Here is a 41645-nt window from a genome sequence, read left to right as displayed (position 1 = left end):
TTCAATTTAAAGTTTGATGCTCAATAACTGTCTCTGACATTATTCAAATGAATCTTCAGTGTCACTTATCAAGACTTAATTTTTTAGTCCGTAGACTTTTAATTTTTCGTCTCGCAAGTGCCCACACAGATTGTCTGTTTCTTATTTTTAAAGAGCTGACAGCTTTAAATTTAACTAAACATTTTGTTGTTTTAGTTTGCTGTCTCAAGGGTTGCGTATGTTACTCACTTCACATGTTTACGTCAACCCCTATTTTGCAAAATTTGCTTTTTTTGAATTAAGTGATTGCTTTTTACACAAAGTAATGCCCTATAGGGTTATTTTTAACTGTTTTACAATAGCATCGGCTTTATTTATTGCTTCTTCCACTGTTACAGCGCTTGCAAGTGCAACCCCCATTCTTCGGCAACCTTCAACTTGTGGCTTGCCAAATAAACGTAAATCAGTATTTGGTTGACTTAATGCGTTATCTAAATTTGTGAACGATACCTGTTTTGATTCACCTTCAACCATTATCACCACAGATGCACTAGCATGATATTGTTCAATAAGTGGGATAGGTAAGCCTAATATAGCTCTGGCATGTAAGGCAAATTCAGATAAATTTTGCGAAATTAAGGTTACCATTCCGGTATCATGAGGACGAGGCGATACTTCACTAAACCAAACTTTATCACCTTTAACAAACAGTTCGACACCAAATAAACCGTGCCCGCCTAATGCTTGTGTTATTTTAGTTGCAATATCTTTTGCTTGCTCTAAAGCGTTACAAGACATTTGTTGAGGCTGCCAAGATTCACGATAATCGCCTTTTTCCTGACGATGCCCAATCGGTTCACAATAAGAGACACCATTGATATGCCTAACGGTTAATAAGGTAATTTCGTAATCAAAGTCGATAAAACCTTCTATGATGACTTTACCGCCACCAGCTCTACCACCTTCTTGTGCATATTTCCAAGCTAATTGAAGATCAGCTTCACTACGTAATAATGTTTGCCCTTTACCGGAAGAGCTCATCACTGGTTTAACTAAGCAGGGGTAACCAATCTCTTTTACCGCATCTTTAAATTCTTTTTCGGTTGAAGCAAACCGATAAGGTGAAGTTGGTAGATTTAGTTGCTCAGCAGCAAGGCGACGAATTCCTTCTCTATTCATGGTTAACGCGACTGCTTTTGCAGTGGGAATAACGGTAAATCCTTCTTGTTCTAATTCAACTAAAGTTTGCGTTGCAATGGCTTCGATTTCTGGAACAATAAAATCGGGTTTTTCCTGTTCAATAATTTTTCTCAATTCATTACCATCTAGCATATTAATAATATGATAACGATGAGCAACTTGCATTGCTGGCGCATTCGCATAGCGATCAACAGCAATAACTTCACAACCAAACCTTTGTAGTTCTATCACGACTTCTTTAGCCAATTCACCTGCGCCACACAGCATAACTTTGGTTGAAGTGGGTGATAACGGCGTCCCTAATTTAGCCATAATGTCCTCATACTCAGTTAACTATTTTTAGTTTTAATATCCTAAAAATAAAAAATCGGGAAAATGCTCCCGATTTTTTATTTACAATTACGCTTGATAAGGATCACGTAGAATCATGGTTTCACTACGATCCGGACCTGTTGAAATAATATCAATAGGGGTATCAGTTAATTCTTCTATCCGTTTGATATAGTTTTTTGCGGCGGACGGTAATGCATCAAAATTTTTCACACCAAAAGTTGATTCGCTCCAACCCTGCATAGTTTCATAAACAGGTTTTACCAGGCTCCAGTCTTCCGCTGCTGCTGGTGCATTTTTAATTACATCACCATTTGGTAATTGATAACCAACACAGATTTTAACTTCTTTAAGGCCGTCTAACACATCAAGTTTAGTTAAGCAAAATCCGGAAACCGAATTGAGTTGCACAGCTTTACGAACTGCAACCGCATCAAGCCAACCGGTACGACGACGGCGGCCTGTTGTTGCCCCAAACTCATTACCTTGTTTGCAAAGATACTCACCCACATCATCAAATAACTCTGTCGGGAAAGGACCAGCGCCAACACGAGTAGAATAAGCTTTAACAATACCTAATACATAGCCAACGTAACGAGGACCAAACCCTGATCCGGTCGCTACACCACCCGCTGTTGTGTTTGAAGAGGTAACAAAAGGATAAGTACCATGATCAATATCAAGTAAAGTGCCTTGCGCACCTTCAAACATGATTCTTTCGCCTTTTTTGCGTGCCTCTTCTAATAGCGTTGGTATATCAGCTATCATCTCAATTAAAATGTCAGCGATAGCGAGTGTATCATCCAGCACTTTTTGATAGTCTACTGCTTCGGCTTTGTAGTAGTTAACTAATTGGAAGTTATGATACTCCATTACCTCTTTTAATTTTTCAGCAAAAGCTTGGCGATCACGTAAATCCCCAACTCGAAGTCCACGACGAGCAACTTTATCTTCATATGCAGGACCAATACCACGACCGGTTGTACCGATTGCTTTACTGCCGCGCGCTTTTTCACGGGCTTGATCGAGTGCAATATGGTAAGGCAAAATTAATGGACATGATTCAGATATCAATAATCTTTCTTTAACAGGTATGCCGCTATTTTCCAGTTCCTTCATCTCTTTCATTAATGCATCCGGGCAAAGCACAACCCCGTTAGCAATAATGCTGATGACATTATTATGTAAAATGCCCGAAGGAATTAGATGTAATACCGTTTTTTCACCGTTAATCACTAAGGTATGGCCTGCATTATGCCCACCTTGATAACGAACTACATATTTTGCTTTTTCTGTGAGTAAATCAACAACTTTACCTTTGCCTTCATCACCCCATTGTGTACCTAGCACAACAACATTATTACTCATAGACTATTTACTCATTCAGTTATTTATCAGATTTTAATTTCATATATTGGAAAAATTCACTATCCGGGCTAATGACCATAACATCATTGCCAACAAAGCTTTGTTCATAAGCTTTTAAGCTACGAATAAAGCTAAAAAATTCTTTATCTTTACTAAATGCATCGGCATAAAGTTTAGCTGCATTGGCATCGCCCTCACCGCGGGTAGCACGTGATTGGCGTTCTGCTTCAGATAATATTTTAGTGGCTTGTAAAGTCGCACTTGCTCGTGTTTCTTCAGCTTTTTTGACACCTTCAAAACGTTTATCACGTGCAATAACTTCACGTTCAGCTCGCATTCTTGCATAGATAGAACCAGAAACCGCATCCGGGAAATTGATCTTTTTAATTCGCACATCAATCACTTCAACACCAAATGCTCGTAAGCTGGTTTTAGAACCTTCCGGATCTTTCTTAGCATCATTTACAAGTTTATCGATCGGTGTATTATCAACTGTTTCATGATGAGTACCATTTAAAGCATCTTTCACACGAATCATTAATGAGTTACGTGATTTAGTATCTGCATTAGAATCGTTGATAATGTCTTCATTACTGAGTTTACCGATCTCGGCTCTTAACCGCCCGTTTAAACGAGCTAATAATAAATCTTCGACATTATTACCGCCGGCAATTGTTTCATAATAACGGTTAAAATCCACAATTTTCCATTGCACAAAATAGTCTACAATCAACTCTTTTTTCTGAACATTAAAAAATCGTTGTTCTCGATTATTATTTGAACTATTGGTTGTTTGAATTTTTGCATCAATAACTTTAACGCTATCCATACCCGGAATTTTAAAATGTAGTCCTGGTGTTGATAACTCAATAATTTTATTGAATCGTAAAACCACACCACGAGTTCCTTCTTCAATCACGTAGACACTTGAGACAAGTACACCAATTAAAATCAAAACAAGAGGAATCAATAATTTACGCATTTATATTTCTCCTTAACGTCCAATAAACCGCGGTTCCCGCATTGTTCTATCAGTTGGCTGATTGTTCGGGCTAACGCTTTGTTGTGATTCACTCTTAGCTTCTGGTACAGTGATTATTGGTTCAGAAGAACTTGGTGTATTAAAATTGTATTCGCTATTTGAATCAATTGAATTAGTCGCTGGTTGACCTTTATTTTTCATTAATTGTTCTAAAGGTAATACCATTAAATTACCACTTTTATCATTAACAATGACTTTATTGGTTTTACTCAATATTTTTTCCATTGTCTCGATATATAAACGCTCTTTGGTTATTTCCGGCGCCGCTTTATATTGTGGTAGTAATTTTTCGAAGCGTGCTACATCACCCGCTGCTTCGAGTTCAACTTTGACTTTATAGGCATCTGCATCAGCTATAATTCTTGCTGAGTGACCTTCTGCTTGCTGGATTAATTGAACTTTATCGGCTTCAGCTTTTTTGATTTCACGCTCACTATCGCCTTGAGCACGAATCGCATCATCATAAGCATCTTGAACTTGATCAGGAGGACCGGCAACCTGGAAATTTAAATCAACGATATTAATCCCCATATCATACTGCGTAATAACATTAACTAGCTCATCTTTAGTGCTGCTTTCAAGAGCCGCACGGCCATCTGAAATAATTGCATCGATATTAGAGCTTCCTACTGCCGTTCTAAGTGCACTATCTGCCGCTTGGTGAAGACTATCTTTAACATTTGTTACATTAAATAAATATTTTATCGGATCGTTGATACGATACTGAACATTCATCTCAACATAAACCAGATTTTCACCGGTGGTCACAATATAGCCTTTAACATTGAAATTTTGTGTACCTTGCGTATCAACAACATACAAATTATCAACTAAAGGTATTCGCCAATTTAATCCGGGTTGAATAATTTCTGGCTGAACTTGACCAAAGCGAGTTATCACACCACGCTGGCTTTGATTAATAGTATAAAACCCACTTCCTGCCAAAATGACGATAAGGGTGACAACAATAATACCAATAATTTTTGAGGCATTTATTGGCAACTTAGTGCCTTGTGACCCACCATTATTGTTTCCTGAGTTACCCTTTTTTAGAAGGTTATTAATGATATCCAATAAACCGCCTGATGATTTGGACGGTTTTTTGTTGTTATTTCCCCATGGGTCGTTATCTTGTCCGTTATTACCGGGCTGATTCCACGCCATATTTTAGATGCTCCATTTAACAATTAGTTTAGTTGTTATTTTGCGTATTGGTTAAGTATAGCAGATCTGGTTCTTGTTTACAGAGGCGATTCCATTCAATTAAAGGCATCCTCACATCAAGATGAAAACTACCATCTTTATTAATGAATTCATGTTCCACTGCATTTAACTGATAAAAACGACTTCTAAGTCTGGCTAAATGAGTTGGTAAGCTTAATTGACAAACTTGAATCTGTCTAGCAAGCCTTTCTTTTAATGCAATAAATAAGAGATCTAATCCTAAACCATTTTGCGCAGAAATCCAAACACGAATTGGCATTCCATTTTCATCACGATCAATACAGGGCTGTTTGTCGTCCATGAGATCGATTTTATTCATCACTAATAACGTTGGGATTTCATGTGCTTGAATTTCTAACAGTACTTCATCAACAGCATGAATATTATCCAGTAAATTAGGATCGGCTGCATCAACAACATGTAGCAAAAGTGCCGCTTCTTGCGTTTCAAGTAAAGTAGCTTTAAAAGCTGCGATAAGATCATGCGGCAAGTGACGAATAAATCCCACGGTATCGGCTAACACAACTTCGCCAACATCATCGACCATAATACGCCTTAATGTTGGATCGAGTGTTGCAAATAATTGGTCTGCGGCATAGACATCAGCATTTGTTAACTGATTAAAGAGTGTTGATTTACCGGCATTGGTATAACCGACTAATGAAACGGTAGGCAGATCGGCTTTGTTTCTTGATTGGCGATTTTGATTACGCTGTTTTTCAACTTTGGCAAGTCGGGATAAAATTAATTGAATTCGATGCCGGATTAAGCGTCTATCCGTTTCTAACTGAGTTTCACCGGGACCACGCAATCCTATCCCACCTTTTTGACGTTCTAAATGTGTCCATCCTCGAACTAAACGAGTGGAAAGGTATTGTAATTGGGCTAACTCTACTTGCAGTTTACCTTCATGCGTTCTGGCTCGCTGAGCAAAAATATCGAGAATCAATCCTGTTCGATCAACTACACGGCATTCGCACAGTTTTTCAAGGTTACGTTCTTGAGTGGGTGTTAGTGTATGATTGACTAAAATAACCGATGCTTCAAGTTGCTTAACTTTTTCAGCGATTTCTAGGGCTTTACCCTCGCCGATAAAATATTTGGCTTGTGGTGATTTTCTTGAAGTTGTCACGATATCGAGAATGTCTATTTGAGCTGAAGAAACTAATACTTCAAACTCTTTTAGATCCTCGATATCGCTTTCTTGGGGGAAGAATACATGGACTAATAAGGCAGATTCACCGCCTTTATATCGCTCAAACAATCAAATTCTCCACTGAAAATAATCAGCTTTCGCTTTCCTCTTCAGACTGGGTTACCAATCCTGAAATAGGTCTTGAAGGAACGACTGTTGAGATAGCATGTTTATAAACCATTTGGCTCACTGTATTTTTTAATAAAATTACAAATTGATCAAATGATTCTATTTGTCCTTGTAATTTAATACCATTAACTAAATAGATTGATACAGGAATGTGTTCGCGACGAAGCAAATTTAAGTAAGGATCTTGTAATGACTGCCCTTTTGACATGAGTTTATCCTTTAAAATGATAATAAAATAAAATATGTATGTGTGATAGTTATACTTTAGTTAAAATATTTTTTTATTAGTAAGTAACAAAAAAACACTTATTTAGTATTATCAAAATAACATAAAAAAGGCTACTCTTAAACCGCTCATCTGCAATTTATGCACAAATAACTAAAATTTTAACAAATTAACACAAAACAAACGAAAAATTATGCTTAAACGTCGTAATATCCTAAAACTTCTTTACAGACTGAAAAAAATTTGTCATTAAATGTAACGTTATGCAAAATAATTTATCAATTAATGAAGCGGGCCAGTTTTTAATGATTAAAAAATCTGATTAAGCATTGTTTCGCTATTATCACTGTTTAACCAAGTAATTGGCTGTTGCCACCCGCGAAGCCAAGTGATCTGTCTTTTAGCTAATTGGCGAGTTGCACAAATACCTTTAAATACCATCTCATCATAGCTAACATCGCCGGTTAAATATTCCCACATCTGCCGATAACCAACACAACGAATAGAGGGAAGATTCAAGTGCAGATCCGATCGCTGCATCAATGTTTTCACTTCGTCTTCAAACCCCTGATCTAGCATCTGTAAAAAGCGCTGTTCAATACGTTGATGTAGTTCTGCTCTATCTTGTGGCATGATAGCCAATTGCTTGATGTCATATGGCAACGCTTCGCCGCTTTGCTCAGTTAGCTCAGTTAAGCTTTTACCGGTAATCAAATAGACTTCTAGAGCACGATTTAGTCGCTGAGGGTCATTTGGGTGGATCCGCTTTGCTGAAACTGGATCCACCTTTTTTAAATCCTCATGAATGGCTTGCCAACCTAATCGATTGGCTTTCTCTTCTATTTGCTGACGAATTTCACTATCTGCCGCCGGAAGCGGTGATAAACCTTCGATTAATGCTTTGAAATAGAGCATGGTGCCACCAACTAATAATGGAATTCGGCCATTTTTTAGTGAAGTTTCAATTTCAACTATCGCATCATGGCGAAAATTGGCAGCCGAATAGCTCTGCGCCGGATCACAAATATCAATCAGCTTATGTGGATACTGTTTTTGTTCATCTTGAGTGGGTTTAGCGGTACCGATATCCATTCCTCGATAAATCAGTGCTGAATCAACACTGATGATATCAATTGGGTATTTATCAGCAAGAGCCATTGCAAAGGCGGTTTTGCCCGAAGCGGTTGGCCCCATTAACGAAATAATTTTTGGTTTGTTCATGATAACATTGATTGAGTAAATGATTGGAGATCAACGGGATGTAAAAATGTCGTTTGTTGTAATAACTGAGCATCAATCTGCTCTAATTGCGCTAATAGTTGTATCACTTTGGCAACGCTCCAACTCGCCGTACGATTATCATCGCATTGGCTTGCTAACCATGCTGCTATTTGTGTTGGATCAATACCCTTCTCGTTGTCTTTATCTGACGATGTCAGATAAGCGATTAAACTAGGTAAGAGCTGTTGCCAATTCATTGTTCGCAACATTTTAGGCACGCTTTGTAAATGGAGTTTAGCTTTATCAACATAAAAATCAAAGCCTAAAAACTGCAATTGTGGTTGATAAGTGGCTAACACTTGCTGTTCTTTATGATTAACTAAAATAGTCAGTGGAATAAGTAATTTTTCCGATTCTTGAGTTAATAATTTGATTGCAGTTACTTTTTGTTGCGCAATTGGTAGATTCATTAACATAAACTTTTGCTGATTATCTTCATACTTTTCCAATAAGGCGATATCAGGTTGAATGACCGTCAACACCCGACCAAATTGGACTAATGAGGCACTATCAAGCTGTTGATGTAACGTTTGTAATGGCGTATTTCGTTTCGGAAATAACGCATCTATCACCGCTTTTTGTGGTTCAGTAATAGTATCTTGTGACGATTCAATCGCTTCAGATGCTGCAACCAATTCCAGTTGCGGCTCAACCTTTACTAACTGCCCATAAGCTGTATTTTCTTTAATATGATTAGCCTGTTTTTTCGGTAGCGGATTGGCGGTTTGATAAGATTGCGGCGATTTAGGGTGATTAAAGATGTTTTCACCGGCAGCAGATCGATTTGGCATAATAGCGGGTTGGTCTGTGGCTATAGAAGGCAAATCAGACTCTAACGCCATAACGATAGCTTGATAAACAAAATCATGCACAAGTCTCGCTTCGTGAAAACGCACTTCATGCTTAGCGGGATGAACATTAACATCGACTTGTTTAGGGTCAATTTGTAAAAATACGACATAACTTTGTTGTTCATTAGTACGACTGACATAAGCTTGTCGTAAAGCATGATTTAAGAGTTTATCTTTAATGACTCGACCATTAACATAAAAATATTGCAGATCACTCACTTCGCTACTGGTTACCCAGCCTTGAATAATTAAATCATCATGTTGCCAATCCAATTTGACCGCTTTTTGCATAAACGCTCGACCACAAACCATTTCAACCCTTTTTGCTAACTCTTGAGTACGATACTGTTTAACGAGCTTACCATTGTGCTGTAAATTAAAAGTCACATCTGGCCGAGCTAGCGCAATTCGTCGGACAAACTCCTCAATATGCATAAATTCGGTTTTCTCAGTTTTAAGAAAACGGCGCCTTGCCGGCGTATTGTAAAATAGGTCAAGCACTTCAACTGTTGACCCCACAGGATGAGCGGCAGGCTTGATTGTTGGCTGCATATCCCGGCCTTCAGCATAAACTTGCCATGCTTCTGATTGTTCAGCCGTACGAGAAGTTAGCGTTAATCTGGCAACAGAGCTAATACTGGCTAGCGCTTCGCCACGAAAGCCAAGACTCATTATCGAATCTAAATCATCAAGCGTGGTAATTTTACTGGTTGCATGACGTGCCAGGGCTAAAGCCAGTTCATCTTTGGCTATCCCACAACCATTATCACGAATACGAATTAGCTTACAGCCACCTTGTTCTAAATCAATATCGATTTGTGTACTGCCGGCATCAAGGCTATTTTCAACTAACTCTTTAATAACCGATGCCGGTCGTTCTACCACTTCACCTGCTGCGATTTGATTAGCTAATTGAGGTGATAGAATATGAATTGCCATTAATGTTGCTCTCCAAATTTCGGATTTTGTTTTACATAGTTTTTAACACCTCTATAAATTGCTTTGGCAATTTTCTCTTGATGTGCATTATTTGCAAGTAAGCTCTCTTCGCCTTGATTAGAAATAAAGCCCACTTCAACTAAGATTGACGGAATATCAGGCGAACGTAATACCCCTAAACTTGCATGTTCGGGCTTATGTTTATGTAATTTAATAACCCGATTCAACTCTTTTATCACTTGCGTTGCCAGCTCATATCCTACACGTTGAGAGTAGGAAAATTGTAAATCAATCACAGCTTGACTCAAATGGGGATTGTGATCTTCGCTCAAGGCATCACCGGCGCCACCTAATAACTGAGACTGTTTTTCATCTTGCTCTAACCAGCGACCAAGCTCCGTATCAGCCCGTTTGGTCGATAATACCCAAACTGAAGCACCGGTCGCTTTTCGGTTTGGTGCCGCATCAGCATGAATCGAAATCAATAAATTGGCCTTATTATTGCGGGCAATTTCTGAACGCTCTGCAACAGAAATAAAATTATCATCAGTTCGAGTGAGCACCCCACTAAATTGAGGATCTTTATTTAATAAATTAGTCAGTTTTTTAGCAATAGACAGGGTGACTGTCTTTTCATACAATTTGTTTTTACCTACTGCACCCGAATCTTTACCACCATGTCCTGCATCAACAGCAATAATTACTTTGGCGGCATAAGCTGAACTGCAAAGAAGTAAAAGCATTAAAAAAGTGAGTAGTTTTTTCATTGTTTTTTCACTAGTTCATCGTTTAATTGATTGATAATAGCTTGGCCGGTATCTGTTTTTGCTTCTAAACAAACACTACGTTCAAGCGCCAAATAATCCAAATGAATTTCGATATCGGCGTTAGGTAAAATACCTTGAGCTTGATTGGGCCACTCAATTAAGCAAATAGATTTTGCAGCAAAATATTCACGAATCCCCATAAACTCCAACTCTTCAGGATCACTAAGCCGATATAGATCGAAATGATAAACACTAAACCCGTCAAACTCATAAGGTTCAACTAAAGTATAGGTTGGACTTTTAACATTACCGATATGACCTAATTGTTGTAAAAAACCACGACTAAATGTCGTTTTTCCTGCGCCAAGGTCTCCAATAAGATAGATAACTATTGCACTATCATGATTCAATAAATAGTGTAGCGATTGTTTTGCCAGTTGCTGACCAAACAAAATGGTTTCGTGCTCGTTAGCTAAAATGATCGATTTCATGACGAATTCTTTGCTCAATAAATAGTCCTTATTATATACTAATAACTATTAAAGATGTACCATGCAAGATTAACGTGATATCTTGTCAAGAAGTTTCAGAAAATATATACGTTTAAGTATAAAAAGTGAAAAATAATGTTACATACAATTTCAACAGCTAACCAATCGATTATTGATACCCAACTAATATCTGATCAAGATGCGGTGCTATTTTGGCAAAATGGCGTGATGTTAGCCAGACAACATATCCCATTACTCGATGAAATAGTCAAAAAAACGCCGTATTGCTTTGCACTTGATAGTGACATCGCCGCACGTGGATTAATCGCATTGATCGACGCAAGAATTAGTATCATTAATATGCAACAAGCTGTAGAGTTAACCGCAAAATATCACCCACAATTAAACTGGGAATAATCGATTTATGGCCTTTAGCCAATGCTTATGGTTAAAGGTTATACCTTTAATCTCATTTGATTAACCTAACCAGCCCAGGCTTCAAGCAAATATTGGCACATTTGCAAATCTGATTTGCTAGGTTTAATATGATTTTCAATTCTTTTCGTTAATTTTCAAATTTTAATGGCCAATTTATTATCTTTATCTCAATCAACAATCCGATTGAAAAATGGGGAAGTGATTGCTTACCCGACAGAAGCGGTGTTCGGGCTAGGTTGCGATCCTGATTGCCAGTCAGCTGTACTCAAACTGCTACAATTAAAACAACGATCAATTGATAAAGGGCTGATATTAATTGCCAGCAATTTTCAACAACTGACTCCTTATATCAATCTTAATGCTATCACCGCTGAGCAAAAACAATTAGCCTTGAATAGCTGGCCTGGTCCAATCACTTGGATTTTTCCTAAAAATCTTAGCACGCCTTACTTCTTAACCGGTCAATTTGATTCAATTGCCGTACGTGTAACTGCGCATCCTTTAGTGCGCGAGCTTTGTGAGCAATTTGGTAAACCACTGGTATCAACCAGTGCTAATTTATCAGGCTATCAGGCTTGTAAAACTGCGGCGGAAGTTGCTAAACAATTTGGTGAGGATTTTCCAATTTTACAAGGTGAGACAGGTAATCGATCGCAACCTTCGGAAATTAGAGATATCTTAACCGGTCACATTATTCGACAAGGATAACCCATGCAAAACTTATATATCGGTGTCATGTCTGGAACAAGTATGGATGGGGTTGATATGGCGTTAGTGGATATTACCGCCAATAAGATTGTGACATTAGCCAGTGACTGTGAGCCAATGCCGGAATCAATTAAACAACGGTTACTTAACCTCTGTGAAACAAAGCACACAACACTGCAAAATTTAGGCGAGCTTGATCACCAACTGGGTTTGTTATATGCCGATAGCATCAATAAGTTTTTACTTAAAAATGATATTGATAGAAAGCAAATTAAAGCGATCGGCTGTCACGGTCAAACTGTCTATCATGCACCAAACACACAATATCCTTTTACGATGCAAATTGGCGATGCCAATATTATCGCTGCCAAAACAGGAATCACAACAATTGCCGATTTTCGGCGTAAAGATATGGCTTACGGCGGGCAAGGTGCGCCACTCGTGCCCGCTTTTCATAAAGCGGTGCTGCAAAACCAACAGATTAATCGAGTGGTTTTAAATATTGGTGGTATCAGTAATATTTCAGTATTAATCCCCAATCAAGCCGTTATTGGGTATGACACTGGACCGGGTAATGTATTACTCGATAGTTGGATATATCAAAATCTGAGTAAAAGGTATGACAAAGACGGGCAATGGGCGAAAACAGGCAAGGTTAATCAAGCGTTATTGTCCCAATTATTTGATGAAGACTATTTTAAAATGCCTGCCCCTAAAAGTACCGGACGTGAGTTATTTAATCTACCTTGGTTACATAAAAAACTGACTCAATTTGCGTTATTACCTCAAGATATACAAGCCACATTAGTTGAATTTACGGCGTTATCTATCGCGCAAGAGATTAGAAAATTACCGATTAATAAACAGTTACCTTGCCAACTATTGGTTTGTGGCGGGGGAGCAAGAAATCCGCTTATTATGCAAAGATTATCGATGTTATTACCCCAATGGCAGGTAATGAAAACCGATCAAGTGGGTATAAACAGTGATGACATGGAGGCGATTGCTTTTGCTTGGCTGGCTTATTGTCGCATTAATCATATTCCTTCGAATATTCCGGAAGTGACTGGCGCAAGCCAAGCGGTATGTTTAGGCGTGATATATCAATAATAACAGCAATTAATCAATATTTTTTGATTGTTTGTTATAACCAATCAACTCTGAAATTTTGGCCGCAGATTGACTGATTTCATTAATTAATTTCGCTTCTTCATCAGCAGTGTTGCATCGAAAAATTGAGGTTGATAGGCTTAATGCCGCAATAATATTGCCTAAACGATTATAAATCGGCACCGCAAAGCATCGTAAGCCTAGCTCAGATTCTTCATTATCTTTACCATATCCACAACGTTTTACTTCATCGAGTTCAGCTAAAAAAGCCTCTTTGCTGGTAATGGTTTTGGGTGTATACCTGACAAAATCAATACCATTAACTAAGCTTTTTTTGCTTTCGTCATCGAGCCAAGCTAATAAGACTTTACCGAGTCCACTTGCGTGAATTGTGGCTTGATTACCAATTTTCGAAGTTAAACAGAGGCTATATTGTTCAGAAGCAACTTTATTAACATAGATAATTTGATCACCTTCTCGAACCGCTAAATGGATAGTTTCTTTAGTTTTATCCCGTAACTTTCTCATTTCTAAATCAGCAATGGTCAAAAAGTTTTGGTGATAAAGCACTCGGTTACCTAAATCAAGTAGTTTTAAATTCAACGAATACTTGTCAGAATCCTCTTCTTGATTAACGTAACCTAATGATTTCATAGTTTGTAAAAAACGATAAGCTGTGCTTTTAGGCATCATTACTTTTTGCGATAATTCTGATATTGCAATGTCTTTTGACTCAGATAAAGCCTCTAAAATTCCAAAAACTTTTAATACTGAAGCAACGGATTCTGGTGAACTATCGTTCATGATAAGCACATCTCCTTACTAAAATTAGCTATTAATGAGTTATAAAATGATATATTTGTTCAAATTTAGTCTGTCGAAATTATATCATATTTAATTATGACTCGTTACTAGCTATTTTATAAAAAATCCAATCTTTGTGGCGTAAACATATCAAGCAGTACGCCAGCTTGTTTACAAACGCAACCATGTTCAATATTAGGCTTTTTGTATAAAGTATCGCCAGCACGAACAATTTTAGTTTCATCGCCAATGGTAAATTCAAATTCACCGGATAACACATAAGTTAATTGTTCATGAGGATGATGATGCATCGCCCCTATAGCGCCGGTTTGAAAATGGACTTCAACGGCCATCATATTACCGTCATGCGCCAATATCTTACGTTTAACACCATTGCCTAAATCGATTAATTGACAATCTGAATTAAAACAAAACATGAGTTCACTCCTAAATATTTAAAACAGATAAGAGATAAAAAGCTTTGTTTTTTATCTCTTATCTCTGTCAATTTTTTGCAATATTATACAATTAAGGTTGTTTACCGATATAGGCTAAAATTCCGCCGTCAACATAAAGAATATGGCCATTGACAAAATTTGATGCGTCCGACGCTAAAAAGACCGCTGCCCCGGCTAAATCATCAGGAGTGCCCCAGCGACCAGCTGGTGTTTTAGCGATAATGAACTGATCAAATGGATGACGAGATCCGTCCGCTTGTTTTTCACGTAATGGCGCCGTTTGTGGTGTAGCAATATAGCCCGGTCCAATACCGTTACATTGAATATTGGCACTACCAAATTCAGAACAGATATTTTTAGTGAGCATTTTCAAACCACCTTTAGCCGATGCATAACCGACAACTGTTTCACGGCCAAGCTCACTCATCATTGAACAGATATTGATGATTTTGCCACTTCCTTTTTTAATCATTGACGGAAGAACGGCTTTAGCCATAATAAATTGACCGGTTAAATCGATATCAATAATTTTTCTGTATTCGGCTGCGCTGGTTTCTAACATTGATTTTCGTTGAATGATCCCAGCATTATTGACTAAAATATCAATTACGCCATGCTCTTGTTCAATTTGAGCGATCGCTTTTTCAACAGCTGTTTCATCTGTTATATCAAATAAATAACCGTGGGCATCAATACCTTGAGCTTTATACGATTCAATTCCTTTCTGTAAGTTTTCAGGTACAACATCATTAAATACAATTTTCGCTCCAGCTGACGCAAGCGATTTTGCAATTTCAAAACCAATACCGTAAGAGGCACCGGTAACAAGCGCAACTTTATTGTTAAGTGAAAATTTATTTAAAATCGACATAGTTATATTCTCCGTTATATTTATGACAGACAAATCACGGTCTATCACATTTCATTTAAAATGTTAGTTGGCACTTTGGTTAAATAAAGTGCTGGTTCATCTTGCGCATCACACGAGTATAAAACATATTGATTATCAGGCGAAAACGAAGGGTGCGGATGCGTTACTTGACGATCACCGTCTAATACTCGCCAAGAGCTATTGTGTTTAACGAGTTTATGGGCTGTTTGGGTTTTAGGCGCTAAAATATAGAGCCAAGGATCATTTTCTATTTTGTAGCCACTTGTATCAATGACATCAACAGGGCTTCCGGTGCCATCACCAATATAAAGTGTTCCGTCAAAGTTACTCATTAAATGTGAGCAGGCGGGCATTTCCATAATTTGTTTATCTTCATTGGTAACTGGGTTATAAAGTCGAATATAACGTTCTTGCTGCCCTTTCATATATGAAACGTAAGCAAGCCCGGAACCATCCGGTACCCAAAACTCGTGGGTACAGCTCTCTCCCGGTAAATTGTCATGAGCTTTACGCTCATTGTTACCGTCACGATCCACTAACCATATTCTGGCATCAACTAAATCATGCGGTCCTTCATGACAAAAAGCGACGGTATTGTCATCGAAAGGTCTGAAAATTGGGTGACCTAACCAAACATTCTGATCAATTACCGTTGTTGCAACGCCTGTTGCAATATCAATTTTGATCAACCGACAATGTGGGTTTTTATCATAAAACGCTTTGAAAATCGTCCAATCAGTCAAAGGTGTCCAATCTTTTTTATCGATTTCAATGCCAACAATTTCGGTACAATCACTATTAGCGACCCAAGTACCATAACCAACCCACTGCTCTGGCACGGTATAAACATTTTTTTCTTCAAGGGTTTCAAGGTTTACTTGTTGTAAGTTACGCTCATTTTTAACGTAGTATAAAAATTTATCATCAGGCGATAAAAAGCCGCCAAAAGTATTATCGCCAGCGCCTTCAGTAAGCTGCTTAGCGGTCTGATTTTCAAGATCGAGCAAATAGTAGTTACGATTGGAGTCAAATTCACCGGCAAAGAGGATTTTTCGACCATCATTGGTAAAACATTTTTGGTAAAAATAATTACGATGACATGTCACACCTTCCGGTGTGAGTCGGATAATTTCATTTTTTGAATCATCATCTACAAAGGATGAAAATGATAATTGTACAATATTCCCCTTAGCCATATAAACTCCCTGAATCTAAAAAAATTAAATGTATAAAAGACTTAAATTATTATTTTGGGCTATAGTAATATAAAAAAGGGGATGGTTTTGTGACTTTCATCACATTGCAATAAATTTATTAAAACATCGTTTTATTTTAGTTAAAAAAATTGCTATATTTTTTTGCACGTTTATAATCGATATAAAGCACATTAATAACAAACGCAGGATCTGTTTTTTATGTAATTTGTTATTATTTTAACAAAATTAGAGGTAAATCATGAAAATAGCACTAATGAATGAGTTTAGCCAAGCGGCTAAAAATCCAATTATTCTAAATGAATTAAAAAATGCGACGGAAAAGCACGGCCATACCGTTTTTAATGTCGGCATGGATGGCGACAATGACAATAAATTAACTTATGTTCATTTGGGTATTATTGGCGCTATTTTATTAAACAGTAAAGCGGTTGATTTCGTTATTACCGGTTGTGGTACCGGGCAAGGAGCACTAATGGCATTAAATGCTTTTCCTGGCGTTAATTGTGGCTATTGTATTGAGCCTACTGACGCTTATTTATTTGCTCAAGTTAATAATGGCAATGCATTATCTCTCGCTTTTGCCAAAGGATTTGGTTGGGGTGCTGAACTGAACGCGCGCTATATTTTTGAAAAAGCATTTGAAGGCGAAAAAGGCTTAGGTTACCCACCGGAACGCCGTGAATCGCAAAATGCGAATGCTATTATTTTAAATGAAATGAAAAACGCCGCAGGTAAAAGCTTAATTGAATCATTAAAATCAATTGATCAATCACTGTTAAAAGATGCAATCAAAGGCGAACGTTTCCAAAAATGCCTATTTGACAATAGCCAAGATCCTCAAATTACTGCCTATATTAAAAGCCTACTAGCTTAATTATCATGGCTTATTTGCCATTTCAAACGTAACGGTCGTTGCATGAAATGGCAAATCTATATCGTCTTAATCCAATTATCATCTAATCACTTATCTCACTTACGTATCCCAAAGATAAACCGTCAGCACAATTAAAATTAGCTGCAACAATATAAACGCAATAAGGGTTGATGTTGGTAAAAATAAAATCAGTATACCGTGATATTGTGCGCTAAACCCAATTGTTGGTTTAGCGCTAACATTGATTATTAACTAGTTAACCAAGTGCTGGTCAATTAATGTTTTTAATTCGGGAGGTAAAACAATATTTCCGTTTTGATCACGTGTTATTGTGAATTTAATATCATCTTTCCACAATGCATCACGCGTAACAGATTGAAAATCTTTAACAACAACTTGTGGTCCTAATGAATCTTTAATCACCGATTGCCAGCTATCACGAATAGAGTAGTTATGCTCAAATGTTACCACCGGGTTTAAAAAGGTATAAGGATTAGCCCGTAAGATATAATTATATCTGGCACTATTGATAGCGATATTGTTACTTATTGTATAAGAACCGGTATTAAAATTATCAGTAAATCCATCCATATTATTATTTAACGCAATGGAATTGATAATTCTGTGGTTTACTGGCTGCCCTTCGGCGCCTAATTTAAAGCCATTACCAATACTACCTTTAGCTATATTGGGTTTAGAGAATGGAAAACCGTTAGAATAAGTTATCGAGCTATCAATTAAAACCGGTTCGTTAGGGCCATCTTCAATCTTATTATACAGATCGAATCCATCGTCGGTATTGTTATGCGCAATACACCCTCTAAACACATTACCTTTACCAACCCCTAACTTAGCGGCAAAACCGTCGGCATTTTTACCGGATTTATCCATATTATTATAGGAATCAGAATTAAGTACTAAGTTATAAGACGGCCAAAACAGTCGATTTTTGCTTTTAGCAGAAATGGCTAATCCGGTATCGCTATTATTACGGGTGATAACTTGATCGATAATATTATGGCTACCGGCAATTCTTAAATAGGCGGGTTGATTATCTTTATCATCAATATTACCGTCAAAAATTACCTGTTTTATTGACCAGTAATAACCATCTAAATTAAATGTTTCGTTGATAAATATCGCTTTATGTTTATTTATCGCTTCAATGGTTTTTAATTTGCCCGGTAAACCACTCAATGTTGGGGTAATAGTTACGCCATTATAATAACCATCCATTAAATAAATCACACCATTTGGCTCAACACTATTGATAGCTGTTTGTAAATCAACCGGCGAGCGTTTTGTCCCTTGATTGTGACTTTTACCTGTAGGGGAAACAACAATATGCGATAAGTTTTCAATTGTTGATTTATCCAGATTTACCGTAAAGGTTTGGCTATTAGTTTTATTCTGATCTTTAAATTCGACCGTGAAGGTATTAGCCCCTTGTGATAATTCGGTTGTAATTTGTAATAATTCACCCACTTTAGCAGTAAATGTTTTATTGATCTCTTTTACAAAAACTGTCCCTGACGTGTTAGGGAAAAATTGTAATGTGTAGTTTTTATGATAAACCTTGAGTGGTGAAGCGAGGGTTAATGTTGGCTTAATATCCACAATAACCGGTGGTTTTTCCGGTAATTGGCTGTAGTTGACCAGCTCATCACCAAGGGTCAATGCCGAATTTTTGAACTCAACTTTAGCATTTCTCGAAGCAAAAAAACCGACATAAATATTGGTGTTATCTTGTTGATTCATAAAGCCTTGATAGTCATTCATTTGCCATTTATTCACCACTCCTGAAGCGTTGTCTTTCATCGCTAAAATAAATTTGTCAGCTGTTCGTGTTAGGGTTAAATGCATATTTTTAACCTCAACATAATTGACGTTTTGAACATAATCATCTTTATTAATTGATATACCTTCATTACCCCAAGCTTTTTTTACGCCATCACGCACCAATGCGGTGACTTTGACTAAATTATCATTCTTTTTATTTTGGGTAATTAAGGCATTCATAATAACATTTGAAGCATTGGGAAACTCCTCATAACCTGCCGGCTGAGGATCACTTCTGGCAACGCCAATAGTATCACGCACAAATAAACCCACAGCTTCTTGTGCTGCCGGAGTTTTACCGTCGACTTCCGGGCCAATCTGTTCTAAGGTAACATCACTTTCTAAAGTAAAGGTTTGATTAACCGGTAATTGAGTGTAAAAAACCACCATTCCATCATGCGAGTTAGCTATTTTTCCGCCTCGACTTTCAAGATAAAAATCAGCCGGCAATTGATAGGGCTGATTAGGGATTAAAAATGAGCTTTGACCTGCAATCCACGCATTATTGGTTCCGACTTTTTCGGGCTTAATAAGTGAAGCAAAGTTTAAATCTGTTGATTGACCAAAGGCTATTGTTTTCCATTGTTGTGCATCTGCAGTGCCAAAATAGAGCGCTGATAGACAAAGTGCCGAAGTAAATATTTTTTTCATTATGTATCCTAACAGTTTTTTGTACTGATTATTAAAGCTTTCCATTACCTACTAAGCGTGAGTATTGCTTAGCAAAAAACTTAGCATCATCTAGCGTGTATTGATAAGGAACAGACCAAGTTACCTTATTATCAAAGCCGCACGACGACCAATTAACCGTTGATTGATTGAATAAAGAGTGGTTATCTTGAAGATTATTGCCTTTAAACTGTTTGACTATTTTGCAACTGTCTTTCAGACCAGTAATCATAAATTGATTCTTTTCTGAAAGAACGCTGCCTTTATAACCTAAACCGATTGAATAAAGATAAGGATAGGCAGTTTTAGATGTATCAACAGTGCCTTTAAAGAGATTGTTATACATATGGACCTTGCCAAATCTAATCCTTGGAGCACGTTGACCAATATCAGAAAAAACATTATGATGAAGCGTGATATTTAATTTGTTTTCATCTTGCTCGGCGTTTTTATCACTGTGACCAATTAACATGGTTTTATCATGGTTTTCAAACAAGCAATAAGAAACTGTAATAAAATCACTACCACGCTTAATGTCTAATAAACCATCGTGTTGTACATATTTGTAGCCTGCTTTTTCTTGATATTTATCGTCGGTAAATTGGCCGTCGGTAAAAGTGACATGATCGATCCAGATATAGCTTGAAGTGATAATATTAATGCCATCCCATTCGGCGTTCCAGCCGTCACCCTCTTCAAATTTCGGCTCAACATCAACGGGGGCTTCAATCTTCAAATTACGGATGATGACATTACTAACGTTTGATAGCACTATCGAACCATGAATAAATCCAGCATTATTGCCAATACCGATTAATGTTGTATTGCTTGGTAGTTTGATTAAGGATCGTGATTTTTGATCGTCAAAATTTTGGTACGGCTTATTTTCACTAAGATCAATGATCCCGGAAACTTGAATAATACGAGGCTGATTTTTATTGATCGCAATCGCATCTAAAAGATCTTGTTTGTTACTCACCATAAAGATCATTTTTTCATTTGCTTTAGCACCACCGATCGTTCCGGTATTTGTCGCTAAATCATAACCACCAAAACCGTCTCTAGGTGCAACATCACGAGCTTCGCTAATTTTGATAGGTGAAGGAGATAATGCATGGCATGCTGCAATAGATGAATTAATTGCCAAAGGAATGAATAGCGCAATGATTAATTTTTTCATTTAACAAATACCTTTTTATTAGTTTATCTGACTTTGATCAAAAGTGATTCCTTGTTGTAACCAAGGATCGTTATTTATGGCATTAGCAATAATTTTGGCGATAGCTAATGCGCCTTTTTCTTGAAAATGTGTCGTATCTGGATGATCTATCACCCCTGTTGACTGTGTTTTGTAGTATGGGTAGTTTGGATTATTCGGATCGATAACTAACCAGTAAGATTGCCAATCATGTTTATGTAAGTTAGCAAATTCGATACTCAATGTCTCTAAATCAATGAGTGCAACTTGATTAACGTTAGCGGTATATTTAATGGTATTGGCATAATCACCAAAATAAGCAAAACCCGGTTTATTACTGGTGTAATGCATATGACTTACTGGCAAAGTGCTTTGATTTTGATAAGCAATTTTATTATTGGCATCACGAAATCGAGTAACCGGCGTCATTAATACAGGGGTCATTTGCTTTTGTTTAGCAAAATTTATATAACGCTCAAGGGAGGTTTGAAAAGACATACTTACCTTATCTGCCGGATACTGCTTATGATTATTAGCATCGTTAGGGTAAGTACATAAATGACTGACATCAGCTTGCCCTCGTTTGACATTGCTTACATCACATTTTTCATCGTTATGACCAAAAGCGATAAACAAATAATCGCCTTTTTGCATGAGCGGTTTGATCAGATCAAACCAACCTTCTGCCTCAAAACTACGGCTGGAACGCCCCGATTGTGCACTATTTATCACAACAATATTGGCTTGTTTATCAAGAAGCTGGTCAAATACTTGTCCCCATCCCATTCTTGGATAAACGTTGAGATCATAGTTAGATGCAGTTGAATCACCAACAATAAAAATACGTTTTTTAGCTTTAATATTTTCCTCTTTTTGTTTAACAGCACGATCATAATCAAAAACCGATTGTTGACTTATCGGTTTAAAACGCATATCCAACAAAACAGTTGCGCCCACCTCACCACTGGCCGAGTGATAGCCTCGATTGAAAATAATAAGATCGAGTAAACGGTTTAGGGCAGGATCATTTGTGCTCACAGGATCAAATAATCGATCGGCGATCCCGGCTTGACGTAAACCCTGATCAAAAAGCGTATGTAATTGTTCTTCTGCTTTAGTTAAAATATCATCACTTATTGGCGATATAACGCTTTGTTCAATCAGTTGCTCAGGACCAACAAGCGAAATTTGCTTCGCTACTTCGCTAACAAAATAGTCGGTTAATGGATTAATATTGGCAGTGTTAACCTGATCTTGTTGTAATGAACTCACCATTGCAACAATACAGTTGCCGGCACAAATGCCCTTTTGCACAGCTCGATTCAATAAATTGTTATCAGCAAATAGCACCAATGGGACTGATAATTGTGAAACATCTTGTTGATAAAATCCTTGATGATCGGTTGTCACTTTCAAGGTTTTATTATTGGCATCACGAATGGTCACTACAGTATTAGCGACCGGTTTATTCACATAAACATGACCTTGTAATAAGGTGCTGGCATTGGTCTCAGCGGCCAGCAAAGCCAGCATTGAAAAGCCTAAAATTGATTTTTTTATCATATTTTCACCCCAAAATAAGTTTTACTATGATTTGGATCGCTCAAAGCAAAATTAAAATAGGTAACTTAATCCCAATCCTAATTTGGTTTCCCTTGCATCAGAGTGAACTTTTTTCGCAACATCTTCTGCTGCAAAATTAATTTGCCAATCTTTTGTGGCTTGCCAATTGATATCTATTTCTTGTTGGTAGTCATGCTTTTTATCATTTTGTAATACATAGTTAGCTCTAAAATAAGCAAATCGGTATCCAATATTCCAATCAGTTGATAAGGCATAATTGGCGCCAATATCAAAACGATTACGCGAACGGTTATTAACATAGCCTTGAACACTATCTTCACGCTTACTACGCGAAACCTTGCGATATTCAAATCGATACTGACCATACAATGAAAGATCGTCAGTTGCTAACCAAGTTAGTTTCAATGCTGGTGCATATCGCATTCCCGGACGTTGAGAGTCACTCACATCACCTAATTGATAATGTGGAATATTTTCTTTATTTTTCGCTTTATAGCCGCCGCCTGAATAGAATCTTACTTCCATATTCGGGGTCAACACCCAATTATCAGCAAGATAGAAATGGTAACCGCCATACATTTGATAATGACTGGAGACTAAATTTTCGAAAAACATTTTGTTTTTCATTTGATTATAAGTACTAATTCCGATGCCTAAATAACCTTTGTTAGCAAAGTCGAGATGCAAGCCAAAATTATCGCTATGATAGTGGGAATTTAGCCCATAATTATGCATATATTTGAAAAAGGTTTTATAAGCAAAATTAGGCGCAGCGCTATTTGATTGCCCAAAATTGTAGTTGAAGCCAACTTTGAATTTAGCCTGTCTGGTATCTGTTGTTTTATTTTTAGAAACATCGGAAATCGAAAAATAGGGGCGAAATAGTTTTGAGTAGTTATACGTTATTTTAAATTCTTGCTCATAATCAGTTTTTTTGTTGTTATAAGCTTTATATTTATTTTTAACCAGCTTGTTATTTACCACTTTATAAGAGTCATTGGTAAAATCACCGATATAATAATTAAAGGTATAGGCAAGATTAAGTCGTTTTAATCCAGAATAGTTTAACGCCCAATCTAAACGGTGCCTTCCGGTATTACTGCTTGCAAGATATTTGACCCGATTACCGGCAATTTTGGCCGTTTTATAGCGCTCTGATTGGGATATTTTTTTCCATTCATAGCGATAACGTAAGCTACTTGACCAGTCACTATTAAATTTATAACTGTACTTTAAACCTGGTTGATAAAGCGTTAAATCTTTACCAAAGCCTAATTCTAATGCCGGAATTAACGATCCAAAGCCATTAGGAAGATTAAATGCTTTTTGAATAACGACCCCACCAGATCCACCATACATATCATCATATAAAGTATCACGTTTATTTCCGCCACCTTCGGTTACACCAAACTTAAATTCAAATTGCCAATTATCATCTGTTTTATGAATTAACTTCAAAGTATCAGCATGAATTCGATCCATCGATTTCCAATTATGCTCATATTGAAAAGTCGTTTGGCCTGAGCCGGCAAATGCATATGCCGAAAATGTCGAAATAAACACCATTAAAGAAATTTTTTTTAATTTTATATGACGCATCACTGTCACCTTATCCCTAATTCTTATTTTTGAAATACTGTTTTATATTTTTTATGTTTTTGATCTATTTTTCTGTTAATAAGATCACAGTTTAGATAAACAGTGATAAATTTTTTTCAACTATATGATAGTTATCATTTTACTTTTACTTGTCACGATAAATTAATCTTTAAAAAACAAATAAATTGTTACCCATATCACATTTCTTAAAAAAATTTAAAGTAAATTTCAATAAATTTAGTATTCTTTAGATAATATTTTTAAAACAGCATTTCATTATTAAAGGAAAGAGATTTATGGCTGACAATCAAAAAAAGATAACCACACTAACTCGATTTTCGTATGGGAGTGGTAACTTGATAGGAAGTGGAGCGCTGGCGATTAGTGCGGCTTGGCTACTTTACTTTTATACAACCTTCTGTGGCCTTTCGGCTTTTCAAGCAACGTTAATATTTTCAATAGCGACCTATTTAGATGTTATCTTAAATCCTTTAATGGGATTTATCACGGATAATTTTAATCATACTAAATTAGGACGTCGCTTTGGTCGCCGTCGATTTTTTATTTTGTTAGCCATTCCTTGCATGATTATTTATCCATTATTATGGATTGATGGCATGAATTTTTGGTACTACTTAACCACCTATATTCTATTTGAATTCATCTATACCATGATTATGATTCCATATAATACCTTACCGGTAGAGATGACTAAAAACTTCGATCAAAGAACTTATCTGGCAGGTTCTAAAGCGATGTTTGGTAAAGTTGCTAACTTCTTAGCTGCGGCAATCCCGGGGGTCTTTTTCTATCTATTTAAAGGCAAAGATTCACCATTACCATTCTTACTTACCGGTATCACTTATGCAACTATCATGGCTATTGCGCTTATTATGCTTTATGCCAATAGTTGGGAAAAACCAGCCGATGAAATTGAAGATGAAACCACATCCGGTCTTTGGGAAAGTATTGTAAAATTATTTTCTGATGTGTTTTCAACATTCCGTTTAAAAACTTTCCGAAATCATTTAGGTATGTATTTATTTGGTTTTGGCGCTGAATGGCTATTTGCTGCAACATTTACCTACTTTGTGGTTTTTAACTTAGGACAACCGAAAACATTTGTATCAGAAATGAATAGTCTAAGTAGTATCTGTCAATTAATTTCAACCGCATTTTTTATGGCATGGTGCGTAAAACGTGGATTTAAAAGACCGTTTGTTATCGCCATATTGATCGTTATCTCATCGGTAATTGGCTATATTGGTATCTATTATCTAAATATGCCACATGTAACATGGATCGTCATTGGCATTACAATTTGGTTTGGATTAGGTACCGGCGGTGTTTACTATATTCCTTGGAGTGTGTATACGTTTTTAGCTGATATCGACGAAGTCCTTACCGGAAGACGTCGTGAAGGTATTTATGCAGGGGCGATGACAATGGCCGGTAAATTAATGCGTGCAACCATTGTCTTTATTCTGGGGCTTGTCTTGAAGTTTTCCGGATTTGTCTCAGGCGTCAACACTGTACAACCAGAAAGCGCCGTTACTGCTATTAATATGGTGATGATATTTGGGGTATGCGGCATGGCAATTTTAGGTATTATCTTCACTTATCGAATGAAATTGGATAAAGGCACCCACGCCCAGATTATTCAAGAACTTGATAGACTTAAAAATGGTGGAAAAAAACAAGATGCTACACCGGAAATAAGACAATTAGTCAAAGAGTTAACCGGATATGATTACGACAACTGTTTTGGTAATAATAATGTTGGTTTCAAACATCATTAAACACAAATAAAAACGCAACTAAAAAATCATCTAATTGTTTATATTAGATGATTTTTTTATAGCTATTGATTAGATTAACCCAAATTTTTGCAACGCTTTAGCAATGCCATCATTATCATTGGTATCGGTAATATATTCAGCTTGCGCTTTCAAATCATCGACCGCATTACCCATTGCAATAGGATGATCAACAGTTAAAAACATTTCAAAGTCATTCATACCATCACCAAAAGCGTAAGTGGGCACATCAGTAAATCCTTTGGTTTTTAACAGCTCATTAATACCATTTCCTTTTGAGCCACCGTGATTAAAGACATCAACACAATAAGGGGTATTACGAATAAAGGTTAACTCCGGGAAAACATCACGATAATTAGCTTCGCCCTGCTCACAAAGTAGCAATAGCATTTGAATAGGTTCTTTTAAATAGATCTGATCATCAACTGGTGGCACTTCTTGTTTTAAATAGTGGTAAAAAGTGTTCGCAGGCTGGCTATTTTCCGAAACCCTCATCGTTTTATAGTTATAAAATGCTAAAGGAATATTCATTTGCTGCTGTGAAAATTCATAAATACGGGTTATAACATTTTTATCTATGTTATTGGTGTAAACAACTTCCCCTTGATAGACCACAACTTGCCCATTCATACCAACAATCGAATTGATATGCGTTGTTCGCATTAAATTAGCCACCTCACAAGGAGTACGGCCCGTAGCCAGCATTGGTATAATATTATTTTGCTTTAACTTTTCTATGGCTTGATAAGAGCTAGGTAATACATCAACTTGACTGTTAAATAATGTGCCATCTAAATCAAAAAAAACGATAGCTTCAGGTTTTTTACTCATTTTACAAATCCAAAATATGTTTAATAAAAGGAATGGTTAATTTACGTTGTTGAGCTAACGTTGCTACCTCAAACTTTTCCAGTAAAGAAAATAGTGTTCGCATATCACGATTAACACGTTTTAATAAGAATAAACCCACTTCGGTTGATAATTCAAAACCACTTAACTGTGCTCTTAATTGCAGTGCTTTAAGTTTATCATCATCACTAAGTTGTTTTAATTGATAAACTTGCCCCCATGTCAATCTGGAAACTAAATCCGGTAGCGTAAAAGCGATCTGTCTTGGCGGTGCACTGGCGGTAATTAACAACTTACTAATATTTTTTTCGGTTAAACGATTAAATAGATCGAAAATAGCCTCTTCCCAATGACGATGTCCGGCAATAGCGTCAATATCATCTAAACAGACTAAATCATAATTATCTAACCCCTGTAAAATTTCGGGAACAAGGTGATAATACTGTTTTAAAGGAATATAACTCGCTAATTTATTTTGACTTGCTGCATGTAATAAATGCGTCCGACCAGCAGCACTAGCCGACCATAAATAAAAGACACTAAAACCTTCCTTATCAAATAAGGTTTGTAATGATTCAAGCAATAATTGATTATCACCTACATAAAAACTATCAAAGGTTTCATTATTAGGTGATGAAAAAGGTAAAGGTAACTGTGAAAGAGTAATAAAGTAACCTCACAATAAAAATACATACATGATAAGTATAAATTTGCTTTTATAAAAATCAATCACTTTCATATAAAAAGGAGAGAGAATTATAATACAAGATGATAAGTTTATAATAAATAAAGAGCAAATTAACGCTATAAACTTATCACAGATAGAACTTTAAAAGCCACATGTGTGATTTTTATGCGCTTAAATGTCATAATCTTAAATTAATCAGTCCATTTTCCGGTATTAGTTGGTCTGTTAAGTAAAATTAAGGCTTTGTGCGAGTTTTGACAATTTAAGCTATCACCATAAATTTCACCGTTGATACATTTTTTACGGTACTCATCGAGTAGTTCTTTGTTATTTTTGAAGTCTTCTACAGTATAGGTCTTCTCATTACATCCGAATAAAAACATGGCAGTAATTAATATTAGTATCTTTTTCATATAAATTCCTTACACTTGTGAGTTAATCTTATTAACATCTATTGTGCTTTATTAAAGATAATCATTTACAGCAACTTAAAGTAAATCTGATATTGCCTTTATGGGCAACTTAGCATATTTATTCTTTATTGCAATATCTTGTAATGATTCCTATTGGCTTTGAGCAATTTCACACAGAATTTTTCGCATTACTTTAGATTTAGATTACTTCGATAACGCCAGCCCAAAAAGGATCTGCTTGATTGTATATTGCCTGAGATCTTAATGGTTTTTTGAAATAGCGTTTATTGAATAAATGAATTTTTTGATCACTACTTTTTCATTATCTGTTTCAATTACACTTTTACCGTCAGACTAACTTATTTTATACACGCATTTATAATATGTAATGCTATCAAATAGAGTTATGTTATTTATTATTGTTCTTATTCAAGAAGAAAAAATGCAATAAAACCGGACAAAAAACAAGCGATCAAACTTAATTTTTGTGGATAACTCTGTGACAAATTCCCCTAATAAGCTGTGATGAGGGTATTAATAACCTAAAAAAATAAATCATCTGTGGATAACTAAAACAATTATCAACAGCTTTAACTAGAAAAAGATCCGATCAATTAACAGAATTTCACGATCGATAAGATCCTATGAAATTGCAATAAAACGTGGTTATCCACAAAAAGGATCCACGCTAATAGTAGTAAAAATAAAAAAGATCACATAAAAGATCTTATTTAATTTAAAGCGCGATCAAAATAGATCATTTGACGTAACTGAAAAGATGAGTACAATTCCTAACGCTAAATTAAATCAGATCACCCGATCAAAAAAATACGATCACCGATAGATAAATAACAACGAGGCTTTATATGTTTTATCCGGATCTTTTTGATGTCATCATTGTTGGTGGCGGTCATGCAGGAACAGAAGCTGCCATGGCATCAGCAAGAATGGGCCGCAAAACACTTCTTTTAACCCATAATATCAATACATTAGGTCAAATGTCCTGTAATCCAGCTATCGGCGGAATAGGCAAAGGACATTTGGTTAAAGAGATCGATGCAATGGGTGGATTAATGGCACATGCTATCGATCTAGCTGGGATCCAGTTCAGGATCTTAAACAGCAGTAAAGGTCCAGCGGTTAGAGCAACACGTGCTCAAGCAGATCGATCGCTTTACCGTAAAGTGATCCGCACAACGCTTGAAAATCAAGAAAACCTTATGTTATTCCAACAATCGGTTGAAGATGTGATCATCGAAAACGATCAGATCGTCGGTGTAAAAACGCAAATGGGTATCAGCTTTAAAGCTAAAGCGGTTGTACTCACAACTGGAACGTTTTTAGACGGTAAGATCCATATTGGCTTAGATAATTACAGTGGCGGACGAACAGGGGATCCTGCAGCGATCGGCTTATCTAAATCATTACACCAATACCCTTTTAGAATGGGGCGCTTAAAAACAGGAACGCCACCAAGAATTGATGCCAGAACCATTGATTTTTCAAAATTAGGTACACAATATGGTGATGATCCTGTGCCGGTTTTTTCATTTTTAGGCAATGCAAGTGAGCATCCAAAACAGATCCCTTGTTATATAACAAGTACCAATGAAACAACCCACGAGATCATTCGTAACAGCTTAGATCGTAGCCCAATGTATACAGGTGTTATTGAAGGGGTTGGTCCAAGATATTGCCCTTCTATTGAAGATAAAATAATGCGTTTTGCTGATCGTAATTCGCATCAGATCTATCTTGAGCCGGAAGGATTAGATAGCAACGAGATCTACCCAAATGGGATCTCAACAAGTTTACCATTTGATACGCAACTTGCTTTTGTGCGTAGTATGAAAGGGCTTGAAAATGCCAATATTGTCAGACCGGGTTATGCGATCGAATATGATTATTTTGATCCACGGGATCTTAAGCCTACACTTGAAAGTAAAGTGATCAAAGGGCTATTTTTAGCCGGTCAAATCAACGGAACGACTGGTTATGAAGAGGCTGCGGCGCAAGGGATGTTAGCGGGATTAAATGCTGCCAGATTTGTTTATGATCAAGATCAATGGTATCCAACTCGTGATCAAGCTTATTTAGGGGTACTGGTTGACGATCTTTGTACTTTGGGGACAAATGAACCTTATCGTATGTTTACTTCGCGAGCTGAATATCGTTTAATGCTTCGGGAAGATAATGCTGATATTCGTCTAACCGAGATCGGTCGCAAGTTAGGCATGGTTGATGACTACCGTTGGCAGCGATTTAATGAAAAATTTGAAGCCATTGAGCAAGAAAGAGCTCGATTACGTGACATTTGGGTACATCCGCATATTGAGACTATTGATGAAGTTAATGCGGTATTAAGCGCCAATTTAACCAAAGAAGCTAATGGTGAAGAGTTACTCAAACGTCCTGAAATGAGTTATCAAACATTAAAATCATTGTCATTGTTTGCACCAGGTCTGAATGATGCGCAAGCGGCTGAACAAGTTGAAATTCAAGTTAAATATGATGGTTATATTAAGCTGCAAATTGAAGAAATCGAGCGGCAAAAACGCAACGAAGAGACATTAATTCCGGCGCATATCGATTATGCCGAAATATCGGGGTTATCGAATGAAGTGGTGGCTAAGTTGAAACAACATAAGCCAGTTTCAATTGGTCAAGCTTCACGCATTTCAGGTATTACACCTGCGGCTATTTCGATGCTATTGGTTTATTTAAAAAAGAAAAATTATGTTAAAAAAGAAACTCATTAATCTAATTGATCAAACGGATCTTTTGATCACAGATCAGCAAATAGATCAGTTAATTGATTATGTTCAAATGCTTAATAAGTGGAACAAAGCTTATAATTTAACTGCTGTGCGTGATCCTAATGAAATGTTGATAAAACACATCATGGACAGCGTTGTCGTTTCACCTTATTTAGTTGGTAACAGTTTTATTGATGTTGGCACCGGACCGGGCTTACCGGGCATTCCGTTGGCCATTATCAATCCTGATAAACAATTTGATTTAGTTGATAGTTTAGGCAAGCGTATTCGCTTTTTAAAGCAGGTACAATTTGAACTAAAACTGGCTAATATTAATCCCGTTCAGAGCCGAATTGAAGCCTATTGCGATAAACAGTTTGACGGTGTAATTAGTCGGGCTTTTGCCTCTTTGCAAGATATGCTTAATTGGTGTAAACATCTACCGAATCAACAAGGATCTTTTTATGCGCTTAAAGGAAGTGAAATCGATGCTATTCCTGCCGGTTTTACTTTGAAACAAGATATTAAATTAACGATTCCTGAGTTAGATGCTGAACGGCGTTTAGTTATCATTCAATAGTTTTATACTAAAACGTAGGTATTTTCTGAAAGTTTTTGACAAAACTAATTCTTACGTTTTTTTAAGTAATCTTTAATACCATTTAAAATGGCTTTTGATATCTGATTTTGGAATGATGCCGTTTTTAGCTTTTTCTCTTCATTTATATTACTGATAAAAGCTGTTTCAACCAAAACAGAAGGGATATCGGGGGCTTTTAATACCGCAAAACCTGCTTTTTCAATTGATGGTTTGTGTAATTGATTGACCACTTTCATACGATTTAAAATGGCATTACCCAATAACACACCATTACTTAGTGTGGTTTTTTGTACCAGGTCTAAAATTGTATTATCTAAGTACTTATCACCACTACGGCTAACGCCACCGATTTGGTCAGCTTTATTTTGAGTTTGCGCTAAATAGCTAGCTGCTGAACTACTGGCACCTTTGGTTGATAAGGCAAAAACTGTCGATCCTTTTACCGATCGATTGGTAAAGGCATCAGCATGGATTGAGATAAACAGATCTGCATGCAACGAGCGAGCTTTTGCAACTCGCACATTTAAAGGGATAAAGACATCTTCGTTGCGTGTCATGTAGACTTTTATATTTGGCTCTTTTTTTAGCAGGTTGTAAGTCCGGCGAGCAATTTGTAAAACAATATCTTTTTCTCGGGTCTTTTTATATCCTATAGCGCCGGGATCTTCACCGCCATGGCCTGGATCAAGCACAACAACAACTGGGGCATTTTTATTTTTATTCGTTGTTGTTTTGATCTGTGATTGTTTTTGGGTCAAGTCGCCTTTGGTGTACTCTTCGAGCAATGCCAGTAACGGATCGTTATCTTCCGGTGAAGCAGATTTAGACGGATAAAGATCCATCACTAAACGATGTTTAAACGTTTCAATAGGCGGTAACGTGAATGTATTTGGCTCTACACCTTGCTTTAATACAATCATTATTCTGACCGTTTTAGGATCAAGTTGTAAAACTCTGATTGATTTTATATAAGGATCGTGGTTTAAAACTTTTGATGAAATACTTTTTAGTGTAGTATTTAAATCCACTTTACCTATGTCTATCACCATTCTGTCAGGGTTACGTAGTGCAGAACGTTTATAGTTAAGTTTGATATTTGATTCTAACGTGATGCGAGTATAAGTTGAAGAAGGCCAAACACGAACAGCAACAATCTGTGCCTTTGTCGCAGCAAAGCCAACACGAGAAACTGACAATAAACAAGTCGCAATAATGCCCTTAACTAAAAGACGTTTTGTTGGACTAAATGTTTTTGACATATCTTCTTACTTTCATCTGTTAGGTAAATTAGTCGCAGATAATAACATAAAATAAAAACATGTTAAGAAGAATGATTATCATAATCGGTTGTTTAATTAAAAATTTAGTCTGCTCAGTTATAAAAGGTTTTGTCGATAATCATTTTTATATTATTAATGCCAATAATAAAACATATATCACTGGGTGTTATGCGTTTAAAATAACGATTAAGACGATTTAGACTTTTTTAATCTGGGTTTTTAGGTCGATTTTAGCTGGAATTTATTGGCGATAAAAAATTGTAATGAAAACGGTTTCAATTTGTTTATTTATTACTCATTAACTATAAACTTCTATGAAATTATTAGTTAGAATGAATTAAAAAATATTTTTTTACTTATCAATGATAAAAAGACTAATTTAAGCTCATCTTTATATAGACCCTACATTCACAAAGGATTACAATATAGCACGCTAAAATCGCGGATTTAAACCCGTTTTCATTTTAACAATTAAATATAGCTGAGTTATTGATGAGCAAAAAATTACATATCAAAACTTGGGGCTGCCAGATGAATGAATATGATTCAACTAAAATGGCCGATCTCCTTGAATCCACCCACGGTTTAACATTAACAGACAATGCAGAAGAAGCGGATATTTTATTATTAAATACCTGCTCTATTCGAGAAAAAGCACAAGAAAAAGTTTTTCACCAATTGGGACGCTGGAAAAACTTAAAACAACATAACCCTGATATTATTATCGGTGTGGGGGGATGTGTGGCTTCTCAAGAAGGTGCCCACATACGTAAACGTGCCCCATTTGTCGATATTATTTTTGGGCCACAAACTTTTCACCGTTTGCCAGAGATGATTGAGCAAATTCGTAGTGGTAAAGGTAACCATGTTGTGGATGTTAGCTTTCCTGAAATTGAGAAATTTGATCGCTTACCAGAACCACGTAGCGAAGGCCCAACGGCTTTTGTGTCAATTATGGAAGGGTGTAATAAATATTGTACTTATTGTGTTGTACCTTATACCCGTGGCGAAGAGGTCAGTAGGCCTTGTGATGATGTAATTTACGAAATAGCACAGTTAGCAGAACAAGGTGTGCGTGAAGTTAATTTGCTTGGGCAAAATGTGAATGCATATCGTGGTCCTACTTTTGATGGCGATATTTGTTCGTTTGCCGAACTACTTCGTTTAGTTGCTGCCATTGACGGTATTGATCGAATTCGCTTCACGACCAGTCATCCTATTGAATTCACTGATGATATTATCGATGTTTATCGTGACACGCCGGAACTGGTTAACTTTTTGCATTTACCGGTGCAAAGTGGATCTGACCGTGTTTTAAATTTAATGAAACGAACTCATACAGCGATTGAGTATAAATCGATTATTCGAAAATTACGTAAAGTTCGTCCTGATATTCAAATCAGTTCTGATTTTATTGTCGGTTTTCCGGGTGAAACACAGGAAGATTTTGAACAAACCATGAAACTAATTGCCGATGTCAATTTTGACTTAAGCTATAGCTTTGTTTATTCAGCACGCCCTGGCACACCCGCAGCTGAAATGGAAGATAATGTTTCTGAGGAAGAGAAAAAACAACGTCTTTATATCTTGCAAGAACGGATCAATCAGCAAGCAATGCAATTTAGCCGTCGTATGCTAAATACAGTGCAACGTATTTTAGTCGAAGGACCATCCAAAAAAGATCTCATGGAATTAACGGGCAGAACTGAAAATAACCGTATTGTTAACTTCGAAGGTCATCCAAATATGATTGGTAAATTTGTTGATGTTGAAATTACCGATGTTTATCCAAATTCATTAAGAGGTAAAGTCGTGCGTACCGAGGATGAAATGGATCTGAGGGTGAGTCAATCGCCTATGTCTGTGATTTCAAGAACTCGCAAAGAAAACGATCTAGGCGTTGGTATTTATCATCCATAATTAAATAACGTATTTAATTATAAAAATAATATTATTTCATAACGGAAAGGAAAGAAAATGTTCATTATATTTGGTTCTAGAGGTCGTGAAGTAGATGAAGAAACAGGGCAATTTAATTGCCCTAATTGTTGTACAGTGCAAAACATCAAATCAGATGAAAAACAACAAAAATATACGCAAGTTAAAATGGCAAGATATTTTACGTTGTTTTTTATTCCAATATTCAGTTTTCAAACATTAGGAAGATACATTAGATGTAATCATTGTCATTCAGAATATAATGAAAATGTTTTAAACTATGTACCGCCTAGCTTAGAAGAAGAAATAGGCAATGATGTTGAGCAAGAATTAAAAAGCGGTACACCAATCTCAATGATGATCAATAAACTAAAAACGCAAGGTTTAGATCAACAACAGGCGACAAGGTTGGTTGATCAGGTTGTGTCGGGAAATATTGTGACTTGCCAGCATTGTAAAATGGAATTTTTAAAAGGCGTTGAAAAATGCTCTTTATGTGAAGGAAAACTTAGCAATTAACATAATAATTAGAGGGCTTATTATTGAAAATTATTACACATCAAACCGTGCTTGAACCAGATGATAATCAAAGGTTAAATAGTCTTTGTGGCCCTCATGATGATAACGTTAAACAACTTGAACGTCGACTTGGTATTGAAATTAATCATCGTGGTAACTTGTTTTCAATCACAGGCGATAAGATTTGTGTTGAGGCTGCCAATGACATTTTGCAGTCTCTTTATAAACAAACTAAATTAAAAACTAAAGTTGTTAATATTGAACCAGAGCAAATTCATCTAGCGATTAAAGAATCAGGCGCGCTTAACAAAGTTAGTGAACATTTACCTGCCTATATCGATCAACATGGTGGCAAATTAGTCATGATCAAAACTAAGCGTGGCGTGATTAAACCGAGAACGGCAAATCAAGCACAGTATATTGCGCATGTTTTAGATTATGATATTTCCTTTGGTATTGGTCCGGCCGGAACGGGTAAAACTTATTTGGCGGTAGCTGCTGCGGTTGATGCGCTTGAAAAACAACAAATTCGTCGAATTGTGTTAACTCGCCCTGCGGTAGAAGCGGGCGAAAAACTGGGCTTTTTACCCGGTGACTTAAGCCAAAAAGTGGATCCTTACTTACGCCCGCTTTATGATGCTTTATTTGAAATGCTGGGCTTTGAAAAGGTTGAAAAACTAATTGAAAAAAGTGTGATTGAAGTTGCACCATTGGCTTATATGCGTGGGCGTACACTTAACGACGCTTTTATTATTTTAGATGAAAGCCAAAATACCACCATTGAACAGATGAAAATGTTTTTAACACGCATTGGTTTTAATTCTAAAGCGGTCATCACTGGCGATATTACCCAAATCGATTTACCCCGTCATCAAAAATCCGGCTTACGACATGCAATAGAAGTGTTAAGCCAAGTTGATGAAATCAGTTTTAACTTCTTTAATAGCGAAGATGTCGTGCGTCATCCGGTGGTGGCTAAAATAGTGAATGCTTACGATAAATGGGAAGAACAACACCATAATAAAAAGCAACATCTACAAGACAATAGTATATAGAGGAGTAATATTATCTCTATCTCAAGTAAAAAAAAGAAAGGCAATATTCGTGATCATTCGGCAGAAACTAATTTATTTTTGCGTAGGGCGCTATTTGCATTTGTTGTAATTATTTTATTGTTGTCTGTTTTACTTGGCAATTTAGCTGATTTGCAGATTTCAAATTTTAGTTATTACAGTACCAAATCGAATAATAATCGTATCGAAATCATTCCTATTCCACCAAGCCGTGGCATGATTTACGACCGTAATGGTACTCCATTAGCTATCAATAATATTACTTATCAACTTAATATTATTCCTGATAAAACCAAAAATTTAAAAGAGCAGTTTGAGCAATTAAAAAAAATTGTTGATTTAACCGATGAAGACATTGAAAACTTCTATAAAGAGCGTCGCAACTATCGAGCACATCGGCCAGTGCCTCTAAAAGAGAATCTGACTAACGATCAAATCGCTCGTTTTGTTGTTGATCAGCATCGTTTTCCATTTGTTTCAATAGTGAAAATACAACATCGGTATTATCCATATGGCGCTTCACTTACGCATATTCTCGGTTATATTTCGAAAATTAATAGCCAAGATAAAAAACGTCTTGAAGAGGAGAATAAAACCAGTAATTATGTCGCTACCCTCAATATCGGAAAAATGGGGATTGAACGTTACTATGAAGATGTATTGCATGGCACGGCAGGTTATGAAAAAGTCGAAGTAAATAGTCGGGGACGTATTGTCCGTATGCTTGAACAACATCCACCACAAGCAGGTGAAGATATCTATTTATCGATCAACCTTAAGTTACAACTCTTTATTGAACAGATCCTAGCTGGGCGTAAAGCGGCCGTTGTGGCTATCGATCCTAATAATGGTGAAGTATTGGCTATGGTGTCTAGTCCTAGTTATGATTCAAATGATTTTGTCGGTGGCATATCAAGCGCTAAATATAATGACTTACTTAATGATCCGAATAAACCATTATTTAATCGTGCTTTATTAGGTGCTTATCCACCAGCTTCCACAGTGAAGCCTTTTATCTCTATTGCTGCGCTAAGCGAAGGTGTTGTTACACCAAAAACGGTGGTTAACGATCCCGGTTGGTGGCAATTACCCGGAACAGAAAAACGTTATCGAGATTGGTTAAAATGGGGACATGGCCGTGTTGATGTGTTAAAAGCGATTGAAGAGTCAGTAGATACCTATTTTTATCAAGTTGCTTATGATTTGGGCATTGATCGTTTAAACGACTGGATGACTAAATTTGGTTATGGCGAACGCACAGGCATAGATATCTCTTCAAATGAAGAAACTCGTGCTGTTATGCCAAGTCGTGAATGGAAAATAAAACGCCACAAAAAATCTTGGCTACAAGGTGATACCATTCCGGTTGGTATCGGGCAAGGGTATTGGACTGCTACTCCAATGCAAATGGCAAAAGCCTTAACTATTTTGATTAATAATGGTAAAACTTATACTCCTCACTTTTTATTATATAAAAAAAGTGACATTATCAATTCAAACGAAAACAAGCCAGATATAGATCCGCAATCATTTGAGCAACCTAATGATTTAATTGATGTGAAAGCTAACTATTGGCAACTAGCCAAAGAAGGTATGCATAGAGTAATGTTTGGCTCGCATGGTACAGCCCGCAAAGTTTATGCCGGGGCACAGTATCAAGCTGCAGGTAAATCAGGTACAGCGCAAGTTTATGGTTTGAAAGAAAACGAAACTTATAATGCCCATAGAATACCCGAACATTTACGAGATCATGCTTTATTTGTCGCTTATGCTCCGTATGATAAGCCAAAAATAGCTCTAGCAATTGTGCTGGAAAATGGCGGAGGCGGTAGCTCTAACGGCGGCGCCGTGGCTCGAAAAATACTTGATTATTATCTGCTTGGTGATAATTCTAGCGAGTCAGATGATGCTTCATCAAATTCAGGACAAGGAAATGAAGATTAACTATGAATAATATTAAAAAATCTTTCTGGCAAAAGATACACATAGATCCACTTTTTTTTCTATTTATTAGTTTATTACTTGCATACAGTCTTTATATTCTTTGGAGTGCTAGTGGCCAAAGCATCGATATGATGGAAAAGCGTGTAATACAAATACTACTTGGTTTTATTGTTATGATTTTCTTTGCGCAATTTTCACCGAGATCCTATGAAAAATGGGCACCATATTTATATGTAGTTTGTATTATTGTTCTTTTGTTAGTTGATATATTTGGTTACACCAGTAAAGGCGCACAACGTTGGTTAGATTTAGGCGTAATACGTTTTCAGCCCTCTGAGATTGCTAAAATTGCCGTACCATTAATGGTGGCTAAATTTATTCATCGAGATGGTTGCCCTCCACCACTTAAAACAACGTTGCAAACCCTTGCAATCATTGGTGTACCAACATTATTAGTTGCTATGCAACCGGATTTAGGTACTGCAATTTTAATTGTCATGTCAGGTATCTTTATTATCTTTTTGGCAGGCATTGACTGGCGATTTATTCTTGTTGCGTTGATTTTAATTGCGGCATTTTTACCGATTATGTGGTTTTTCTTAATGCATGACTATCAGCGAGAACGGGTATTAACTCTGTTTAATCCTGAACGCGATCCAAATGGTACTGGCTATCATATAATTCAATCTAAAACCGCCATTGGATCAGGTGGTATATGGGGTAAAGGTTGGCTTCATGGTACTCAATCGCAATTAGAGTTCCTGCCAGAAAGACATACTGACTTTATTTTTTCGGTGATTGCTGAAGAGTTTGGTTTTATCGGAACTGTGGTTTTATTAGTGCTATTTTTGTGTTTAATTATACGTGGACTTGTTATTTCTGCACAAGCACAAACCACTTTTGGCAGAATATTATCAGGTGGTTTAATTTTAGTCTTCTTTGTTTATGTGTTTATTAATATTGGTATGGTCAGTGGAATCTTACCAGTAGTTGGTGTACCATTACCACTAATAAGTTATGGTGGCTCATCTTTAGTCGTTTTAATGGCAAGTTTTGGCATTATGATGTCTATTCATACACATCGATATATGTTATCTAAAAATATTTAACGGAATTTAATTACATGAAAAAGAAATTTAAATTATCTTTTGCTTGGTTAGCACTTGCTATTTGTACTTCAGCATCAGCTGATATCCCTATTCCAGCTATTCCTGAATTAGATGCTGAAGCTTATATTTTAATTGACGCCAAATCAGGTGAAATTCTTGCGCAACATAATGCTGAACAACAGCGCGATCCGGCAAGCTTAACCAAAATGATGACCAGTTATGTCGTTGGTCAAGCGTTGCATTCTGGTCGAATTAAAAATGATGACATGGTTGTGGTTAGTAAAGATGCCTGGGCAACCGGAAATCCTATATTAAAAGGCTCATCACTCATGTTTCTCGAAGTGGGTAAAACCGTTTCGGTTTCCGATCTCAACAAAGGTATTATCATCCAATCAGGTAATGATGCCTGTATTGCAATGGCTGAACATGTTGCTGGAAGCCAAGGTGCATTTGTAAACTTAATGAATGATTATGCGCAAAAAATTGGTTTAACCCATACTCACTTCGAAACTGTGCATGGATTAGATGCACCGGGGCAATATACTACCGCTAAAGATATGGCATTACTCGGTCAAGCACTTATCCGTGACTTGCCGCAAGAATACGCTATTTATAAAGAAAAAGAGTTTACTTATACATTATCAAAACCACAAATGAACCGAAATGGTTTACTTTGGGATACGACGTTAAATGTTGACGGTATTAAAACAGGTCATACCAATGCTGCGGGTTATAACTTAGTTGCTTCCGCTGTCGACGGAAATACCCGATTAATTTCAGTTGTATTAGGTGGGCGCACTTTTAAAGGTCGTGAACAAGAGAGTAAAAAACTACTGGTTTGGGGCTTTCGCTTCTTCGAAACCGCAAATCCGGTCAAGGAAGGTACACCACTTACCACTGAATCAATATGGTATGGTGATGAGAACAAAATTCAACTAGGGGCTATTAATGGTGCATTTATAACTGTACCAAAAGGCCGTGCTGCGGATGTTCAAGTTCAATACAAAATTGACGATTATATTTATGCGCCAATTAAAAAAGGAACAGCTGTAGGCAAAATGCAATTTTTATTAGATGGTAAAGTCATCAATGAGCAACCATTAGTTGCATTACAAAATGTTGAAGAAACAGGATTCTTTGGCAGTATGTGGGATTGGATTTGCTTACAGGGGCATAAATTATTTAATTAAGATTGTCTCATTAGCGTTCTGCAAGTTAAGCTTGCAGAACGATTTTTTTCCGGTTGCAATCATTCAGATCACCTCTTTTTATCTAACATTGCTTATTTCATTTTAAGCTTCGATAAATTTTAACGACTTAAATATCAATTAGTTGGTATTCTATCTGTTTTAATAAATATCCTTTTAAAAAATTAATCTATTGATTTTATTTAATTTACATCAAAAAACTTGCAAAAATTTATGATATCATGTAATTTTTATATTAGTTTGTTTAATCTATACCGATAACTAATATCGTTAATTTAAAAAAGTGATTAAATTAGGATAGCGATCAAGGAAGTTAAAGCGCAGTTGGGTGATCGTATTTTTCGAAAAATGGACATGAAAAAAACTATTTATAATCGAATTTTGATACGACTTAATTATTCACATCTTCCTTTAAACACATTGTAATATCTATTAACAACCGATAACGTTTTTCGGTTTGTTATTATCAAATTATCACTTGTCAATTTCTGATAACCGTCAGGAAAATGAATAGATTTAAACGATTAAATGCATAATGACTTATTAATATTATAAAAATATATGGATTAAAAAATAATAAAAAGGAACACATCATGGAAAAGGACCCAGCCAACCAGATTCCAAACGACCCCGTCAAGCAGGTACAGCAATTTGGTAAACAGTTACTCCATGGGCTCCATGAACTGACAGGCTTAGCTGTCAGTCATAACCGTTATACCTTAACGGTTGACGGGTTAAATGCACCTGTTTCAGTATTAAAGGTTAATGGTGACGAGCAGTTAAACCAGCCGTGGCAATACACTATAGAGTTTACCTGTACTGATGAACAACTATCGATTGAAACCCTGCTGAATCAAAAAGCTTCGTTCTGCTTTAATCCGTTTAGCGGCAATTTGCTTAATACAGCGATACGCTCCTTAACGGACTTACCCACAGCAGGACAAGCCCGCACTCTTTATGGGGTAATTACTGCATTTAGTCTGCTGTCGGTCAGCCGGGATGAAGCGCATTATCGGGTGGTGTTATCGCCAAGATTAG

General features: G+C 36.5%; 34 protein-coding genes and 2 pseudogenes. 14 read left to right on the top strand and 22 right to left on the bottom strand.

Translation table 11 applies throughout. The features are described from left to right. Nucleotides 1–309 precede the first annotated feature (309 nt). The 10 genes and pseudogenes from purT to tsaE all read right to left on the bottom strand — a co-directional run bounded on the left by purT (nucleotide 310) and on the right by tsaE (nucleotide 11022). Nucleotides 310–1491: a formate-dependent phosphoribosylglycinamide formyltransferase gene (gene purT / locus J3U74_RS11760; protein WP_267328821.1), complete on the bottom strand. Its 1182-nt coding sequence runs from the start codon at nucleotides 1489–1491 to the stop codon at nucleotides 310–312. An 87-nt stretch (nucleotides 1492–1578) separates the two neighbouring features. Further along, on the bottom strand, nucleotides 1579–2877 hold the full coding sequence (locus tag J3U74_RS11755; protein WP_267328822.1) for an adenylosuccinate synthase: 1299 nt from the start codon (nucleotides 2875–2877) through the stop codon (nucleotides 1579–1581). Between the two features lie 19 nt (nucleotides 2878–2896). Continuing rightward, a complete protein-coding gene (hflC, locus tag J3U74_RS11750) occupies nucleotides 2897–3859 on the bottom strand; it encodes a protease modulator HflC (RefSeq protein ID WP_220218504.1) in 963 nt (320 codons plus the stop codon). A gap of 12 nt (nucleotides 3860–3871) precedes the next feature. After that, nucleotides 3872–5083: an FtsH protease activity modulator HflK gene (hflK, locus tag J3U74_RS11745; protein ID WP_220218503.1), complete on the bottom strand. Its 1212-nt coding sequence runs from the start codon at nucleotides 5081–5083 to the stop codon at nucleotides 3872–3874. A 28-nt stretch (nucleotides 5084–5111) separates the two neighbouring features. Beyond that, nucleotides 5112–6407, bottom strand: coding sequence for a ribosome rescue GTPase HflX (gene hflX, locus J3U74_RS11740; RefSeq protein ID WP_220218502.1), 1296 nt, complete (start codon nucleotides 6405–6407; stop codon nucleotides 5112–5114). A gap of 22 nt (nucleotides 6408–6429) precedes the next feature. Next, nucleotides 6430–6675, bottom strand: a complete 246-nt coding sequence (gene hfq / locus J3U74_RS11735; RefSeq protein ID WP_220218501.1) for an RNA chaperone Hfq — start codon at nucleotides 6673–6675, stop codon at nucleotides 6430–6432. Between the two features lie 327 nt (nucleotides 6676–7002). Continuing rightward, nucleotides 7003–7914, bottom strand: coding sequence for a tRNA (adenosine(37)-N6)-dimethylallyltransferase MiaA (gene miaA / locus J3U74_RS11730; protein ID WP_267328823.1), 912 nt, complete (start codon nucleotides 7912–7914; stop codon nucleotides 7003–7005). After that, nucleotides 7911–9764, bottom strand: coding sequence for a DNA mismatch repair endonuclease MutL (gene mutL, locus J3U74_RS11725; RefSeq protein ID WP_267328824.1), 1854 nt, complete (start codon nucleotides 9762–9764; stop codon nucleotides 7911–7913). Before mutL ends, miaA begins: the two co-directional genes overlap by 4 nt. A 20-nt stretch (nucleotides 9765–9784) precedes the next feature. Next, nucleotides 9785–10471, bottom strand: a pseudogene (locus J3U74_RS11720) (N-acetylmuramoyl-L-alanine amidase); the annotation flags it as partial. Nucleotides 10472–10527: 56 nt separating this feature from the next. After that, the gene (gene tsaE, locus J3U74_RS11715; RefSeq protein WP_220218497.1) at nucleotides 10528–11022 is read right to left on the bottom strand and encodes a tRNA (adenosine(37)-N6)-threonylcarbamoyltransferase complex ATPase subunit type 1 TsaE; all 495 of its coding nucleotides are present in this window, start codon (nucleotides 11020–11022) and stop codon (nucleotides 10528–10530) included. A 135-nt stretch (nucleotides 11023–11157) separates the two neighbouring features. Between tsaE and tusB the strand changes: the two genes are divergently transcribed. From tusB to J3U74_RS11700, 3 genes are all read left to right on the top strand, one after another. Then, nucleotides 11158–11439, top strand: a complete 282-nt coding sequence (gene tusB / locus J3U74_RS11710) for a sulfurtransferase complex subunit TusB (protein WP_220218496.1) — start codon at nucleotides 11158–11160, stop codon at nucleotides 11437–11439. Nucleotides 11440–11604: 165 nt separating this feature from the next. Then, nucleotides 11605–12168, top strand: a complete 564-nt coding sequence (locus tag J3U74_RS11705) for a Sua5/YciO/YrdC/YwlC family protein (RefSeq protein ID WP_267328826.1) — start codon at nucleotides 11605–11607, stop codon at nucleotides 12166–12168. A 3-nt stretch (nucleotides 12169–12171) separates the two neighbouring features. Further along, a complete protein-coding gene (locus J3U74_RS11700) occupies nucleotides 12172–13278 on the top strand; it encodes an anhydro-N-acetylmuramic acid kinase (RefSeq protein WP_267328827.1) in 1107 nt (368 codons plus the stop codon). A gap of 9 nt (nucleotides 13279–13287) precedes the next feature. Here J3U74_RS11700 and kdgR read toward each other — a convergent pair whose 3' ends face one another. The 4 genes from kdgR to J3U74_RS11680 form a co-directional block, all read right to left on the bottom strand. Then, a complete protein-coding gene (kdgR, locus tag J3U74_RS11695) occupies nucleotides 13288–14082 on the bottom strand; it encodes a DNA-binding transcriptional regulator KdgR (RefSeq protein ID WP_220218493.1) in 795 nt (264 codons plus the stop codon). Nucleotides 14083–14198: 116 nt separating this feature from the next. Next, nucleotides 14199–14519, bottom strand: a complete 321-nt coding sequence (locus J3U74_RS11690; RefSeq protein ID WP_220218492.1) for a cupin domain-containing protein — start codon at nucleotides 14517–14519, stop codon at nucleotides 14199–14201. 91 nt (nucleotides 14520–14610) lie between these two features. Then, nucleotides 14611–15405, bottom strand: coding sequence for a gluconate 5-dehydrogenase (locus J3U74_RS11685; RefSeq protein ID WP_366915719.1), 795 nt, complete (start codon nucleotides 15403–15405; stop codon nucleotides 14611–14613). 50 nt (nucleotides 15406–15455) lie between these two features. Beyond that, on the bottom strand, nucleotides 15456–16628 hold the full coding sequence (locus J3U74_RS11680; RefSeq protein WP_267328829.1) for an oligogalacturonate lyase family protein: 1173 nt from the start codon (nucleotides 16626–16628) through the stop codon (nucleotides 15456–15458). A gap of 259 nt (nucleotides 16629–16887) precedes the next feature. Here J3U74_RS11680 and J3U74_RS11675 point away from each other — a divergent pair, with 259 nt between their 5' ends. Next, on the top strand, nucleotides 16888–17523 hold the full coding sequence (locus J3U74_RS11675; protein WP_267328830.1) for an RpiB/LacA/LacB family sugar-phosphate isomerase: 636 nt from the start codon (nucleotides 16888–16890) through the stop codon (nucleotides 17521–17523). A gap of 252 nt (nucleotides 17524–17775) precedes the next feature. On the opposite strand, the gene J3U74_RS11670 is transcribed toward J3U74_RS11675, so the two are convergent. The 4 genes from J3U74_RS11670 to J3U74_RS11655 are packed head-to-tail and all read right to left on the bottom strand — an operon-like array spanning nucleotide 17776 to nucleotide 24412. Next, nucleotides 17776–20013, bottom strand: coding sequence for a right-handed parallel beta-helix repeat-containing protein (locus tag J3U74_RS11670; protein WP_267328831.1), 2238 nt, complete (start codon nucleotides 20011–20013; stop codon nucleotides 17776–17778). 31 nt (nucleotides 20014–20044) lie between these two features. Beyond that, the gene (locus tag J3U74_RS11665; protein ID WP_220218487.1) at nucleotides 20045–21211 is read right to left on the bottom strand and encodes a pectate lyase family protein; all 1167 of its coding nucleotides are present in this window, start codon (nucleotides 21209–21211) and stop codon (nucleotides 20045–20047) included. Nucleotides 21212–21229: 18 nt separating this feature from the next. Further along, nucleotides 21230–22792 (bottom strand): GDSL-type esterase/lipase family protein, encoded by a 1563-nt coding sequence (locus J3U74_RS11660; RefSeq protein ID WP_267328832.1) that lies wholly within the window; start codon nucleotides 22790–22792, stop codon nucleotides 21230–21232. A 51-nt stretch (nucleotides 22793–22843) separates the two neighbouring features. Continuing rightward, nucleotides 22844–24412, bottom strand: a complete 1569-nt coding sequence (locus J3U74_RS11655) for an oligogalacturonate-specific porin KdgM family protein (RefSeq protein ID WP_267328833.1) — start codon at nucleotides 24410–24412, stop codon at nucleotides 22844–22846. A gap of 296 nt (nucleotides 24413–24708) precedes the next feature. Between J3U74_RS11655 and J3U74_RS11650 the strand changes: the two genes are divergently transcribed. Further along, a complete protein-coding gene (locus tag J3U74_RS11650) occupies nucleotides 24709–26211 on the top strand; it encodes an MFS transporter (protein WP_220218484.1) in 1503 nt (500 codons plus the stop codon). A gap of 69 nt (nucleotides 26212–26280) precedes the next feature. On the opposite strand, the gene J3U74_RS11645 is transcribed toward J3U74_RS11650, so the two are convergent. The 3 genes from J3U74_RS11645 to J3U74_RS11635 form a co-directional block, all read right to left on the bottom strand. After that, the gene (locus tag J3U74_RS11645; RefSeq protein WP_220218483.1) at nucleotides 26281–27060 is read right to left on the bottom strand and encodes a Cof-type HAD-IIB family hydrolase; all 780 of its coding nucleotides are present in this window, start codon (nucleotides 27058–27060) and stop codon (nucleotides 26281–26283) included. A gap of 1 nt (nucleotide 27061) precedes the next feature. Next, nucleotides 27062–27745 carry a DnaA inactivator Hda gene (gene hda, locus J3U74_RS11640; RefSeq protein ID WP_220219598.1) on the bottom strand — a complete coding sequence of 228 codons (684 nt, stop codon included), beginning with the start codon at nucleotides 27743–27745 and terminating at the stop codon, nucleotides 27062–27064. A 212-nt stretch (nucleotides 27746–27957) separates the two neighbouring features. Then, entirely contained in the window at nucleotides 27958–28179 is a 222-nt protein-coding gene (locus tag J3U74_RS11635) for an EexN family lipoprotein (RefSeq protein WP_267328834.1), read from the bottom strand. An 866-nt stretch (nucleotides 28180–29045) separates the two neighbouring features. On the opposite strand from J3U74_RS11635, the gene mnmG reads away from it, so the two are divergent. Next, nucleotides 29046–30938 carry a tRNA uridine-5-carboxymethylaminomethyl(34) synthesis enzyme MnmG gene (gene mnmG / locus J3U74_RS11630; RefSeq protein WP_267328835.1) on the top strand — a complete coding sequence of 631 codons (1893 nt, stop codon included), beginning with the start codon at nucleotides 29046–29048 and terminating at the stop codon, nucleotides 30936–30938. Next, nucleotides 30916–31515: a 16S rRNA (guanine(527)-N(7))-methyltransferase RsmG gene (gene rsmG / locus J3U74_RS11625; RefSeq protein WP_267328836.1), complete on the top strand. Its 600-nt coding sequence runs from the start codon at nucleotides 30916–30918 to the stop codon at nucleotides 31513–31515. Before mnmG ends, rsmG begins: the two co-directional genes overlap by 23 nt. Before the next feature lie 44 nt (nucleotides 31516–31559). Here rsmG and J3U74_RS11620 read toward each other — a convergent pair whose 3' ends face one another. Beyond that, a complete protein-coding gene (locus tag J3U74_RS11620; protein WP_267328837.1) occupies nucleotides 31560–32795 on the bottom strand; it encodes an N-acetylmuramoyl-L-alanine amidase in 1236 nt (411 codons plus the stop codon). A 513-nt stretch (nucleotides 32796–33308) separates the two neighbouring features. Here J3U74_RS11620 and miaB point away from each other — a divergent pair. The 7 genes and pseudogenes from miaB to J3U74_RS11585 all read left to right on the top strand — a co-directional run. Then, the gene (gene miaB, locus J3U74_RS11615; RefSeq protein ID WP_220218478.1) at nucleotides 33309–34736 is read left to right on the top strand and encodes a tRNA (N6-isopentenyl adenosine(37)-C2)-methylthiotransferase MiaB; all 1428 of its coding nucleotides are present in this window, start codon (nucleotides 33309–33311) and stop codon (nucleotides 34734–34736) included. Nucleotides 34737–34793: 57 nt separating this feature from the next. Continuing rightward, a complete protein-coding gene (locus J3U74_RS11610; protein WP_220218477.1) occupies nucleotides 34794–35273 on the top strand; it encodes a zinc ribbon domain-containing protein in 480 nt (159 codons plus the stop codon). A 23-nt stretch (nucleotides 35274–35296) separates the two neighbouring features. Continuing rightward, nucleotides 35297–36328 (top strand): PhoH family protein, encoded by a 1032-nt coding sequence (locus tag J3U74_RS11605; RefSeq protein WP_267328838.1) that lies wholly within the window; start codon nucleotides 35297–35299, stop codon nucleotides 36326–36328. An 18-nt stretch (nucleotides 36329–36346) separates the two neighbouring features. After that, nucleotides 36347–38290: a penicillin-binding protein 2 gene (gene mrdA / locus J3U74_RS11600; RefSeq protein ID WP_366915718.1), complete on the top strand. Its 1944-nt coding sequence runs from the start codon at nucleotides 36347–36349 to the stop codon at nucleotides 38288–38290. A gap of 2 nt (nucleotides 38291–38292) precedes the next feature. Further along, on the top strand, nucleotides 38293–39399 hold the full coding sequence (mrdB, locus tag J3U74_RS11595; protein WP_220218474.1) for a peptidoglycan glycosyltransferase MrdB: 1107 nt from the start codon (nucleotides 38293–38295) through the stop codon (nucleotides 39397–39399). A 14-nt stretch (nucleotides 39400–39413) separates the two neighbouring features. Beyond that, complete coding sequence (locus J3U74_RS11590) at nucleotides 39414–40589, top strand: serine hydrolase (protein WP_267328839.1); 1176 nt, start codon at nucleotides 39414–39416, stop codon at nucleotides 40587–40589. A gap of 611 nt (nucleotides 40590–41200) precedes the next feature. Continuing rightward, nucleotides 41201–41645, top strand: a pseudogene (locus J3U74_RS11585) (hypothetical protein); the annotation flags it as partial.

Source organism: Gilliamella sp. B3892 (genome assembly GCF_026536305.1).
Taxonomy (GTDB): domain Bacteria; phylum Pseudomonadota; class Gammaproteobacteria; order Enterobacterales; family Orbaceae; genus Gilliamella.
Note: the sequence above shows the minus strand (reverse complement) of the source record. Positions and strands in the feature narration are given on the sequence as shown.

What these genes read in the sequence shown, in the direction of transcription:
- miaB (WP_220218478.1), top strand. Translation starts at nt 33,309, where the DNA reads ATGAGCAAAAAATTACATATCAAAACTTGGGGCTGCCAGATGAATGAA.
- J3U74_RS11690 (WP_220218492.1), bottom strand. Translation starts at nt 14,519, where the DNA reads ATGTTTTGTTTTAATTCAGATTGTCAATTAATCGATTTAGGCAATGGT.
- J3U74_RS11660 (WP_267328832.1), bottom strand. Translation starts at nt 22,792, where the DNA reads ATGATAAAAAAATCAATTTTAGGCTTTTCAATGCTGGCTTTGCTGGCC.
- J3U74_RS11590 (WP_267328839.1), top strand. Translation starts at nt 39,414, where the DNA reads ATGAAAAAGAAATTTAAATTATCTTTTGCTTGGTTAGCACTTGCTATT.
- mnmG (WP_267328835.1), top strand. Translation starts at nt 29,046, where the DNA reads ATGTTTTATCCGGATCTTTTTGATGTCATCATTGTTGGTGGCGGTCAT.
- J3U74_RS11610 (WP_220218477.1), top strand. Translation starts at nt 34,794, where the DNA reads ATGTTCATTATATTTGGTTCTAGAGGTCGTGAAGTAGATGAAGAAACA.
- J3U74_RS11755 (WP_267328822.1), bottom strand. Translation starts at nt 2,877, where the DNA reads ATGAGTAATAATGTTGTTGTGCTAGGTACACAATGGGGTGATGAAGGC.
- purT (WP_267328821.1), bottom strand. Translation starts at nt 1,491, where the DNA reads ATGGCTAAATTAGGGACGCCGTTATCACCCACTTCAACCAAAGTTATG.
- J3U74_RS11650 (WP_220218484.1), top strand. Translation starts at nt 24,709, where the DNA reads ATGGCTGACAATCAAAAAAAGATAACCACACTAACTCGATTTTCGTAT.
- kdgR (WP_220218493.1), bottom strand. Translation starts at nt 14,082, where the DNA reads ATGAACGATAGTTCACCAGAATCCGTTGCTTCAGTATTAAAAGTTTTT.
- J3U74_RS11620 (WP_267328837.1), bottom strand. Translation starts at nt 32,795, where the DNA reads ATGTCAAAAACATTTAGTCCAACAAAACGTCTTTTAGTTAAGGGCATT.
- tusB (WP_220218496.1), top strand. Translation starts at nt 11,158, where the DNA reads ATGTTACATACAATTTCAACAGCTAACCAATCGATTATTGATACCCAA.
- rsmG (WP_267328836.1), top strand. Translation starts at nt 30,916, where the DNA reads ATGTTAAAAAAGAAACTCATTAATCTAATTGATCAAACGGATCTTTTG.
- hflC (WP_220218504.1), bottom strand. Translation starts at nt 3,859, where the DNA reads ATGCGTAAATTATTGATTCCTCTTGTTTTGATTTTAATTGGTGTACTT.
- hfq (WP_220218501.1), bottom strand. Translation starts at nt 6,675, where the DNA reads ATGTCAAAAGGGCAGTCATTACAAGATCCTTACTTAAATTTGCTTCGT.
- J3U74_RS11665 (WP_220218487.1), bottom strand. Translation starts at nt 21,211, where the DNA reads ATGAAAAAATTAATCATTGCGCTATTCATTCCTTTGGCAATTAATTCA.
- J3U74_RS11705 (WP_267328826.1), top strand. Translation starts at nt 11,605, where the DNA reads ATGGCCAATTTATTATCTTTATCTCAATCAACAATCCGATTGAAAAAT.
- J3U74_RS11655 (WP_267328833.1), bottom strand. Translation starts at nt 24,412, where the DNA reads ATGCGTCATATAAAATTAAAAAAAATTTCTTTAATGGTGTTTATTTCG.
- J3U74_RS11680 (WP_267328829.1), bottom strand. Translation starts at nt 16,628, where the DNA reads ATGGCTAAGGGGAATATTGTACAATTATCATTTTCATCCTTTGTAGAT.
- mrdB (WP_220218474.1), top strand. Translation starts at nt 38,293, where the DNA reads ATGAATAATATTAAAAAATCTTTCTGGCAAAAGATACACATAGATCCA.
- mutL (WP_267328824.1), bottom strand. Translation starts at nt 9,764, where the DNA reads ATGGCAATTCATATTCTATCACCTCAATTAGCTAATCAAATCGCAGCA.
- J3U74_RS11635 (WP_267328834.1), bottom strand. Translation starts at nt 28,179, where the DNA reads ATGAAAAAGATACTAATATTAATTACTGCCATGTTTTTATTCGGATGT.
- J3U74_RS11700 (WP_267328827.1), top strand. Translation starts at nt 12,172, where the DNA reads ATGCAAAACTTATATATCGGTGTCATGTCTGGAACAAGTATGGATGGG.
- J3U74_RS11675 (WP_267328830.1), top strand. Translation starts at nt 16,888, where the DNA reads ATGAAAATAGCACTAATGAATGAGTTTAGCCAAGCGGCTAAAAATCCA.
- J3U74_RS11645 (WP_220218483.1), bottom strand. Translation starts at nt 27,060, where the DNA reads ATGAGTAAAAAACCTGAAGCTATCGTTTTTTTTGATTTAGATGGCACA.
- miaA (WP_267328823.1), bottom strand. Translation starts at nt 7,914, where the DNA reads ATGAACAAACCAAAAATTATTTCGTTAATGGGGCCAACCGCTTCGGGC.
- tsaE (WP_220218497.1), bottom strand. Translation starts at nt 11,022, where the DNA reads ATGAAATCGATCATTTTAGCTAACGAGCACGAAACCATTTTGTTTGGT.
- hflK (WP_220218503.1), bottom strand. Translation starts at nt 5,083, where the DNA reads ATGGCGTGGAATCAGCCCGGTAATAACGGACAAGATAACGACCCATGG.
- J3U74_RS11670 (WP_267328831.1), bottom strand. Translation starts at nt 20,013, where the DNA reads ATGAAAAAAATATTTACTTCGGCACTTTGTCTATCAGCGCTCTATTTT.